Here is a 56714-nt window from a genome sequence, read left to right as displayed (position 1 = left end):
GCTGAACTCTTCCGATCCTTCTCAAACCGGATCGAAGGCTTTCTGTGGCATGATCTGAGATGCGACACGGAAACGGCTCACGATGCCGTCATCGATGTGTTCTTTTCCTATTTGGCGGAGCCCGAGCGGTACGAGCCCGAGAAGGCTCGTCTGATCACCTATCTCACGAGGGCGGCGAAGCACCGGGTGCAGGATCAGCTCAAGTTGAGGGCCTCGCGAAGTTGGCGGGAGGATGATTTCGCGAGCGTTGTCGAACTCGGGCAGCCTTCCCCGAAGGACATCTTGGAGAACTTCGTGGAGGCATCCCATGCGGTGGACCGGCTGGCGAAGCGGCTGGACGAGAGTGACCTGGCCACCCTGCGTTTGATCGTGAGCGGGGAGGGCTCCACCGATAAGCTGGCGCAGGCGCTAGGATTGGACATCTCCTCCCCGGAGGAGATGCGGCGGGAAGTGAAGCGGCATCGGGATCGGCTCATGAAAATACTGGAGCGTCTTGGCAAGGAAGACCGCGATGAGCCCGCCTGATGGATCTGCCTTCGGTGCGTTTGCCCCCACGTACGAGAAGGCTTTCGCGACGGATGGGGAGGTGCTTTTCCCCATCCGCCCAGTCCGGCTCAGAACTGGTGCGCCTCGGTGGAGTCGTTCAGGGCGAGCGTGCTGGCACAGCCGCCGGAGATGACCTCGGCGACCTTGTCGAAGTAGCCGGTGCCCACCTCGCGCTGGTGGCGCGTGGCGGTGTAGCCGTCCTTCTCCGAGGCGAACTCCTTCTGCTGCAGCTCGGAGTAGGCCGCCATGCCCCGGTCCTTGTACTGGCGCGCCAGCTCGTACATGCCGTGGTTGAGCGCGTGGAAGCCCGCCAGGGTGACGAACTGGAACTTGTAGCCCATGGCTCCCAGCTCGCGCTGGAACTTCGCGATGGTCGCGTCGTCCAGGTGCTTCTTCCAGTTGAACGACGGCGAGCAGTTGTACGCGAGCAGCTTGCCGGGGTACTTCGCGTGGATGCCCTCGGCGAACTTCTTCGCCTGCTTGAGGTCCGGCGTACTCGTCTCGCACCAGATGAGGTCCGCGTACTGCGCGTAGGCCAGGCCCCGGGCGATGGCGCAGTCCACTCCCCCGCGCAGTTGGTAGAAGCCCTCGGCGGTGCGGCCCGCCTTGCGGTCGATGAAGGCATGGTCGTACTCGTCCGCGTCGCTCATGAGCAGCTTGGCGCTGTCGGCGTCCGTGCGCGCCACCAGTAGCGTGGACACGCCCATCACATCCGCCGCCAGCCGCGCCGCCGTGAGCGTGCGGATGAACTGGCTCGTCGGCACCAGCACCTTGCCGCCCATGTGGCCGCACTTCTTCTCGCTGGCGAGCTGATCCTCGAAGTGCACGCCCGCGGCGCCCGCCTCGATCATCGCCTTCATCAACTCATAGGCGTTGAGCGGCCCGCCGAAGCCCGCCTCCGCGTCCGCGATGATGGGGGCGAACCAGTAGGTGTCCTTCTTGCCCTCGGAGTGGTCGATCTGATCCGCGCGGCGCAGCGCGGCGTTGATGCGGCGCACCACGTTGGGCACGCTGTCCACCGGGTAGAGGCTCTGGTCCGGGTACATCTGCCCCGCGGTGTTGGCATCAGCGGCCACCTGCCAGCCCGACAGGTAGATGGCCTGGAGCCCCGCGCGCACCATCTGCACCGCCTGGTTGCCCGTCAGCGCGCCGAGCGCGGCCACGAAGTCCTGGGTGTGCAACAGCTCCCACAGCCGGCGGGCACCTATCTCGGCCAGGGTGTGGGTGACGCGAATGGAGCCGCGCAGCTTCTCCACGTCCGCTTCCGAGTAGGTGCGTGTGATGCCCTCGAAACGCTGGGCATGGAGCTTGGCGTGGGGCGAGGCGTCATTCTTCATCGTCAGGGCGTCGTACATGTCGGGCTCCTGTCTTCCTCTGCGAGCGGTGGGACGGCGAAAACCACGGGTGAGGAGCCCTCTGTCCTTCAGTCAGGGCTCTTGTCGTGGTGCGTTGTAAAAAGCGCAGCGCGTCAGAATGTGCGCCTCCCCCGAGTGAAATGGAAGCCCACCCCAAACCAATTGACGGATATGTAGGGCTGTCAACAAGCCGGTCATTAAAACTGTAAATCCGCTGACCGGAAAACGGACCCCGGGGCACGCGCTTCCTCGCCGGGGCAGGGCGTGGTGCTCCACATCCAGGGCCACGACATGACGTCAGAGGTCAGGTGCATGATGGGCGCATGCACCCGGAATACGCGAGGCAGGGGAGGGGAGCGCTTGCGGTCCCCGAGGAGCCATTGCATCTTGAACTCATGAAGGACGAGCCCTCATGGCGGGAGGCGTTGTACGCGAAGCTGGAGAAGCTTCCACCCAACGTCCTGGGTGAGATCGTCGGCGGCGAGCTGTACGTGAGTCCCCGCCCGGCCTTTCCGCACGCTCGGGCGGCATCCTTGCTGGGCAGCGAGCTGACGGGCCCCTTTGATCGAGGGAGGGGTGGACCGGGTGGCTGGGTCCTCCTGGATGAGCCGGAGTTGCACTTGGGCCAGGACGTCCTGGTGCCCGATCTGGCCGGCTGGCGCCGGGAGCGGATGCCCGAGGTGCCGCAGGTGGCGGCCTCCACCCTCGCGCCGGATTGGGTCTGTGAGGTGCTCTCTCCGTCCACGGCCGCGCTGGACCGGGCCCGGAAGATGACGGTGTATGCCCGCGAGGGCGTCGGGCACTTGTGGCTCGTGGACCCGGTACTCCAGACCCTGGAGGTGTACCGGCGGGAGCACGGAGGCTGGTTCGTCCTGGGCACGCACGTGGGCGAGGTGCGGGTGCGCGCGGAGCCCTTCGCGGCCTTGGAACTGGAGCTGGGCGCGCTCTGGGCGCGCTGAGCCTCAGGGCAGCTTGGGGCGGATGGGGCGGGGCGCGTCCGGGTTGATGTCGAGCAGGCGTACTTCATCGCCCTCGCGCACCGTGCCTCCGCGCAGCACCCGGGCGAGCTGGCCACGCTGACCCCAGGACTCCTTGAGCAGGCCCGGGCGGATGCGCTCCAGCTTCGAGCACGGCACGCACGGCTCGGTCAGCTCCACCACCACCTCGGCGCCGAGCGCCAGCCGCTGGCCCGCGGGCAGCGACTCCAGGGGGACGCCGGAGATGACCACGTTCTCCTTCAGCTCGCCCACCGACAGCCGCAGGGTTTGCGAGGAGGCCACGTCCAGCAGCAGGAGCTGGCGCTTGCCGTTCGGCTTCTTCTTGCCGTGACGGTCTCCCACGAAGCCCCGGCCCTCCACCGCCTGGGCCTCGGGGACACGCTTCATGGGGGTCCCCCGCTGCTGGGCGAGCAGCAGGGCGTGGATGGTGCCGGAAGGAGTGTCCACTTCCCGCAATCCTGTGCCGCCGCGCGCGCCGCCGCAACACGCACGCGCGTCCACGGTGTTATCGCACCGGCATTCGTTGAGGAGGCAGCCATCCATGAGTCAAGACAAGGTTCGCATCGAGAAGGACACCTTCGGCCCCATCGAGGTGCCGGCCGACCGCTTGTGGGGTGCCCAGACGCAGCGCAGCCGGCAGAACTTCGCCATCTCCACCGAGCGCATGCCCCTGGCCCTCATTCGCGCCCTGGTGCTGGTGAAGAAGGCCGCCGCGATCGTCAACCAGGAGAATGGCTCGCTGCCTCGCGACAGGGGCGAGGCCATCGTGAAGGCCGCCAACGAGGTGCTCGACGGTCAGCATGACGAGGAGTTTCCCCTCATCGTCTGGCAGACGGGCAGCGGCACCCAGACGAACATGAACGTCAACGAGGTGCTGGCCAACCGCGCCTCCGAGCTGATGGGTGGGGAGCGCGGCGAGGCGCGCCGGGTGCACCCCAACGACGACGTCAACAAGGGGCAGAGTTCCAACGACGTCTTCCCCACCGCCATGAGCGTGGCCGCGGCCGAGGCCGTGGTGCGCAACGTGCTCCCCGAGCTCATCGCCCTGCGCGACGTGCTCGCCGAGCGCTCCGAGCGCTTCCGGGACATCGTGAAGATTGGCCGCACCCACCTGCAGGACGCCACGCCGCTCACGCTCGGCCAGGAGTTCAGCGGCTACGTGGCCCAGCTCGAGCAGGCGCGCAAGCACCTGGAGGCCACGCTGCCGCACCTGTCGGAGCTGGCGCTCGGCGGCACCGCCGTGGGCACCGGCCTCAACGCGCCCAAGGGCTTCGCCGAGCGCGTGGCCGAGGAACTCGCCCGCCTCACCGGCCACCCCTTCGTCACCGCGCCCAACAAGTTCGAGGCGCTCGCGGCCAATGACGCGCTGGTGCACGCGCACGGTGCGCTCAAGGGCCTGGCCGCCGCGCTCTTCAAGATCGCCAACGACGTGCGTTGGCTCGCGTCGGGGCCGCGCTCGGGCATCGGGGAGATCACCATCCCGGAGAACGAGCCGGGCAGCTCCATCATGCCCGGCAAGGTCAACCCCACCCAGTCCGAGGCCCTCACCATGCTGTGCGCCCAGGTCATGGGCAACGACGTGGCCATCTCCCTGGGCGGCGCGTCCGGCAACTTCGAGCTCAACGTCTTCAAGCCGCTCATCATCCACAACTTCCTGCAGAGCTGCCGCCTGCTCGCCGATGGCATGCGCAGCTTCCGGTTGCACTGCGCGGTGGGCATCGAGCCGAACCTGGGCCGGCTCCAGGAGAACCTGGAGCGCTCGTTGATGCTCGTCACCGCGCTCAACCCGCACATCGGCTACGACAACGCGGCGAAGATCGCCAAGAAGGCCCACAAGGAGGGCAAGACGCTCAAGGAGGTCGCGGTGGAGCTGGGCCTGCTCACCGCCGAGCAGTTCGATCAGTGGGTGCGCCCGGAGAAGATGACCGGCAACCTGTAGCCGGCACCACGCGCCGTGTGCGGCCTCTCGTCCTCTCGCCTGGGTTGCAGGGAGGGCTCCGACTCCGGGTCCTCCACCGCCGTCACGCCCACGCCTGGCGCCCTCTTTCAGGAGAGCGCCATGCACGAAGCAGGGCGGGCAATGCCCAGAGAGGGAAGACATGAGCAAGAGCGGCAACCGAGAGCCCGTGGAGCGGGTGTCCCTCACGGAGAGGCTGGAGGCCACTCCGAGGTGGTTCGTGGGTCCCAAGGGTCCTGGCGTGTCGGACACGAATGATGGTTCCTCCTTCCGTCCCTTCGCCAGCATCCGCGAGGCGCTCCGCCGCGCGAGCCCCGGTGATGTCATCCTGCTCCGGGCGGGCATCTACGAGGAGCACATCGTCCTGGACAGAGAGCTGGCCAGGGCGGGCACCCCGGAGGCACCCATCCTCCTGCGGGGCGAGGGCCTGCCGAAGCTGCGTGCCACCAGGTCGGAGCGCCCTCTGGTCCAGGTGCGGCTCCCCCACTGGCGCATCGAGGGCCTGGAGCTGGACATGGGCGGGAGCAGTGCCTGCGCCGTCAGCTTCGGTCATCCCTCCCAGGGGTCGTGTCTGTCACGCTGCGAGGTGCACGGTGGAACGGGCGTCGGCATCTCCACCCGCGAGGGGGCGGTGGGTGTCCTCATCGAGCACAACCACATCCATGACTTCCACCAGGACGAGGCGGGTCAGGGTTGCCACGGCGTGGTGATCCACGCCACCTCGCGGGACATCACCCTGCGCGGCAACCACATCCACGACATCTCGGGAGACGCGGTGCAGCTCCTCCAGCCGGACGACGGGTGGACGGAGCCCGCCCAGGGCGTGCTCATCGAGAACAACACCCTCGAGTCGACCCAGGGGTGCGCGGTGAGCATCAAGACGAGCCATGACATCGTCGTGCGCGGCAACCGCATGCGGAACTTCCGCTGCTGCGAAGGTGGTTGGCGCGGCGGGGATGCCCTCCTCGTTCACTACTCGGCCTGGAACGTGCTCATCGAGCACAACCTCATCTCCGAGGCGGGTTGTGGCATCTGCGTGGGCGGCTTGAAGGACGAGGGAATGCCGGACCCCCGCCGGGTCGTGGTGCGCGACAACACCATCCGCGACATCCTCCTCGAGCGTGCCAGGAACAATGACGCCGTCGGCATCCGCGTGAACAACGCCAGCGAGGTGCAGCTCCTCCGCAATACCATCGAGCGGACGGGTGGATTCGCGGTGCGGCTCGGCGACAGCGGCGATGGCCTCAGCCGGGGCGTCGAGGTGCTGGGCAACACGATGATCGCCGCCCAGCTCGTCCGGGTGGGACTGGATCGGCCGGGACTCCAGATGAATCTCAACCGGTACTCCAGTGGGGGCCTGTTCGACGCGAGCGACCTCGGGCAGACGCGCGGACTCGCCGAGTGGCAGCGGTTCACGCGTCTGGATGCGGACTCCACCCTGGAGGCCTGACGCCGCCGGTCCTTCCCCGCGACGTGAACGGCCCCCTCCTCGACAGGAGGGAGCCTCAGTGCTCGGTGCGACCCTCCTGGCTCTGCTTGTACGCCGAGCGGCGCATGTGGTGCAGGAAGCCGGTGGAGGTGATGCCGAGCCCGTCGCGGAAGGGGCTGAAGCGCAGGCGCTCCGGGTCCAGGGTGACTTCCTCGCGCAGGAAGATCTCCGCCAGGGGCCGCCAGGTGTGGGGCGCGCCCGAGTTCAGCGAGCAGGCCTCGAAGGTGAGCACGGCGGTGCCGGTGCTCATGGCCTCCTGGAGCCGCTCCACCCGCGAGCCCTGGCGTGGCGCGGCGTCACGCGGCGAGGTGAGTCGCAGCTTCACCCGGCCCACGCCCTCGACCCGGAAGGGCGCGATGCCGTAGTAGTCGTTCTCCAGGAAGTCGTGCACCCGGGTGGAGAGCACCGCGGGGGCGAGCGTCCACATGTGGCGCATGGTGCTGAAGAGCAGGTCCTGGTCGCCGGGCATCGCGTCCTCGGTGATGTGGTTCTGGCGCAGGAAGCGCACCGCCGCCCCGAGGATATCCGGCCACTCCTTGCCGTTGCGCCACATGGAGGTGGACAGCCGCACCAGGGCCGGACCCGCCAGGCGCTGACCCACGCTCAGCAGGGTGGGGCCGGCCAGCAGGGGGAAGACCTCGGCGCGCAGGCAGATGCCCTCGGCATGCAGGGAGCGGGCGTGACGTCGCTCGGCGATGGCTCGGAACGGAGGCCCCCACAAGGTGCCGACGGCTTTTCCCATCATTTCCCCCAACAGACCCATGCGGTGCCTCCCCTCGGATGCCGAAACCGGAAAATGGGGTGGGGAGGGCGGTTTCGGCCAGTCTCCACCCCCGTCCGACCCTGCCCGCTCGGCGGGCGGCCCGGGAGGCGACGGGGCCGAGCGTGGGCTGGCGCACGGTCCACGAAGAACGCTGGGGCGTCCGGCTCCGGAGCGGATTAGTGTTGGAGCGCCATGAACATTCCCCTCGTCATCGAGACCACCCATCGGGGTGAGCGCGCCTACGATCTCTACAGCCGGCTCCTCAAGGACCGCATCGTCATGCTGGGCACGCCGGTGAACGATGATGTGGCCAACATCATCGTCGCCCAGTTGCTCTTCCTCGAGTCCGAGGACCCCGACAAGGGCATCAGCCTCTACATCAACTCGCCGGGAGGCTCGGTGACGGCGGGCCTGGCCATCTACGACACGATGCAGTACGTCAAGTGCCCCGTGTCGACCATCTGCATCGGGCAGGCGGCGTCCATGGGCGCGCTGCTGCTGCTCGCCGGGTCGCCGGGCAAGCGCTACGCGCTGCCCAACTCGCGCATCATGATCCACCAGCCGCTCGGTGGCGCCCAGGGCCAGGCGTCGGACATCGACATCCAGGCCAAGGAAATCCTCCGCCTGCGCTCGTACATCAACGGCCTCTTCGTGAAGCACACCGGCCACAACATCGAGCGCATCGAGAAGGACACCGAGCGCGACTACTTCATGAGCGCCGAGGAGGCCCGGCAGTACGGCCTCATCGACGAGGTGGTGACCAAGCAGATCCTCTCGCCCGCTCCCTCCAAGGGCTAGCGCGGGAGCAGGGGGTCCGACGCGAGCGGATCCATGTCCACCTTTGAACGGTCATGGCCCTTCTCCGCTCCGTCGTCGCCCTCGTGTCGTGCTCCACCCTGCTGGGCCTGGGCTGTGCCGTGCACACGCCCGAGCGCCGCATGGTTCCCGACACGCCCTACAGCGTCCAGCAGGAGGTGGGGTACGACGATGCCGTCCGGCTCAGCCGCGACTACGCCGTCACCCAGGGCTATGAGGTGTCGGAGGTGGCCGAGGCCACGCAGGTGCGCCCCAACTACTGGCGGATCCGCTTCGGCCTCGCTCCCCGGGGCTCGGGCCGACTGTTGGATCTGTCGTTCGACGCGGAGCAGCGCCGGGTGGTGGGCGCCACCGAGCTGGGCAACACGGCCACGGGTGGCAGCGGCCCGGGCGACACGGGCGGTGGCCCCGGCCGGTGAGCCTCACCGCAGCGACGCCAGGAAGCCCTTCACGTCCTGCTCGAAGCGGTCCGCCTCTTCCAGGTAGGGGAAGTGCCCGCTCTTCTCGTACTCGAGGAAGGTGGCGCGGGGCAGGGACGCTGTCAGGGCCTTGAGGCTGGGCAGGCCGATGGAGGAGTCGTAGCGGCCGCCGATGACGAGCACCGGCGCGGTGACGCGCTCGGGCTGGGTGAAGCGGTACTGGGTGAGCTCGGTGGCGAACAGGGTGCGTGACAGCTCGCCGGTGTTGCGCAGGCCGCTCTCCATGTCCACCGCCTCCTGCTGTTGCAGGTACACGGCGTCGTGGAACTGCAGCCGGTTGAAGAAGGCCTGGGCATCCAGGCCGCGCAGGGCCTTCATCACCTGGGCATAGTCGGACGAGCTGCCCGCCGGGTCCGTCACCGCGATGCGCCCGGGGTGCTGCCGCTCCAGCTCCTGCTTCCACGTGGCGAAGGAGAAGGCCGCGTCCGACATGCCGCTCACGTACACCACGCCCACCACGCGCTCGGGGTGGCGCGCCGCGTACTCCAGGGCGAGCGTGGCGCCGATGGAGTGGCCCATGAGCACCCAGCGCTCCACGTCCAGCTCCTGCCGCAGCACCTCCAGGTCGCGCAGCAGCACCTCCAGGGAGTAGGTGTTGTCCCAGGGGCGCTCGGAGCGGCCGCAGCCGCGCTGGTCCAGGTACACCATGCGCTGGCCCTTCTCCAGGCGCGCGCCCATCAGCCGCGCGAAGCTGTAGCTGTTGTAGCCAGGGCCCCCGTGCAGGAAGAGCACCGGCGCCTGCTGACGGGGTGCCTCGCCCGCGACGCGGTAGTACAGCCGCACGCCATTGATGACCTGCTGGTGCTCACCCGTGTCGAGCGGCTGGGACGAGCCGGAGGAGGCATGGTGGGTACATGCGACCACCATCGCACACAGGAGGGCCCACCCAAGGACTTCGAGACGCGAGAAACGCATGGACGGTATCTGGCACCTCTCCCCCGGCCGTGCCTGGGGCCAAGGCAGCAAGTGTCATCCTTTTTCGACGGAGGTGTTGTCCGGTGGACTAGGGAACCCGGGTGATGCGGTTTGTCTCTGGCGCGGAAAGTGGAGATTGTGCCTTGAGCCAGGACTCCAAGGCTTGCAGGTCCGTGGGTCCCCCCTGGCGCTCGGTGCCCTGGGTGAAGACGCGGAAGTTGTCTCCGCCCCCCGCCAGGAAGCTGACCACCGTGACGCGGAAGTGACCCGCCGGGTCGATGGGGACGCCGTGGAGCCGGAGGCTGGCCGGGTCCACCTTCTGGCCCACGGGTGCCGAGTCCTTCCATGTATAGGAGAAGCCGTGCGAGGGGTGGAGGATGCGCACGTTGTCGCCCACCCATTGCTCCTCGAGCAGCTGTCGCAGTTGCTCGCCGGTGAGCGTGAGCGTCACCAGGGAGTTGCCGAAGGGTTGCACGGTGAAGGCCTCGCCATAGGTGACGTCGCCCGAGGCGAACTCACCGCGGATGCCTCCCGGGTTGATGAACGCCACCTGCGCGCCCGCTTCCCGTGTCGCCGCGAGCTCCGCGTCCGCGAGCAGGTTGCCCAGCGGGGACTCTCCCGAGGGCCATTGCCGCGCATCCGGTCCGCGCAGCGTCTGCGCCACGTGCCCGATCACGCGCTCGCGCAGGGGCGCGCTCAGTCGCTCATAGCGCTCCACCAGTGCCCCCACCTCGGGGTCTTGCGCTCCCTCGTGGGTGACGATGACGTTGTGCGCGCGGCTGTCCACCACGTCGCCGCTCGCCGCGTCCAGCACCAGCTCCAGGTGGGTGATGAGCCGTCCGTAGGACGACGCGCTGGTGACGCGCTTGCCGTCGAGCACGCAGTTGTAGGCCTGGTGGGTGTGGGCGCTGAGGACGGCGTCCACCTCGGGATCCAACCGGTGGACGATGTCCACGATGGGGCCGGAGAGTCCCTCGCAGCCGTCGTAGGAGGCGCCGGGGCCCTTCTGCACGCCCCCTTCGTGCACCAGCACGACGATGGCCCGCACGCCCTGCTTCTTCAGCTCGGGCACGAGCGCGTTGACCGTGTCCGCCTCGTCGAGGAAGCGCAGCCCCTGGATGCCGGCGGCGTCGACGATCTCCGGCGTGCCCTGGAGCGTCATGCCGATGAAGGCCACCTTCACGCCCTCGAACTCCCGCAGCGCGTAGGCGGGAAAGAGCGTGGCGCCCTTCGCGTCGACCACGTTGGCCGCGAGGAACTCGAAGCGCGCGCCCGCGAAGGGCTCCCGGCCCTGGCAACCCTCCACCGGGTGACAGCCTCCGTTGCGCATGCGCAGCAGCTCGGCGGTGCCCTCGTCGAACTCGTGATTGCCCACGCCGTGCAGCGCGAGCCCCATGAGGTTCATCGCCTCGATGGTGGGCTCGTCGTGGAACAGGGCGGAGAGCAGCGGGCTGGCGCCGATGAGATCTCCCGCGGACACCATCACGGGGGGGGCCGCCGAGGGCTCCGCGCGCAAGCGGGACAGGTGCGCGGCGAGCCACGCCGCGCCTCCGGCCTCCACCCGCTCCGGTTTGCCCTCCACGAGCCGGCCGGTGCGCACCTCCCCCGCCGAGCCCGTGGGCGGCGCGAGGTTTCCATGAAAGTCATTGATGGCGAGGATGCGCGCGAGCACGGTCTTCCCCGGGGCGGTGCTCCCCGCGCGCGTGGCGGAGGGCTGTCCTCCAGGCGGGTGGGCACAAGCGCAGAGGAGCGAGGCGAGCAGGGCCGCGCATGGAGCGAGGGGGCGAGGGCGTGAACGGGGGAGCATGTGGCGCATGAGTCTGGCTTCTCGTGCGGACCCGGAGTGGGTGCGCACGTCTCCTGTTCCGCCGTTGTAGACTGGAGCCCGGGGAGGACAAAGCCATGCGAATCCGTTCGTCCACAGGTCGCGGCTTGCTCGCCGTGGGACTGCTGCTCTTGTTCTACGTGGGCATGAGCGGGCTCGCGTTGGGGCTGCTCTCCCTGCCCTATGTGCTGCAAGTGGGCCCTCGCCTGCACACGCTGCTCACCGTGCTGTGCGTGGCGGCCGGGGGCGCGATCCTCTGGAGCCTGGTGCCGCGGCTCGAGCGCTTCGAGCCTCCGGGGCTGCTGCTCACCGAGGCCGAGCACCCGCGGCTGTTCGCGATGATTCGCGACGTGGCCCGGCGCATGGACGCGCGCATGCCCGAGGATCTCTACCTCATCGCCGACGTCAACGCCCACGTGTCACAGGTGGGCGGGGTGTTGGGGCTCGGTGGCCGGCGCGTGATGTGTCTGGGCATGGGGCTGTTCGCGGTGGACAACGTGTCGCAGTTGCGCGCGGCGGTGGCGCACGAGCTCGGCCACTTCCAGGGCGGGGACACGCGGCTGATGGGGCTGCTGTGCGCCACGCGCCAGGCGATGGCGCGCTCCCTGGAGCTGTTCGGGCGGGACGAGCACGCGCTCTTGCGCTGGCCCCTCGCCTGGATGTGCGGGACGTTCCTGCGCCTCACCCAGGCGCTCAGCCGGGAGCAGGAGCTGGTGGCGGATGGCTGGAGCGTGCGCATCGCCGGCAAACAGGCGCATGTGTCGGGGCTGCGCTGGGAGGCGCTGCACGCGGCGGGCTACCGCCGCTTCCTCGAGCAGGAGGTGTGGCCCCTGGCCGACCGGGGCGTGGTGCCCGACAACCTCTTCGAGGGCTACCGGCGCTACCTCGCGAGCGCCGCCTGGCGCGAGGGCCTGGGGGAGTTGACGGCCGCGGCATCCGAGCGCGTCCCGTGCCCGTATGACTCGCACCCGAGCCTGGACGAGCGCGTCGCCTTCGCCGAGCGGTTCGAACTGCCGGAGGTGCCCGTGGACGAGACGCCCGCGTCCTCGCTCCTGTCGAACGTGGAGGCCCTGGAGCGCTGCTTCACCCAGCGGCTGTGGCCGCACGCGGTGGAGCTCATGTCGTGGACGGAGGCGGGGGCGCGCTGGAGCATGTTGTGGAACGAGACGGCGAGCCGGGTGCAGGTCCGGGTGCCGGACTTCTGTCTGGCGCGGGTGGTGGCCCTGCTCCAGGACGCCGCCGCGTGGGGGCCCTTCGCCGAGGCCATCCAGCCGCGGCTGGTGGGCTACCGGGCACCGGACCGTGACGAGCGGGTGCTCGAGGTGGTGAGCCACGCGGCGAGCGCGTATCTGGCGAGCATCCTCGCCCAGCACGGCATGGTGTGGAGGACCTCGCCCGGAGAGCCCCTGCGGCTGGAGCGCGAGGGCGAGCCGGTGGACCCCACGGACCTGGTGGAGGGCGTGTTGGAGGGACGGCTCGGCGTCGAGGTGGTGGAGGGCTTGTTCGCGCGGCTCGCGGTGGCCCGGGACGCGGCGTGGAGCGTTCGGGAGGAGGAGCGCGAGGAGGCCCTGGCGCCCCTGGCGCCCGTGAAGGTGGAGAGCGCGGGGGACGCGGTGACGGTGTGCGCTCCCTTCTCGCGCCTGGGCCTGCCGCATTGTTGCGCCGTCTGTGGGGGCGACATCTGCCGCCACGTGGAGACGCGCTTCCACGTGGGCGGGGTGCTGAGCGACGACGGTGACATCACCATCGAGGTGCCCGTCTGCCAGACGCACGCGCTCCAGCCGCACAAGGCCTTCAAGGTCCGCCGCTACGAGCAGGCCTCGGATCTCATCACGCTCGAGGTGCCCTCGCTCGAGTACGCGCGGCTCATCCAGCGCAGCAACGCCTGAAGCGGGCGGGCGGACGGGCGCTCGTTCCGCCCGTCTCGTTCCCGGCGCGGGGGGGAATGCGCAGCTTGGTTTCTCGAGGAGGGGTACATGCCAGAGAAGCCGTCGACCACGCCGGGGGCCCCGGTAAAGGAGCCGGAGCCCAGGAAGGCCCCACGTGAGGAGCCCGTGCAGCCTCCGCCGGAGATCGAACCGCCCAAGCCCCGGACGCCGGAGATCGAACCGCCCCGGCGCGAGCCGCCCGTGACCGAGCCGGGCCGCACGCCCGAGCCGGAGATCAAACCGCCCGGCATTCACGAGCCGCCGGATCCGAACAAGCAGCCCCCGGGCGTTCCGGGCATCATCGCGTAGCCGTCACTCGCCGCCGCCGCCCTTGGCGTACAGGGCTTCAATCACCTGGGCGTAGTTCTGGCTGACGACGTGGCGCCGCACCTTGAGGGTGGGCGTCAGCTCGTTGCGCTCCAGGGTGAAGTCGTGGGGGAGGATGACGAACTTGCGGATGGACTCCGCGCGCGACACCGAGCGGTTGGCGGCTTCGATGGCGGCCTCCACCTCGGCGCGCAGCGTGGGGTCCTCCGCGAGCGCCTCCACCGTCTGGCCCTCCTTGCCGTTCTTCTTCGCCCACTGCTTGAAGGCGCCGGCGTCGAGCGTGACGAGCGCGGCGACGAAGGGCTTGCCCTCGCCCACCACCATGGCCTGACTGACGAGCGGATTCTCCCGGATGCGATCCTCCAGGGGGCCGGGCGCCACGTTCTTGCCCGCCGCGGTGACGAGGATCTCCTTCTTGCGGCCGGTGATGCGCAGGAAGCCCTGGGCATCCAGGCTCCCGAGGTCTCCCGTCTGCAACCACCCGTCCGCGCTGACGGTGCGCCGTGTGGCCTCCTCGTTCTGGAAGTAGCCCCGGAACACCTGCGGACCCTTGACGACGATCTCCCCGTCCTCGGCGATGCGCACGGTGGTGCCGGGCACGGCCTGCCCCACGGTGCCGGGCCGGGCGGCCTGGGGCGCGTTGAGCGTGAGCACGGGGCTCGTCTCGGTCATGCCGTAGCCCTCGAGCACCTGCACGCCCACGCCGCGATAGAAGTGGTTCAACCGCTCGGGCAGCGGTCCGCCTCCCGACACGATGAAGCGCAGCTGGCCGCCGAGAATGCCCCGGAGGGTGCGGTACACGAGCCGGTCGAACACGCCGTGCTGGAGCCGGAGGAGGAGCGAGGCCCCGCCGCCGACGCTCTCGCGCGAGTAGCGCACCGCCGCGTCCGTGGCCAGGTCGAACACGCGCACCTTGCCGGACTGCTCGGCCTTCTGCCGCGCCGTCTGGAACACCTTCTCCAGCACGCGGGGCACCGTGCCGAACCACGTGGGCTTCACCAGCGCCAGCTCCTCCACGAGCTTGTTGGGGCTGCTGGCGAAGGCCACCGGCAGGCCCTTCTCCACGGAGGCGAGGAACAAGATCTTCGCCAGCGCGTGCGCCAGGGGCAGGAACAAGAGCGTGCGATCCTGCTCGGTGATGACGTCCCGGGCATGCTCCATCACCTGCAGGACGTTGGCGCGCAGGTTGCCGTGCGTCAGCTCGCAGCCCCGGGGCCGCCCGGTCGTGCCCGAGGTGTAGATGAGGGTGGCCAGGTGCTCCGCGCGCAACCCCGACAGCCGCTCCTCCAGCCGTGCCTCCTCCACGCCCTCTCCCTGCTGCCGGAGCTGCTCGAGCGCTCCCTTGTCGAGCACGAAGGTGTGACGGCAGTCCGGCAGCCGCTCCGCGCACGCGCGCTGGTGGGCGTGCAGGGCGTCCGTCTCGAAGAAGGCCGCCACCGCTCCGCTGTCGTGGAGGATCCACTCCACCTGCTCCGCGGAGGACGTCTCGTAGATGGGCACCGTGGTGGCGCCGGTGGCGAGGATGGCGTAGTCGATCAGCGGCCACTCCACGCGTGTCTTCGACATCAACGCGACGCGTTGGCCCGGCTCCACGCCCAGGGCGATGAGCCCCCGGGCCAGCCCGCGCACCGTGCGCACGGCCTCCGCGGCGGTGATGGGCTCGAACCGATCACCCACCCGGCGCGAGAACAACACCCGGTCCGGACGCAGGCGGGCGTGCTCCAGCAGCGGCTGGAGCAGGTGGGCCTCGGGCGCGAGCGCAACCTGCCCCTTACCCACGAATTCCTTGATTTGCTCGTTGTTGCTCATGGGCGGCGGAACCTACTACGCTCCGCGTCAAACCGGGACCGGGAACGAGGTGCCGCCTGGGCCGCGAGCCCCGTTTGGGATTCGAGCAGGACACGGGCGGGATGAGCGCGAGTCATCGCGGCGCCAAGGACTTTAGGGTGGGGTGATGCGGGGACTCGCGTTAGCTTCAGCGCGTGGACAGGGAACTCATCATCCTCGTCGTCGGCGCGGTGCTGTGCCTCGGCGTGCTCTATTGGATGCTGGCGGGCAACGAGGCCGGCCAGCTGCGCAGCCAGTACTTCCTCAGCGTGCGCCTGCCTCGGGACGAGGCGGAGAAGTCGCTCGCGCGGCATCTGGCGGGCCTCCAGGAGCGCCATCCCGGCAAGTCCGAGGCCTGGTATCTGCGTCAGGTGCTCGCGGATCTGCGGCGCGATCGCCGCTGAGCCTTCACGGCGGCCCCCTGGGGGGCCGAGGGCTCAGCGGGTGCCCGTCGCGCAGCGGGTCATCATCGTCTGCAACTCCTGACGGGTGCGCGCCAGCTCCTCGCGCCGCAGATCCGCGCGCAGCGCGTTGGACAGCGAGCGGGCCAGGGTCTTCACCGCGCTCAGCTCGTCGGAGGACCAGCGGCGCTCCTTCTGGCAGTCGTCCAGGCGCAGCACCCCCCACCAGCGGCCATTCACGGTGCCCACGTTGATGGGGCACAGCAGCACCGATTGCACGCCCTGGGCCTCCAGGTTCACCAGCAGCGGCCCCTGGATGTTGCGCACCAGCTCCCAGACGGGCTGGCCGCGCGAGAGGATCTCCACCCAACCGGCCATCTGATCGCGCAGCGGGAAGGTCTGCATCAGCGGGGTGATGGATCCCGCGGCCCACGCGTGGCGCAGGGGCGAGAGGCGCTTGCCCGGCATCGTCGCGGTGCTGTTCTCGTACACCAGCGCCCGATCCACCCCGAGCGCGCGGCCCACCTGCTCGATGGCCGATTCCACCGCCGGACCCGAGAAGCCCTGATCCACCAGCAACTTCGCTGCCTCGGTCACCTTGGCGAACGCTTCGATCGACATCGCTGTCCCCACTCCAGCTGAAAGACGCCGGGCGCTCGCCTCCAACCGTTTGGAGTGTCACCCCGACGAACCGCACACCCATTGAACAACCAAATCACCCGGTTTGTCAATGATACCGTGAAATTCAAGCCAGTCGGGAATCTGTTCACGCTCGGAGGAACGCAAAGAGACGGAGGGTGCTGACCTCATGTCGTTCCTGCTCGCACATCTACCCATCGGGAGAGAGGCGGGGTGGGCTTCCCGGTTGGGGAGGCGTTCATAGCTTCACCCGGCCATGGAACTGGACATCTCATCATCTGCCGCGGCCTCCACTGCGGCGCGCTGGGAAGCGCCCGACACGGGCAACGATCTGCACGAGATGAAGGGGCCGGTGGTGTTGCCCCCGGGGTTCGAGGCCTTCTGCCATGCGCTCTATCAGTCCACGCGCCTGCGGCTGGAGCCGGGGCACGGCGTGGAGCTGGTGAAGAATGGCGTCATCTTCGATCAGATCTGCGAGACCATCCGCCAGGCGACCGAGTCGGTGCACATCCTCGTCTTCATCTGGCGGCCGAGTGAGCCGTCGGATCGGATCGTCGAGGCGCTGTGCGAGCGGGCGCGGGCGGGGGTGGCGTGCCGGGTCATCGTGGATCCGGTGGGCAGCGAGGAGGTGAACGGCGAGCACGACTTCAATCCGCGGGTGGAGCAGCGCCTGCGCGAGGGGGGCGTCGAGGTGCACTATTTCCGGCCGCTGTCGGGCCGGTGGCTGGGCCGGCTCTTCGGGCGCACCCACCACAAGCTCGTCATCGTGGACGGGAAGGTGGGGTTCACGGGGGGCTTTGGCATCTGGAAGTCCTGGCAGGGAGATGGCAAATGTCCCGAGGAGTGGCGCGACACCAACGTGCGGGTGGAGGGGCCCACGGTGCGCGAGATGCAGCTGGCCTTCGCGCGCGCGTGGCAGGAGTGCGGCGGGGCGCTGCTGCCGGAGAGCTGCTTTCCGAGAATCCCTCGGGGAGGGAACGCGCACGCGACGTTCGTGGAGAGCGCGGGCGTGTCTGGCATTTCCGACGCCGAGCGCATGCTGCGCATGGTCTTCGCCGCCGCGCGCGAGCGGCTGTGGATCTCCAATGCCTATTTCACGCCGCCCAATGCCATCCTCGAGCAGCTCCTGGAGAAGCGCAAACAGGGGGTGGACGTGCGCGTGCTCGCGGCGGGGCCGGTGCATGACTGGCGCATCGTCCGCGCCTCGCAGCGCGCCACCTACGAGAAGCTGCTCGAGGGAGGCATCCGCATCTGGGAGTACCAGCCCTCCATGCTGCACTCCAAGACGGTGCTCGCGGACGACTGGTTGAGCGTGGTGGGCTCGACGAACATGGATGCCCTGTCGCTGCACCGCATGCGCGAGGGCTCGCTCGTGGTGGCGGACCGGCGGCTGGCGTCCCACCTGGAAGAAGCCTGGGCGCAGGACATGAAGTGCGCGGAGGAAATCACCCTCCAGCGCCGGGGCCGCACCAACCCGTGGCGGCGCTTCGCGCGGCGGGTGACACAATTGCTCGCGGCGGACCGCTGACGGCTCACCGGTGGGTGCTCACCCCCACCTGCTGGCACATGGACAGGATGGGGCAGGTGGAGCACCGGGGTCGGACCCCGGTGCACACGTGTTTGCCGAAGGGAACGAGCAGCCGGTTGAGCTCCACCCAGTGGGCCCGGGGCAGCTTCGCCTCCAGCGCGGCGAGGGTCTGCTCGGGCGTGCGCGTGTGCACGTAGCCCCAGCGGTTGGTGACCCGGTGCACGTGCACGTCCACGCTGATGTACGTCTGGCCCCCGGCGATGCCCAACGCCAGGTGCGCGCACTTGGGTCCCACGCCCTTGAAGGACTGGAGGACCTCCACGTCCGCCGGCAGCGCTCCTCCGAACTCCTCCACCGCGCGCACCGCGATATCGTGGATCGTCCGGGCCTTGGGCTCGGGGAACGTCACCGGACGGATGAGGGCCTGGAGACGCTCGGTTCCCAGCCGCCGCATCGCCTCGGGCGTGCGGGCCGTGGACAGCAGGCGCAGCGCGACGGGCAGGGACACCTCGTCATGCGTGCGGATGGACAGGATGCAGGCCACGAGCTGCTCGAAGAGGCTCGTGTGGCCGCGCTCGGCCAGCTCGAACATGGCGGCGGCCGCGTGGCCCTGGATGGCCTCGCGCACCCGCTCCAGCACGGACTCGAGGTCGAAGGGTTGCTTGTGCGTGCCCGGTGAGGAGCCAAGGCCCGGTTGTTCCATGCGCCACCTTCCCTTTCCCCGGGGAAGATGGTGACGCCAGACGTCGAGTGGAAGAGGCGACCCGGGCGGTCGTGCGGCTCACCCGCGCAGGTCGAGCGCGTACCAGCGATCGCACCCGAAGTGCCCCGTGGCCCCCATGGGCCCGGGCAGGGGTTGGAAGCCCAGGCGCTGGTAGAGCTTCTGGGCCTGGTTCATGCCCGAGAGGGTCTCCAGGTAGCACGTCTGGTAGCCCGCTTGCCGGGCGAAGGCCAGGCACTGGCGCAGCAACTGCTCGCCCACGCCGCGTCCCCGGACCTGGGGGCGGAAGTACATCTTGCGCAGCTCACAGACGCCGGGCACGTCTCCATCCAGGGGGGCGATTCCTCCGCCGCCCATCACCCGATCCGCCTCGTCCACCACCACCCAATAGGCTCGCCCCGGCACCGCGTAGGCCGCGCTCAGGCCGTCGACTTCCGGGTCGTGGAGGGCGAAGCCCGGACCGTCGGCGCCGAACTCGGGCATGACCTCGCGGATGACCGAGGCCATCTGGGTGTCGTCGCGGGGCTCGATGGGACGTGTTCTCCACGGTGTGCTCATGGTGCCGTTACCGTTCCACGACCTTTGTTCAGAGGCCAGCGTTCCCGAGCCGCCCGAGTGTTCCCTGGCCGCCTGCTCGCGGAAGGAGGGCGCGGCGTGGCCCATCGCGTCAGCGCGGCGAGGTGGATTTCCCGGGCAGCGCGCCCCTATACACCCGGCGGGGAAGTCCAACGCGGAGACATCGCACATGGCCAACAAGGTCAAGGCAGTCCTCATCGGGGGGACCGGCTACGGGGGATCCGAGATCCTCCGCCGGCTCCTCTTCCACCCGCATGTGGAGGTGGTGCGCATCACCTCGGTGGACAACGTCGGCAAGAAGGTGGGCGACGTCCACTTCAACCTCGCCGGGCTCACCGAGCTCACCTTCCAGGAGATGCCCGCCGCCCAGGCCGTGGCGGGCGTGGACGTGGCCTTCCTGGCCATGCCCCACAAGACCACCGCGAAGGTGGTGCTCGACATCATCGACTCGGGCGTGCGCATCGTGGACCTGTCGGGCGACTTCCGTCTGCGCGACGCGGCCTCCTACGCGAAGTACTACGGCGTGGAGCACCCGGCGCCCCAGATGCTCACCGACGGCGCCTTCACCTACGGCCTGCCGGAGCTCAACCGCGAGGCCATCCGCAAGGCGCGCTACATCGCGAGCCCCGGGTGCTTCGCCACCACCATCGCGCTCGGGCTGATGCCGCTGGCGCGCGCGGGCCTGCTCTCCGGCCCCATCCACACGGTGGCGGCCACGGGCTCGTCGGGCAGTGGCGCCAACCCGCAGATCACCACCCACCATCCGCTGCGCGCGTCGAACCTGCGCACCTACAAGCCGCTGGAGCACCAGCACGTCCCGGAGATCCTCCAGACCTTGCGCATCGCGGGGGCCCAGCCGGAGACGTCGCTGGAGTTCGTGCCGGTGTCGGCGCCGCTGCCGCGCGGCATCTTCGCCACGTCCTTCGCCGAGGTGCCCGCCTCCACCACCCAGGAGCAGCTCACCGCGGCGTGGAAGAGCGCCTACGGGAGCGAGCCCTTCATCCGCGTCATCGGCGGGGGCCGTCAGCCCGAGGTCATCGGCGTGGCGGGCAGCAACTACGTGGAGGTGGGCTTCACGCTGGGCCCGGTGACGGGCGCCACGCGCCGTGTGGTGTGCTTCTCCGCGCTGGACAACCTGGTGAAGGGTGGGGCGGGCCAGTCCATCCAGAGCTTCAACATCATGATGGGCTTCGACGAGCGCCTCACGCTCGCCGAGCCGGGGCTGTGGCCGTGAGCGGACTGAAGGACTTTCGTGGGCGGTGGTTCGTGGTGAAGATTGGCGGCGAGCTGGCGCAGGATCGGCCGAGGCTCGCCGCGAGCGTGGGGGCCGCGGTGCGGGCCTTCCTCGACGCGGGCATCCGCGTGGCCGTCATCCACGGTGGCGGGCCGCAGGCCACCGAGCTGCAGAAGAAGCTCGGGTTGCAGCCGAGGATGGTGGCCGGGCGGCGCTACACGGACGAGGCCACGCTCGAGGTGATGAAGATGTCGCTGGCGGGTCAGGTGTCCGTGGACGTGGCCAGTGCCTTCCGGCTCGCCGGGGTGCCGGCGCTGTGCACCACGGGCATGTCGGCCGGGCTCATCACCGCCGAGCGCCGGCCGCCCAAGGTGATGAGCGGCGCGGGTCCCGAGCCGGTGGACCTGGGGCTCGTGGGAGACGTGATGAGTGTGGACGTGGACGCCTTCCGGCGCCTGTCCGACGCGGGCTTTGTTCCGGTGCTCGGCTCGCTCGGGGGTGATGCCCGAGGGCAGCCCTTCAACATCAACGCGGACACGGTGGCCACCCGCGTGGCCGCGAAGCTCGGGGCGGCCAAGCTCTTCCTGGTGTCCAACGTGCCCGGGGTGCTCGCCAACAAGGATGACCCATCCACCCGGCTGCCCACGCTCACGCCGGCCGAGGCGCGCGAGAAGATCGCCTCCGGCGTCATCCAGGGCGGCATGATTCCCAAGGTGGAGGAGAGCCTGGAGATGCTCGAGGAGGGCATCGAGGCCATCCACATCGTGGGCATCTCGCCCGCGGAGGCGCTCCTGCACGAGGCCGAGCGGCCCGGAAGCCAGGGGACGGCCTTCCTGCGCGGTTGAGGGAAGGTGCGCGCCCGTGCTCCTCGTGGAGATACGAGGGGGCACGGGCGTACGGTTCTGGGCTGGTCGCGGATGCTCCTAATGGGCACCGAGTTGCCGATCCCACTGATACAAACTCCGCAGGACTTCCGCCGGGCGCACCCCCGATAGGCGCTCGAATGTCGCGTCGTCCATCGCAATGAGGTGCTCGCGCCAGGCGGTGGGATTGGTCACGACTTCTGGATGGGTGAGTTTCCTTCCATCCGCGAACGAGAAGATGTGGGGCAACTGGCGGAGGATGGCTTCCACGCAATCTTCTTTCGTGGCTCGGGCCATGCGTTCCGAGGCCACCTCGATACGCGAATGGGTGGAACTTGCTCCCTCGGGGCACCATGCATCCGTGGCCCACCCACAGGCGGAGGTGAGCAGTTCCTCCAGGGTCAAGAAGGTGTTCAGCCTCTGGTGGATGTATCTTCCATGTTGGAGTGAATCCCAGAAGCCAAGTACGGCTTGAAGCCGTCGCGCTGTGCGTGCCGCGCTCTCCGGTGCGTTTCCAGAAAGGGCGAAGTGAAGAGCGCCCCAGGCTGTCTGGCGAAAAGCCTCTTCGTAGATGTCTCCGAGATGGCGGTCACTTGTTGCGTCGCACAAGCTCATGACCACTTCTGAGGCCATATACAGCCGCCAGGCTGGGTGCTCATCATGGATGTCGGCGACGTTATGCGTGAAGACCAGGTCGTTGGGAGCGACCGCCTTCATTTCCATGGGCGCAGGGAAGGTGCCGTCGACCTGATATTGTTTCGCGCAGCGGCGCCCCTCCGCCTTCGCCGCGTTTTCGATCGCGGTGATTGGGCCATGAAGGAAGGCAGGGAGTTGGAGCGCGGTCATTCGAGTCGTTTCCATGGCGCGACTGCTTGCTGATTACATGCCCGATGCTCTGGGCAGTTGTACCTGGGGCTTGGTGGGCGCTGGCTTTGAGATCATGGGGAGAACCTTTCCTCCTGGCTCGGTGGCGCGGTGCTCTCCGGGCCTCGCAGCGGAGATGAAGAGCATCGCGACTTCGCCCACGATATCGATGGCGACGCCGATGGCCCCGCTGAGAGTGGTCAGTTGTTCACGCCGCTCGACCATGCCCTCGACTGCTTGGGCCACCCATCCGCCGTACTGCTTCAACTCTTGTTCGGAAATCTCCACCCATTGGTCCGCCTGGTATGCGGCTACATTCGAACTGAAGTGAGTCTGACTGCGAGTCCAATGATATTGAGTGACTCCGGGGGGAGTTGTGCACCACTCCAGGTGCCAGATGTGCTGTCCTTGAGCAAATTGGATCAAGACCTCGCCTTCGAACCCCTTGCCGGCGGAGAATTTGTCGGAGAACGCCGCTGTGCGATTCAATGCGGATAGATAGGCTTGGACTTCACGAATGCCGTCTCGGAGACCTTCCTCGCCGGAAGGTTTGATTTCGAAGACCTCTTGGGTGGTGATGTCGGTGATATCCGGACGCATGTCGCGTTCATGCTCGAGGAGCATCGACCAGTTTCCGATATTCTGCTCCCTGAGGATACGTTTGATGGTGTCTTTGTTGTAGTAGACTTTGTTGGCTGGAAATCTCGTGCCGTAGATGTATGCGATGAGCCGGTGCGACGCGTTACCGAAGAATAGTTCCCAGGGGACCTGGGAGTCTGGCCTTCGTCCAGGAACCTTGAAACCAGGGAGGGTGCTGGAGGTGAGTTCTTCACAGAGCGAAGGACGGCGCTTCGTGGGCGTGTGAGCCGGGGGGCTCGGGGGCTCCGAGGTCGCGGCGGAGGCAACGCCCGCCGGACCTGTCGCGAGCATGATTCCCAGCAAGCAGAGAACCCCCTTGCACCTCGCGATGCCGCGGCGAACAGCGCCAGGCTCGGAGGGAGGGGGCGGGTTGGTCGAGGCACCCGAATGCTCAAAGCGATGTTCTGGACCCGCGCTCACTTCAGGAAGCCTACATACCCGAAATCAGGTGGCCCTGGGGACAGGGGGTTGCCTTCCCGCGCGGCGAGGGAGCGTCCATGCGTCCGGAGTGATGGGTGAGGTAGGCTGCTCGCCCAGCCCGTCTCGCCGCATGATGCGGTGCCGCCCGGGCGCCCGTTTTTCGAGGACGTCCCACCATGTACTGTCCGTCTTGTCGGCAAGAGCGCCTGGGTGGCCAGCTCTGCGCGGCATGCGGCAAGCCGATGACCGCACGCTCCCGCGAAGCGCTGGAGCAAGAGCTTGCCCACATCCGTTTCCTCCTCGGTGAGCTGCCTCACTGGGACACCTCCTCGGTGCCCAAGGGGACTCGCAACTACCTCACCCAGCGCTACGAGCGTCAGATCCGCATCCTCGACCTCGTGCTCGCGGAGACTGCTCCGGTCGCCGTGCCCGCTTCTGTCGAAGGGGCCCCTGTCGAGACCGCTGCTCCGGTCGTGGTGCCCGCATCCATCGAGGCTCCCCAGCAGGTAGCACTCTCCGCCGAGGCCCTCGTTCCGCCCGTCGCTCAACCTCCGCCTTCCTCGAGCGTCACCGAGGCGCTCCAGGAGAACCCGCTCCTCGCCGCGGTGCAGGCCTCTCCAGAGGAGGCGCCGCCCGCGCCGGAGACGTTCTTCTCCAAGCCCGAGGAGGAGGAAGAGGAAGAGGAAGAAGAGGAGGTGGCTCCCCTTCCTCCCGTGGTCACCGAGCCCCTCTTCGACGCTCCCGTTCGCCGCTCCCCCACCGCGCGCCTGGTGGAAGAGGTCTCCACCTGGGACACCGTCTGGCGGCCCTTCCTCTACGAGAGCATCGGTTGGTTCATCGGCGCCTTCCTCATCGTCGCCGGCTCGCTCTACCTCGCCTTCGATAGCTGGGCCGGGCTCACCTCCGTCTCGCGCTCCCTCGTCGTCTTCGGCATGACCGCGGGCTACTCCGCCGCCTTCTCCATCTGTGGCGCGTTGCTCGCCCGCCGGGAGGCACTGGCCAGTGCTGGCCGCATCCTCGGCCTCATCGGCGCCGCGGTCGGTCCTCTCGCGGGTCTCGCCCTGGGGCCGCTCGACAGCCTCAGCCTCGACGGCATTCCGCTCTACCTCCTGCTTCCCCTGCTCCTGGGCTGGTCCGTGGCGTCCGCCATGCTCGTGCGCAAGCCCGCCGAGTCCTTCGATGTGCCCTCGCGTCCCCTCCTCCAGGGGGCGCTCGTTGGCACCACGTGGATGATGGGACTCGCGCCGCTCGCCGCGCGGCTGGGCACCTCCGCCGTCTGGTTCGATCTGCTGCCCTGCGTCCTCTTCGCCCTCCTCGCGCGCCAGCCCCTCCCCGCGCCCCGCACGAGCCGGGCCCTCGCCTTCACGCTGGCGGCGCCTTCCTACCTGCTGCTGCTCTACGCGGTGCGCCTGCACGTGGCGCTCGTCGCCAGCGGCACTCCCCCCGCCCTGGGCAGCTACGCGCCCTTCCTCGCCGTCCTCCTCGCCACCTGTCCGCGCTTCCGCCCGTTGCCGCCCGAGGAGGCCGCGGATTCGCTCTCCGTGGGCGTTGCCTCCCTCCAGGTGGGCTGCCTCGTGCTCGCGGCCACGGGCCCGGCTCCGGCCTTCTTCCTCACCGCGGCCCTCTCCACCTGGACGGTGCTCGAGCTGTCCCGGGGTTCGCTGCTCCGCGTGCGCTGGCTCTACCCCACCTACGCCGGCGCCTACCTCGTCTACACCTCCGTGGACCAGGTGCTGCCCGGCGCCCTCCGCGCCCACCTCGAGTGGCCCTGGTCCCTGCGCACCGTCACGGCCCTGCCCTTCGTGCTCGCGGGCACCCTGCTCGCGGGCTGGTTGTCGTCCCGTGCCGCGCGGACCTCCTCGGAGCGGGACGCGGCGAGCGCCGAGGTGCTGCTGCGCTCCACCGCCATCGCCAGCCCCCTCCTGGTGCTCCTGGGGTGCATGTCCCTGGAGTTCCGCCTCGCCTTCTGGAGCACGCTGGCGCTGATGGTGTTGTGCGTGGCCGCGGGTGAACGCCTCGAGCGCCTGTACCTGTCCATCGTCGGCGCCGCGCTCAGTGTCTTCCTGTCGGGCTTCGCGCTGGGTCTGTGGGGCGCCTCCGGGGCCTCCATGGTGTGCGGTGGGGGAGCGCTCGTGTTCGCGGCCCTGCCGCTCGTCTGCGCGCCGCGCGCCCGGCACGTCTTCAACGCCGCGGCCGGCTGGCTCGCGCTATCGGGCTTCGTGGCCGCGCTCCAGGCGGGGGCGCACGGGGGGGCGGTGGTGGGCCTGGCGCTCAGCGGCGCCGCGATGCTCCTGGTGGCGTGGAACCTCGCCAATCCCTACCTGTTCGCCGTCGCGGCCTTCGCCGCCGCGGCCGTGGTGCCCAAGCTCGCCAGTCTGGTGGGAAGCGAGTGGGTGCCCCTGGCGCTCGCCGTGTCGGCGCTGGGTCTCGCCTTCCTGGGCGAGCGCGGGGGCCGGGCGCGGTTGCTCGGCGCTTCGGGGGTCGCCCATGCCATTCTGGCGTTCGGCTGGGGCCTGGCACTGGGCGTGCCCTGGTTCGGCGTCATCCTCCTCCTGTCGGCCGCCGCGGTGGGGGTGGCCTCGCGGGTGCTGCCCTGGGTGCGTCCGCTCGCGGTGCTCCTCGCGGGCTGCGCGCTCCTGCCCCGGGTGGGGCCATTCGACGCATGGCCCTGGATGACGCCGACCCTGTCGCTGTGCCTCTTCGTTCCCTGGTCGTTGGGTGCCTCGGTGATCGCCGCGCGCCAGGGCCGGGGCGCGAGCACCGTGCCGAGCACCGTCCTCGCGGGCCTGCTGTCCATCGTCTTCCCGGTGCTCGCCGCCATGTCGCGGGGGGGCCCATGGACCGGTGTGGACGTGGTGCTCGTGGCGCTCTCGGCCCTGTTCACCGCGCGCTCGCTGCACCCGTCCTTCGCCCTCGCCATGGCGTCGTTGTGGCCGCTGCTCTACGTGATGGCCTCCTTCCGTGCTCCCGTCGCGCTGGGCCTGGCGGTGCTGCTCAGCGCCCTGGGCCTCTTGGAGTCGCACCGCGCGGCCTTCCGGTACCTGGCGGGAGGGCGGCGCTTCGCGCTCATGGCGAGCCTGTGCGCCATGCCCTTCCTGGTCCTCGCGTGCGTGGCCTGCCATGGCGCGGTGGTCCCCTTCGTGCTCGCGGGCACGGCGCTGCTTCCGCTCGTCTGGACACGCGCCAACCGCGAGCCCCTCTTCGCGGCGCTCGCGCCGGTGTTCGTCCTCCTGTTCGCCCTCGTCTCGCGCGAGCTCCTGGCCTGGACGGCCGCGCTGCCGGTGGTCGCGCTCGGGGTGGTGCGCGCCGCGGAGCACCTGCCCGGCGCCCGTTGGCTCCTGCTCGGAAGCATGGAGGAGGCGCGGGTGCGGCGGCTCTCCCTCGGCATGCAGGTGGCGCTGACGGCGGTGACGGTGGCGGTGCTGTTCGCGTGGGGGGCACCGCCCGCCGTGTTCGCCACCCTCGTGGCCTCGCTCGTGCTGCTGCCCGGGCCGAGGCCCTCGGTGCGCGTGGGGTTGGGCGTGGGCCTGCTGCTGGGCTGTGTTCCGTTGCACCCGGTGGGAATCGTCCTGCTGCTCGCGCTGGGCCTGCTCACGCACCATGCGCCGGTGAAGCTGGGGGCCTTCCTCCGCGCTCCCCCGGACGAGGTGTTGCGGCCCTTGTCGGTGGTGGGGGCGCTCGTGCTCGCGGTGGGGACGCTGCTGCTCGGCGCGCCCACGCCGGGGGCCATTCTCGTGCTGGCGGGCGTCCTGGGCGTGGGGGCCTTCCTCCTGTCGCGAGGATGGATGCTCACCCTGTCCGTGCTCGTGCTCGCGTGCGCCTCGTTGGGCGGGACGCCCGAGCACCCCGTGGCGCGCTGGCATCCCGGAGCGGCGCTGGCCTTCACCGGGGTGGCGTTGGGCGCGGCGATCCTCTCGGCCCTGTGCCAGGTGGGCCGCGTGCAGCGCGCCCTCATGCGCGGAGCCGCGTTCCTGTTGCCGGGGCTGGGCTCCACCTGGAGTGAGCCCCTATGGACCGCGGGCGCCTTCACCCTGACGGTGCCCCTGCTGCGGCACCTGCTGGAGGAGGGCCCCGGCGGGTTGCCTCTGGGCGGGGCGCTGCTCGCGGGCCTCACCGCGCTGGTGTTGATGGTGACGCGCGAGCGGGTGATGGCCAACGTGGCCGTCGCGCTCCTGGCCGGAGTGCTCGTCGCGGCGATGCCGCCGCCCTGGTCGCCCGCGGTGTTGAGTGGCACGGGGCTCGTGCTGTGCATGGTGGGCACGTGGCTGGACGAGCGCGAACTGGACGTGGGGGCGGCGCTGCACCACGCGGGGTGGGTGCTGTCGCTGCTGGCGGTGTTCGGCCTGAGGGACTTGCGGCATCCGGGGACGGCGGCGTGCTTCGTGGCGGGCCTGGGCTCGGCGTGGGCGGTGGTGTACCGGCGCCGGGAGCGGGAGGTGGTGGGCTGGGTCGCCACGCTGGTGGCCGTGCACGCGCTGATGGCGCACGTGGGCGCGGTGCTGTCCACGGGACGCGGTCCGGTGCTCATCCTCCCGGTCTTCGGGGCGCTCAGCGCGCTGCTGGCCACGGTGGCGCTCCAGGTGGCGGGCGAGCGGGTGCGCCGCCGGGTGGGACATGGCTTCGCGATGGTGGCCCTGGTGGAAGTGCTCGGCTCGCTGGTGCTGGTGCCGGGCTCCATGGGCGCGCTGCGCGAGTCGCTCCTGGCCTGTGGCGGGCTGACGGTGCTCTTCTTCGCCCTGGTGCGCCGCGCGGTGCGCGAGGAGGACGAGGGCTCCGCGTTCCTGGCGCAGGGGGCCCTGTCGCTCGGTTACCTGTCGGTGCGGCTGCATGCGCTGGCCTCGGAGCTGGGGGGGACGGACAGCCTCGTGGCGCTGGGGGGCGGCGTCGTCTTCTCCGGCCTCTATGTCTTCGCCCAGCGCGAGGGGGCGGGGCTGCCCGCCTTCCGCCGGCCGGCGCTGTGGGGCGCCTTCCTCTTCCCCCTGGCGGGTCTGCTCACCGCGCCGTGGCACCAGCCCCTGTACGTGGCCGCCCTGCTGGTGGGATACGCGGCCCACTTCGCCGCGCTGGCCGCGCACCCCTCGCAGCGCGGGGTGGGCTCGCTCGTCTCGGCGGCGGCCTTCAACGCGGCGCTGCTGCTGGTGTGGTTGGGCACGGGGGCGGGCGAGCCGCAGTACTACGCCATCCCCGTGGGGCTCTCCCTGCTGGTGTTGCTGTGGGTCTTCCGGGACGTGCTCGAGCCGGACACCCGGGCGAAGCTGCGGGCGTTCGCCATCACCTTCGTCTACGTGGCGGGGGCCTGGAAGCCGCTCATGTTCCAGGACAGCCGGGCCATGCTGCTGTGTGTCCTGCTGTGCGTGGTGGGGGTGGGGGTAGGGGTGGCGCTGCGCATCCGCTCCTATGTCTACCTGGGTAGCGCCTTCCTGGTGACGTGTGTGGTCGCCAACCTGGCGCGTTCGGGCATGCGCGACCACCGGATGGGCGCCGCCTTCCTGTCCCTGCTCGGCGTGGGGGTGGTGGGATTCATGGTGCTCTTCACCGCCAAGCGCGCCGAACTGCTGGAGCGGTATGCTCGGGTGCGCGCGTTGATGGACACCTGGGAGGGGTGACGCGCGCCGGGCTCCGGTCTTCCCATGGCCGGGCCCGGCGAACCTGGAGGAAGTTCACATGCCGAAGACGCTCGTCTTTTATGTGCAGGATGGATTCGCGGATTGGGAGGCGGCCTACATCCTCCCCCTGCTGCGGGAGAGGGGGGTGGGAGTCCGCGTGGTGTCCGAGAACGGGGCGTCCGTGACCAGCGCGGGAGGGTTGGGCGTCGTGGCCCAGACGCGCCTGCGCAATGTGTTCCCGGCGGACATCGATGGGTTGATCCTCCCGGGAGGCGACTTCTGGATGGACGACACCACCAACCAGCCCGTGCTCGCGTTCGCCCAGGACCTTCTCGCGCAGGGCAAGATGGTCGCGGCGATCTGCTCGGCCACCGTGGCGCTCGCCAAGCAGGGGCTGCTCGATCAGCGCCGGCATACCAGCAACGACCTCAGGGTCTTGAAGCAGGAGGCTCCCGGCTACCGGGGAGAAGCGCTGTACGTCCAGAGTCTGGCCGTGACGGATGGCAACCTCATCACCGCCTCCGCCATCGGCGCCCTCGAGTTCGCCCGGGAGGTCGCCAACTACCTGAAGCTGGGCAGCGAGGGCTACCGCAAGCAGTGGTACGAGCTGTTCAAGCACGGGGTGGCACCTCCCGCGGACTTCTGGACGCAGTCCTGAGCCTGGGGAATGTCCGGCCACGAACCGGGTTGGGTTCGCCTTTCGTCACCCGGAGCCCTGGGGACGGGAGGTCTCGACGAGATGGAGAGCCTGGAGTCGCGTGTGGAACAGTTGGAGCGCCGCTACCACCGCTCACGCCTCGTGAGCTTCGTGGCGCTCGGCTTCGGAGCGCTCGGGCTGGGGGTGGCCGCGTGGCGCCCGGTGGAGCCCGAGGGCGGGGAGCTGGTGGCCTCGCGGCTGACCCTGCGCGACTCGAGGGGCCTCACCCGGATGACCCTCTCGGCGCAGGAGGGGGGCGAGGGGGGGCTGGTGATGCATGACGCGGAGGGCCGGCCCCGGGCGCTGCTGGGCGTGGACAGTGGCGGCTCGCCCCGGCTGCGCTTCGCCACCGCCGAAGGAGTCATGCTCGCGGAGCTCACCGTGTACGCGAACGAGGCGCCGCGGCTGGCGCTCCGGCAACTGGGGGGGACCGAGTTCTTCTCGGTGTCCCTCTTGCCGGATGGCTCTTCCCGCCTGGAGCTCGCGGATGGGAATGGGCGTCCGCGGGCGATTCTCGGCGCCGACGCGCAGGGGGCGCCCGGGTTGTTTCTCGTGGACAACAAGGGGGGCTCTCGCGCGTCGCTGCGGGTGTCTCCCGGGGACGAGCCGAGCCTCGTGCTCGAGGGGCTCGCGGGGACGCTCTTCCGTGCCCCCGCCCCGGTGCAGTAGCGGAAGAGAAAGTGCGTGCCGACGAGAGGCGCGCGGGTAAGGTCGCCGCCCCCATGCGTCGCCTGCTTCTCGCCCCCCTGTGTCTTCTCGTCGCGTGTGCCGGTTCCGGGCCCGCGCGTCGGCCAGACTCCTCCCCGCCCCGGGTGGCGTTCGGGAGCGTCTTCGAGGTTCCGGTCCCCCTGGCCACGCCCGTGCCGGAAGCCCCGTCCGGGCAGGAGGCCTCCCCGGCGCCCGTCGCCCCGGAGCCTGCCCGGACCGTGTCCTCCGATACCGCGCGGGCCCAGGCGCTCGCGGCGGCCATCGTCGAGCGCGCGGTGCAACTGGTGGGCATCCCCCGCCTGGGCCGGGTGGCGCGGGGAGTTCCGGATGACTGCTCGGGCCTGGTGCGGCTCGCCTACCTGAAGGCGGGCATCGACCTGGTCAGCGAGGGCTTCCTGTCGGGTGAGAACGCCGTCACCGCCATCTACCGTCGTGCGCGGGCGCGGGGGGCGCTCCACGAAACCCTTCCCCAGCCCGGGGACCTGGTCTTCTTCCGCGAGACGTATGACCGCAACCGGGATGGCCGGCGCAACGATGGGCTGACCCACGTCGCCGTGGTGGAGCGCGTGGAGCCCGACGGCACGCTCACCTTCATCCACCGGGGCCGCAAGGGCATCGCCCGCTCGCACATGAACCTCGCCTTCCCGCGCACCCACCGAGGGGGACAGGGGGGCTCCATCCTCAATGACATCCTGCGGCCCGCGTCCCGAGGCCAGCGGGCGTGGCTGTCGGGAGAGCTCTTCGTGGGCTTCGCCTCGCCAGCGGCGCTCTGAGCCCGCCGTCCCCTCCGCGCCGGGTTCGGGAACCCCTCGAATTGTTTCTTTTCGACAGAGACACGTCTGGATTTGTCTGGGCAATGGACAGTCAACTGGACTCGAGGGCTTTGTCCTCATGCGAGGGTAAGTTGGTAGGAAACAAGCCGTGATAGGGCAGGCCATGCGGCAATACGCCGCGTTTCCAGATGTGGGAGGTCCGTGTAGAAGCCGTACCCAGCCATGAATTCATTCCCCGCGCGCCTCATTGCCATTGCCCTGCCACTCGCCAGCTCCCTGGGGTGTGGGCTCCAGGAACCCGAGAAGAAGGAACTCCCGGTGGACATCTCCTTCGAGGCCCGGGTGGGCGCGCGGCCCTTCGCCTGCGGGAACACGTACACGGGACTGGGCACCACGGCGACCACCTTCGAGCCCATGGACTTCCGCGTGTTCCTCCATGAGGTCCGGCTCGTCTCGGAGGACGGCACGGAGGTTCCCGTCGCGCTCACGGACGATGGGGTGTGGCAGAAGGACGGCGCGCTCCTGCTCGACTTCGCGGACAAGTCGGGCCAGTGCACCAACGGGACGGCGGCGACCCGCACGCACCTGGTGGGCACGGTTCCCGAGGGGAACTACCGCGGGCTGCGCTTCACGCTCGGCCTGCCCGAGGCGCTCAACCACCGCAACCCCACCCTCGCTCCCGCGCCCTTCAACGACACCACCCTGTTCTGGGGCTGGCGCTACGGCTATGTGTTCCTCCGCGTCGACGGGCGGACGACCGGTCTGCGCTCGGGCTACGTCATGCACCTGGGGAGCATGGACTGCCCCCCCGCGGAGCCGGGTCAGCCGTATGGCGGGTGTACCCTCCCCAGCCGCCCGGAAATCTCCCTGGAGGGCTTCGTGCTGGACCAGAGCAGGGTCGTCCTGGACCTGGCCAACCTCCTCGCCGACGCCAACCTGGATGTGGACGCGAACGTGCCCAATACCTCCATCGGGTGCATGTCCCAGAAGGAGGATCCGGATTGCGCGCCGGTATTCAACCGGCTGGGGCTTCCGTTCCATGACCCGTCCGAGGCCGTCGCGGTGCAGACCTTCATCCGTCTGGAGTAGGGGGGAGAAGCATGAGGCCGTTCATGACGAAGCGGTGGGTATTCCTGTCGGCGTTGGCCTGCCTGGGGAGTGGGTGCGGTGATCGCCCGCCCCCCGAGCCCGGGCCCGAGAAGTATCAGTGGCGGTTGCCCGCGGGTTTCCCGACCCCCGTGGTTCCCGCGGACAATCCGATGACGGAGGCCAAGGTGCAACTGGGCCGGCGCCTCTTCTATGACAAGCGCCTGTCGCTCAATGGCACCCAGTCCTGTGCCTCCTGCCATGAACAGGCACGTGCCTTCACGGATGGACGCACGCACGGCCTGGGCAGTACCGGAGAGCTGCACCGCCGCAACGCCCAGGGCCTGGCCAACATCGCCTATGCCACGAGTTTCACCTGGGCCAACCCGAGCATCCCCTCCCTGGAGGTCCAGGTCCTCTCCCCCTTGCTCGGCAAGGAGCCCGTGGAGCTGGGCTTCGGAGACAAGGAGGAGGAGCTGCTCGCGCGCCTGCGCGCCGATGCGGACCTCTCGGCGCGCTTCGCCGAGGCCTTCCCGGAGGAGGCCGAGCCCGTGTCCCTGGCCTCCCTCACGCGCGCCCTGGCGAGCTTCGAGCGGACGTTGCTGTCGGGCAATGCGCCGTATGATCAATACCTCGAGGGCAACACCAAGGCCCTGTCCCCGGCGGCCAAGCGCGGCATGGAGCTCTTCTTCTCCGAGCGCCTGGAGTGCAACCACTGCCACCAGGGCTTCAACTTCCAGGACGGCGCGACCCATGAAGGCGCTGGCGAGGCCGTCCTGCCCTTCCACAACACGGGCCTGTACAACGAGGACGGGATGGGCGCCTATCCCGCGACGGACCCGGGCCTCATCGAGCTGACGGGACGTCCCGAGGACATGGGGAGCTTCCGCTCGCCGTCCCTGCGCAACGTGGCGCTCACCGCGCCCTATATGCACGATGGGAGCATCGCGACGCTCTCCGAGGTGTTGGACCACTACGCCGCGGGCGGCCGGGCCCGATTGCTCGACTCCAGCAGCACGAGCCCACTGCGCAGCAGCTTCGTGCGAGGCTTCACCCTGACGCCCGAGGAGAAGGCGGATTTGATTGCCTTCCTGGAGGCGCTGACGGACACCGGGTTCCTGACGGATCCGCGCTTCGCGGACCCGGCCCTTCATCCCTGAGCCGTCACGGTCCGGTGCCGGGGGGTCCCAGCGCCGGGTCGCTCAGGAAGGCCTCGTCCGTCAACGTGTCGAGGAAGGCCAGCACGGCGGCCTTCTCCACGTCGCTCAGGGACAGGCCCGGCGCCTGCTGGCCATCCCCGCGCAGGGCGATGTCCAGGGTGGGGGAGGGCACCACGCCCTGGCGGTAGTGCTCCAGCACCGCGTCCAGCGTGGCGAAGCGGCCATCGTGCATGTAGGGCGCCGAGCGCGTCACGTTGCGCAGCGTGGGCGTCTTGTAGCGCCCCGTGTCCTCGGGCTCGAGCGTGATGCGGCCCCGGCCCCGGGTCTCGTCCTCCCCTTCGCCCCAGACGGAGTCCAGGCCATTGTTGTGATAGGCATTGTCCGTGAAGAGCTCCGTGTCGTGACACGGCGTGCACCGCGCCCGCACGAGCCCGTATCCCGCCTGCTCCAGGGCACTCAGCTCGCCTCCGGGCTCGCCCCGCCGCCACAGGTCGTAGCGAGAGCGCGCCGACACCAGCGTGCGTTGGAACTGGGCGAGCGCTCGCAGCAACTGGCCGAGGGTGGGCCCACCGGGTCCGAACGCGGCCTCGAAGCGTTGGACGGCCTCTGGCGTGGAGGCCAGGCGCTCCATCAGCGCTTGGAGATTTCCCTGCCCCATCTCATCCGGGTGGGTGATGGGCCCGAGCGACAGCGACTCCAGGTTCTTCGCGCCGCCATCCCAGAAGAGGCCGTCCATCCAGGCGAGGTTGATGAGCGCGGGCGCATGACGGACGAGCGGGCGTCCACTCACGCCGACCGTGGCGAGCGAGGCATCGAGCGAGAAGGCATGGGATTGGACGTGGCAGGAGGCACAAGACACGCGCCCGTTGCCCGACAGCAGGGGCGAGTAGAACAGCCAGCGCCCCAGGGCCACGCCCTCGGGGTTGGACGGGTTGTCCTGGGGCGCTGGCACGAAGGTGATGCCCAGGGGGAGGACGGGTTCGCCACCCTCCGGGGGGGACACGGCCTCCGGGCCCGGCCCACAGGCGCCGAGCAGGGCCAGCATCAGCTTCCATGCCGCGCTCCCGCCACGGCGCCCGGGGGGGCTCATCGGTTGGGGTTCTCCACTGACGTCAGGGAGAAGCCGTTCGCGAAGTTGTCGGACAGGGTGGCGCGCTCCACGCCGTTGCTGGCCCCGATGAGGGGTTGGGTGGTGGGGTGGAGCCCGGTGAAGAGCCGGGCGGTGTCCAGGCGCAGGTTCACGATCAAGGCCTTCTGCGCGTTCACCGTGACAGGAGCGGGAAAGACATGCCGCACGGTGCGGAAGTCGTCGTTGGTCCCCGTCTCCCAGCCAAACTCGGCGCTGCTCCCATCGGCCCTCACGTACTGGCCCTTCACCTTGGTGAAGATGTAGCTGGTGAACCACATCCAGGTTTCGTTGGCCATGTTCTTGAGGACGTGCAGCTCACCGGCCTGGCGGCTCAGGTTGTCATTGTAGGTGGGGTCCACGCCGACGCTGAAGGTGATGCCGGTGTAGATGCCCGCGGGCACCACGGGCACCTGGACGCGCTCGCGGCGGTTGGCCGGCATCATGACGGGACCCGAGCCCGTTTCCGGTATGCCGAGCACCGGCTGCTCCTTGATGGCCTCGATGAGGTAGTAGCTGTCCGGCAGTGCCACCTGCGTTCCGTTCTGCTTCTGGAGCCTCACATTGGAGAGCCAGTAGCGCAGCTCGGTGAAGGAGAGCTCCCCTTCGGGGGGGCCGTAGGGCGTATCCAGCGCGAGCGGCTGGCCGCCAAAGAACAGCGCGGCGTTCAGTGTGAGGTCGCCGTGGGTGGCGGCCAGCCGCGCCTGGAGTTGCCTCACCTGCTCGTTCGCCGCGTCCAGCTTGACGAGCACCCCATCCCAGTCCTGGGTGGCCAGCAACTCCCGGGCCTCGGCGAGCTGTTGCTGGACGTCGGCCAGCTGCGCGGTCAGCTGCTCCTTTTCCTGCTGTGCCGCGGCCCCGTCCTGCTCGTAGCGGGTGAGCTGGGCCCGCAGCTCGTCGATGGTGGACTGCATCCCGGCCAGTTGCCGTTCCAGCTCCTGGCGCTCACTCGTGGAGAGGGGAGGAGAGGGATTGTCCCCGCCGCACGCGGGAACCACCAGAACCGTCATCGCCGTCACGAGCAGGGCCCGGGCGTACCTGGAGGATGAAGACAAGAAAGAGCTCATGCTGGGGGCTTATACGCCGCGCCGCATATTTGAGAATGTGGCGTGTTGACGCATGCCAAGCGGGGCTGGATGTGTATTCCGCCCCGGGTCCGATTGAAATGTCTGTTTTTGGAAGGGCCTACTTCTTCGTCAGCGTATCGAGGGCGTTGCGCGCCTCGTTCTGACCGCAGTTCTTCGTGCCCACGCGGGGCGTCCGGCTCAGCTCCTCCAGCGCGGCCACCGCCTTCGCGTCGCCCAGGCCCTCCAGGCGCCGCGCCGAGCTGGCCCGCACGGCGCAGTCCTTCGAGGAGAGGGCCCGCATGTACAGCTCCACGAGGTCGAGCCCGTCGGTGGACTGCATCGCCTCGAGGTAGCGCAGCGCGCCCCACTGCCTGGGCGAGAAGTCCTCCTCGGCCAGCGCCTCGAAGCGGTCCTTCACCTGCTCCTTGGGCAGCGTCCCCAGGAACTTGCGCAGGCCCTTGTGGGTCTCGTCCTCGCCGAAGTCCGCGGCGAGGCCGTCCAGGACGCCCTCGTCCAGGGACTCGCGCGCGGCCGCGTCCAGGGTGTTCAACGCCGAGAGCTCTTCGGTGTGCCGGTTCACCTCGTGCAGCGCCCGCGCGCGCACCTGTAGCACCCGCGCCTCCTTCTTCGTCTCCGCGGGCAGCTCCGTCAGCAGCTTCAAGGCCTCGGCGGGCTTGCCCGTGTCCAGGAGCTGGCGCGCCGGGTAGGTGGGCTCGTGGCGGCGCACCCACTCGAACGTGCCCACGCCCAGCAGCACGAACACGCCGAGCCCCACGCCCACCGCGCGGCGGGGATGGGAGCGCACCCGGGCTCCGCTCTTCTGCACCACCGTCTTCGCCGCCCACACCACCGAGTCGCGCGCCGCCAGCACCGGCCGCATCGCGGTGTCCAGCCGATCCTTGAGCGGAGGCTTCATGGACACCTCATCCTGGCCTCCGAAGGGCAAACCCTCGCTGGCCCGGCGGGAGCGGTAGAGTGGCAGCGGCTCGTTCGTGCCGGGCAGGGGCACGTCGCCGAACGTCTCACAGTCCCCCTCCACCCGCGTGCGCGCCAGGTTCACCGAGCCGGTGAAGACGACGTCGCCCGCCTCGGCCACCTGCTCCATCGCCTTGACCACCTCCACCGGCTCGCCCATCACCGTGTCACGGGTGACGAGCACCTCGCCGGTGTGAAGACAGACGCGCGCGGGCAGCCGCTCGTCCGGGCCGCACTGCTGGTTGTGCCGCCACAGCCGGTCCTGCATGGCCATGCCGCAGAGCACCGCCTGGGTGGGTGAGGAGAAGACGACGAGCAGTGCGTCCCCGCGCTTCTGCACCAGCCGGCCGTTGTAGTCACGCACCAGGGGCTGCAGCAGCCGATCATGCGTCTCCAGCATCCGCGCGTTCTGCTCGTGCGTCTGCCGCGAGGTGCGCTCGGTGTAGCCCTGGAGGTCCGTGAGCATCAACGTGAGGTTGCGCGTCTTGCCGGACGCGGAGCCCACGACGGTGACGAGCTGCGAGCCCGAGGTGGACGGCTCGGGGGACTCCGGCTCCGGCTCCTCGCGCGCCGCGTTCAGGGGAGAGGGCGAGGGGACGGTGAACGCGCGGGAGGGCGAGACGGCGCCCTCGGGCAACTGCCGGCCCGGCGTGGCGCGGGTGGGCGCCTGCGAGGTCGAACGGGCGTTCCGGGGCGCTGGCTCCTCCGAGGGGGGCGGACCGCCGAAGGCGGAGGTTCCCGCGGGGGAGATCTCGGTCTGCTCCACCGTCACGGGCTCGGCGAAGGCGAGCGTACCGCTCGAGGGCGGAGTCGGGGAGGGGACGGGGAAGCGCGAGATGCTGGGGAGCGGCGGGAAGGGGGTGCCCGAGGCCAACACCTGGGGGAAGGGCGTCGGGATGGCGGGGGCCGACAGCGCGCCGAGTGCCTCCACCAGGGCGTGCGCGGTGGGCAGTCGCAACTGCGGATCCTTGCGCAGCAGTTGCATCACCAGCGCGACGAGCTGGGCATGCCCGGAGAGGGTGGGCGCGGCCTCGATGAGGGGCGTGGGGGAGGCCGAGGCGTGCTGGGCGACGAATTGGGTGGGGCTCGGGCCCGGGAAGGGGAGCTGGCCCGAGAGCATGCGGTAGGCGAGCGCGCCGAAGGAATACAGGTCGCTGCGCGCGTCCACCGGTGCGCCCACCGCCTGTTCGGGCGAGAGGTACTCCGGGGTGCCGACGACGAGGCCCACCTGACTGAGGTTGCCCGCCTTGTCCGCCTCCATCAGACGGGCGATGCCGAAGTCCAGCAGCCGGGCCTGTTCGCCACGCGGCCCACGGGTGAGCAGCACGTTCTCCGGCTTGATGTCGCGGTGGATGATGCCCCGATCGTGGATGGCGGCGAGGCCCTCGGCGAGCTGGTGCAAGAGGGGCAGCGCGCGCGCGGGTGGCAGGGCCCCCTGCTGAAGCACGTCGTAGAGGTTCTCCCCCTCGACGTACTCCATGACGATGCAGGCGCCGGCCGCCGTCTCGCCGTAGTCGATGACGCGCACCACGGCGGGGTGATCCACGGCCGACAGCATGCGCGCTTCGCGCTTGAAGCGCTCGATCATGCTCGGGTGCACCATCAGGTCCGAGTGCAGGACCTTGATCGCCACCCGGCGGCCCAGGGACACCTGTTCGCCGAGGTACACCTCGCCCATGCCCCCGGTGCCGAGCAGCTTGAGAACGCGGAAACGGTCATCGAGAACGAGGGATCCGGTGTTGATCACGGGCGCGCCATCTTCGCCGGAAATGGGGGGCGCGGGCAGGGGTCTTGTGGGGCCTTTGTCGGCCTCCCCGCCTGCCCTCCAGCCGACGGGATGATGACGCTGACTTTTTCCGGGCTCCCCGTGAACTGGGAGTGAAGGCGTGCCACAAGGGGAGGGGTTCCCTCCCGCCGGGCTGTCGTGCTACCCGCGATGAGACCATGCCCTCCAGCCTCTTCTTCGCCCGCCTCGTTCCGAATCGTCCCGACTTCGCGATGTCCATGACCGCCGACGAACAGGCCGCGATGCGCGCGCACGGCGAGTTCCTCCAAGGCCAGTTCGCGGCGGGCACGCTGGTGGTGGCGGGCCCGGTGCTCGACCCCGCGGGCGTCTTCGGGATGGCCGTGTTCGAGGCGGAGTCGATCGACGAGGTCCGCCGCCTTCTCGAGCGTGATCCCGCCAGGGCGGTGGGGCGCTACGAGGTCTCGCCCATGGGCCCGGTCATCGTCCGGCCGGCGCGTCCCGCTGGCTCCTGAGTATGGCCAGCCGGTCAGGCCGGGTGGAGCGCTTTGTCTTGTGTTGAAGCTGGTTTGTGAAGTGGAGCCTTGGTCGCAGCGGCTCCTTTCTTTCGAATACCCAGTCCTGATTGCCGTTGCGGTGTCGCGGCGGCAGGTTCACTGATTCCTTCGCCGCCGGGTATACATATTTCTCATACCGCATCCCGGACTGAGCAGTGATGCGGGCTCCGCGGCGGGTAGTTCCCGATTGAGGTCTCGGTTCATTGGGGCGCTCGGGAACGTAGTGGTTGGAAATTTTGATTTTCCCGGTGCGAGTGCTCCCGGTTCGCGGGTGACGCGCGGAGTCAATCACTGCCGTCCTCGCGATGGCGCCACCGCGTACTTGACGGACGAGGCTCGCTCCTTGCTACTGTCCGGCCCCCGCGCACGTCGCTGCTTTGCGTTTCGAGGTTTTATTTTACGTCCAAACCTTCCGCCGCTTCTCGCGGCAGCGGGAATGGGTATGCGCATGCCTTGCGCTCACCGCGGGCCCGGAGGTGGGGGCCAACCCGGCAAATATATAAGTAACCCCTCTACAAACGGCCTCATTTCCTCATATGCTCCTTGTCGCAGTCTCCTCCACACTTCGTGAACAACAACTCCGATGACGAACAAAGCTCTGCTCGCGGCCCTCTCCGCTACTTGTGTTGCTGTGACGGCCCATGCCGACCCGCTCCCGCTCCCCTTCACCTTTTCGGGCTACATGCGCGCCGGCACCGGCATCAACGTCCGGGGTGGCACGCAAGTGTGTATGGGCTTGCCCGGTGCCGACACCAAGTGGCGCCTGGGCAATGAGTGCGACTACGTGATCGAGCCGACCTTCAACGCCCGGCTCATCTCGCATGCGGGCTCCGACTGGCATGTGCACTTCATGCCCGGCATCTATCGCGCGTGGGGTGGCAAGGAGTTCCAGACCTACAGCTCGCCGGGAGGCCAGCTCTTCCCTGATAGCGGTACGGACGAGCTCGTGGCCCGCTTTGGTCAGGTCTACGCCTACGGGACCAACATCGCGGCGCTCGGCAATGGCAAGGTGTGGGTGGGCCGACGCTTCTACAACCGTCTGCAGACCGGCATCAACGACCAGTTCCTGGAAAACAACGATGGCGATGGCGCGGGCATCGAGGACATCGACGTGCGCGTGGGCAAGCTCAGCGTGGCCGCCATGCTCAACCCGCGCGGAGGCGTCAGCAACAACCGCATCTCCGTGCCCGTGCGCCTGACCAACATCCCCATCATTCCCAATGGCGGACTGGCCCTGTACGTCACCCCGTCCATGCAGCTCAGGAAGGACATCCAGACGGACACCCCCAATCCCCAGGAAGCCAACGGGCTGGCCGTGGGCCTCTACCAGACCCTCAACGGCGTCCTGCTCGGTGGCAACACGCTCGTCGCCTTCAAGATGGACTGGCTCGGGACCACGCGCAACAGCCGGGTCCTGCTGCAGCAGTCCGCCAATCTTGGCATCACCGTCATCGAGGGGGTGGCCGAGTACCGCATCAACAAGTCCGCTGGCAACGCTGGCAACAAGTGGTTCGGCGTTGGCATGCGCGCCGACACGCGCGTCATCGGTCCCTTCCGCGTGCTGGCCGAGGTGGGTCATGACGTGGTCAAGCCGGACAACGGTAGCCACACGCGCAACATGACCAAGTTCACCCTGGCGACGGCGGTGTCCGCGGGCCAGGAGGCGGGTTCCCGTCCGACGATCCGTCTGTTCGCCACGCACGCCATCTGGGACGAGGCGGCTCGTCTGGCCCTCGACCCGACTTCGCGCCTGGCTCAGGTCTTCGGCGACCAGAAGGCGGGCACCTCGGTGGGCCTCCAGGCTGAAGCCTGGTGGTGATGTGGTCCGGACGCGGCGCTCTCATCCCCGGCCGCGTCCAAGCAGGGTGGTTCTGGAGTTCGATTCGAGCGGCGGACACGCGTCATGTCCACATTCCCCGGGCCGGGACGATCCGGAATCGAGGAGGTGGTGCATGGAGAACTGGACGCTGGGTTATGGCTCGTTGCTGACGACGCTCGGTGTGGGCGGGTTCCTCGCGACGGGCGGACAACACAAGACGGCACTCATTCCCGCGGGCTTTGGCTCGGCGGCGCTCGGGCTGGGCCTGTTGTCGCGCCGGGTATCCTCGCGGCGCTGGGTGCTGGGGGGCGCGGCGCTCGTCGGGCTGCTTGGCTTCCTGGGGGCGGCGCGAGGCCTCCGCCAGCTCCCCGCCCTGTTGCGGGGGGAGAAGCTGGAGCGGCCTGCGGCAGTCATCTCCCAATCCGTGATGGCGGGGCTGTCGGCGGCGTACACGGTGCTCGGCGTTCGCGGCCTGCTGCGCGCGTAGACCGGGCCTCCGCGGTGGGTTCCGGGTCTCGTTTCACCGGAGGCCCGGGACTCATCGGTCATGCGACCTCAGCCAGCGCGGACGGCGTGGAGGAAGCGTGCGTAGCCAAGCTCGGCGGCGTTCTTCGTGAGTTCGACGTTGGCCCAGGCGACGACGTCGCCGAACGGACGGTCCCGCATGGGCCAGCGTGTTCGCTGGGTGGAGTGCAGGTCGTCGTCGGTGAGTGGCTCCAGCGCCGCTCGCCACTGTCCTTGGAGCCCGTCGAGCCACTCACGTACGCCATCGGCGGTGCCAGGCCACGTCACGTTCTCGCGGGAGAGCGTCCCGTCGCCGAAGGAGTGGTCGAGCACCATGGACCACCAGAAGCCGAGGTGCCACGTCAGCCACGCGATGCTCGCCGGACCGATGTCGTAGTCCTCGCGCTCCGGCCAGTCGGCGAGCCACCTTCCCTCGGGGCCTCGATGCACGTGCAAGCCCTTGGGCGAGGGGCGCCACAAGCACTCCCCGGTGGTCAGTCCATTGAGATGGTACTGGGTGAGGCTCCACGCCGTTTCGAACTGCCGCAACAGGTAGCCTCGGACGTCGTTGGACATGGGCGGAGCATACCGTTGGAGTCCTTTGACGTCGCTTCGCGGGGGGCTCACACTGCTTCCGTGTGAGTACCGTTCCCTCGTCCACCTCCCTCCGAAAGGTCTCGCTTCACCTCGGACAGCGTGTCCTGCACGTGCTTCTGGGCGGTCTGGTGTTGCTCGGCGGCGCGGGCCTGTCCCTGTTGCTCGGGACGATGGTCCTCTTCGCTCGCCCGCCGGGAGCCCCTCCGCTCGCTCTGGCCCTGCTGGGCCTGGGGGTGGTCCTCTTCGCGCCTTCGCCTTCTTGATGGGGTGCGCGGCGCTGATCCTGCTGCATTCCCTGTGCGGCCCGGATGCCACGCGCGCCCGCGCATGCCTGGAGGAGGAGGCCGCGGCGGGCCCTCACGGCACCCACCCCTTCTACCCCCGGCTCGCGGAGGCCGCCGTGCTCTTCGCGGAAGGACGGGAAACGGAGGCCCGTGCGGCACTCACCCAGTGGGAGGAGGAGTCCCTCGCCAGCGAATGCCGCGCGGAGCTGATCGTCGGCAACCTGTGGGCCCTCGAGCGGCTGCGTGCGGCCCTCGGCATGCCGGGTCCGGAGTCGCAGCCGGTCGTACAAAGCGTACAAAGTGTCTGACACCATGTCAGGACACCATGCCAGGTGTTGTCGAGGCGGGCGTAGAGCCTTCAACGGCTACCACTGGACGCAAGGAGTCTTCATGAAGAGCAAGATCGCGCAGCCGTCGTTCGACCCGGAACTCGCTTCACTCCTCCCGGCCCTGGAGGGGTATGTGCCGGTCAACATGACTCCCGACCGCTTGGCGCATTTCCGGGCGTTGAAGATGCCGACCATCGAGGAGCTCATCGGCGACCTGCCCGTCCAGTGCGTCGACTACACGATCCCCGGCTACCAGGGGGTCGACATCGTCGTCTCGGTGATTTCACGCAAGGACCATCACAAGCCCGGCCCTGGTATCTACAACATCCACGGGGGAGGCATGGTCATGTGCAACCGGTTCGCGGCGGTCCACCCGCTGGTGGACTGGGCCATGAAGCACGACGCGGTGGGCGTCACGGTCGAATACCGTCTGGCTCCCGAGCACCCCGACCCGATTCCCGTCGAGGACTGCTATGCCGGCCTCGAATGGATGGCGAAGCATGCCGAGGAGCTGAGGTTCGACCCCGATCGTCTGGTCATCTTCGGCGGCAGCGGAGGCGGTGGGCTCGCGGCGGGCAGCACGCTGCTGGCGCGCGATCGCAAGGGACCGAAGCTGGCCGGACAGTTGCTCCAGTGCCCGATGATCGATGACCGCAACGAGACGGTCTCCTCCTACCAGTACCAGGGCACCGGCGTCTGGGACCGCACCAGCAACCTGACCGCCTGGACGGCGGTGCTCGGCGACCGGCGGGGCACCGACAACGTGTCTCCCTACGCCGCACCCGCTCGCGCCACGGACCTGAGCGGCCTGCCGCCCACGTTCATCGACGCCGGGGCCGCCGAGGTGTTCCGTGACGAGGCCGTGGCCTACGCCAGCGCCATCTGGGCCGCGGGGGGCCACTGCGAACTTCACGTCTGGGGCGGCGCCTTCCACGGGTTCTACGACATCGCGCCCCAATCAGGACTCGCCCAGGCCTGCATCGCCGCGCGCGAGGCCTGGCTCGCACGTCTTCTGGCCCGCTGAGGCCGGGGACCGGGTGTCCGGAGGGGTGTCTCCGGAGGGGTGTCAGACGATTCGTCGCCGCCCCAGCGCCAGCAGCAGGAGGAGCGCGAAGGTCGAGGAGGCAGCTCCCGACGTCGTGCATCCGCAGCCCGCGTCCGGAGTGGGGCCCCCATCCCCGTCCGGCGAGCCCGGGACGACCGGCGTCCCACCATCGGTCGAAGGGGAGGGCGGCGTGCCGTACTCGAACGCGCCCACGTCCCACGCACCGTCCAGGCGCTGGCGCGGTTCACCGCCCAGGGGATGGACGTACTGGAACTGGGGCGCCAGGGATTGTGTTCCGTCCGTCCCCGGGTCCGTCCCCGCGTTGACGGCGGGGGAAGTTGCCTTCAAGTGGTAATCGAAGCTCGCCGGATCCACGAGGCCCGACTTGTCCGTGTCCAGATTGGACGCCTGCGTCGCCGTGCCGCTGATGCGCGTGCCCACGCCGATGAACAGGTTGTTGATGATCCGCGCCGTCGGAGAGCCGGCGATGCGCACGAAGGTACCCCCCGCCGTGCGGTCATTCACGAAGGTGTTGTTGATCACGAAGAGCGCCTGCTCGGGGTTGGTCGTCCCCTCGGCTCCGAACGACACGAGGGTCGAATTCTCGGCCGCCGTCCCCTGTTGAATCAGGTTGCCCACCACCTCCACCCGCCCGCCGTTGGGCAGATCGATTTCGTAGCTGGGATTGCCCTCCTCGCTGGTCAGCCGGTTGTACAGAATGGAGGTGCTGTACGCCCGGCTCTTCACCAGATGCCCGACCTTTGCCCCTTGTGAGTAGCTGAAGCGCAACGTGAAGCTGCGCACCCGGTTGATGTACATGTTGTGCGACTGGCCATCGCCCGCGCCGTTGCGCGCGAACCACGAGGACTCGATGAGTATGTCACTGTCGGCCTTGTCGCCCGCGAGCACCCCGTTCTGGTTGTCATGGAAGAAGCAGTTGCGCACCGTGAGGCCCGAGCCCTCCTGCCGGATGCCCGCCCCGTTCTTGTCTGGAACGCTCGCCCCGGAGAACTCGATGTTCTCCACCGTCGTGCCGTTGCCCTGGATGACCCAGATGGCCTTGCGATTGGCGAGCGTGAGACCCGCCGCGTCGAGATGCGCTCGCCCCTCCCCCACGCCGCGAATCGTCAGTCCATGGGCCTTCCAGATGGCCTCGTCCCGATAGTCGCCCGCGGAGATCTCGATGACGTCTCCATCACGAGCGACAGCGGCCGCGGCGCTCGGTGTGGCATGGGTCTTCCCCGGTCCGACCGTGAGCGTGGCGGCGCTCGTGACGGCGGGCATCAGCAGGCAGAAGAGAAGGGGGCCTCGGGCAATCGAGAAGTCGGGCATGGGGGCACGCACATTGCCAGTTTCCCCCTCTCCCTGTCGATGCGTGGCCCAGGCCCGGCGGGCAATCGAGACTCACTTCTGCACGGGCGTCGCCGCATGGGTTTTAGGAGGGGCCGCGGGAGCGGGAGCATGAGCGGGAGGTGGTGGCGTCCCGATGGGAGTGGCCGCATGGGCCGGAGGCTCCGCCGGAGAGGGAGGCGTTGCTGGCGCCACCGTGGGAGGCGGAGGTCGCGCCACCGGAGGCGGCTGGATGGGCTCGGGCCGCGAGGGCTCCGTGATGGGTGTCGCCGCATGGCTGGGGGGCGCGGAGGGAAGGGCCTCGCGTTGCCGGGGCCGGGGCGATTCCTGAATGGGCGTGGCCGGATGGCTCGGAGTCTCGGGAGGAGGCTCCGCGCGCCGCTCGCGCCGAGGGGATTGTCCGATCGGAGTCGCCGCATGGTCCTCCGGAGGCTCGAAAGGCGCCCGCTCACGGTCCCCGCTCAGCCTTGGGGGAGATGACTCACGCGGCACGGGAGGCGCGAGGCGCCCCCGCGACCGGGATGGAGGCGGGCTGCCGCGGTGCACCCGTCCAGACGGCGGCTGGGGTGCCTCGCCCGGCGGGGGAGGCCTCAGCGTCGTGCGCGGGACGGAAACGCCCGTGGCCTCGTGTACCCGCGAGGGATCCGGACCCTGGTTCCAATGGTCGCTCGAACGGGAACTCCGGTCCCGGATTGGCGAGGCGTGATGGTACGCCCACTGCGCGCGATCCCTCGGCAGCCGGTAGACGTAGACGTTGGGCTGGATGAAGTCCCGCTCGCTCACGAAGGTCCAGTCGGGTTCCACGGCGAAGCCCGGAGGCGGGAGGGGGGCCCAGCCGATGTAGCCATCGCCCGAGCGCCAATCCACCCAGGCGGGAGCCCAGTCCGTACCGGGCACCCAGACCCAGCCGTCATCGGGCGACAGGATCCAGCGCCCATAGTGGAACGGCGCCCAGCCCCAGTCCCACTGGGACGCGAAGGTCCAGCCTTCATCGCTGTACACCCACTGGCCGCCAGTGGCGTAGGGAACGAAATCCGGGCCCACCACCGAAGGGGACGGTTTCCAGACCAGCCCCACGCCGGGGAGGGCGCGCCACGGCCCGTACGGCGCGAGTTCGTCGATGAAGGCCTCCGTGCCGCTCACACTCGAGCTCGAGGGGCTCGTGCGCGGAGAGACCACCTCGGCCTCCGAGGTGATGCAGCCGGAGCCCACGGAGGGCAGGATGCAGAGGCCGCTCACCGCGAGCAGCCAGGTGAGGGGTTTCCTGCGCGGGCGCATGGACAGCCTCCTGGTGCGATTGTCTCCCCTTCAAGGTGTGTACGGTGGGATGGGCCAGGGCTGGATGCGCGGTATGCCTTCGAGAGCCGGACGCAACCCAGGCACATGGTTCGACCGCTCGGCCTCCTTGCTCGGGCCGTTCGGCATGCGGCTGCGCTCGCCGGGCTCCACACCGGGCGCATGGACACCTCGAGAGGCCCTCACCCGTTGCTCGCCCGGCGAGCGCTCTCAACACAGCTCGGCATGGGGTAGGGGGTGGTGGAGGCGGTTAGACCTCGGGGCGCTACTATCGGTCCGCGTACAACCTGACGGCCGCCGAAGGCGCCTCACCTCGCGGGCCTCGAGTCCTCTTCGGGAACCGTCCTCCGCGCCGTCATGGGCGGCCTCGCCATGCCAGCTCGTGGAGTGTTGAAACAAGAAAGCCCGGCGCATCGTCGCACCGGGCCTTCCCCTTCCGGCTCAGGGCGGCGCCGGAGTGATGGAGAGCTTGAGACTCTTGACCTCCTGAGCGGTCGGGGCTCTCGGTGGCCCACCGGTTCCGGTGAGCCGCAATCGCAGCGAGAGCTTGCCGTCCTTCACGGCCTCCGCCGGAACGGGCAGCGCGTAGGAGCCCGCCGCCTGTCCCGGGCGGATGCCGAAGGGCGAGATGGTCCCGATCAGTTGGCCGGACGAGGTGGTGACGACGATCTCGTGTCCGCGCTGGAGGACGCCGACCTCCACGACCACCGTTGCCGCCTCCCCGGCCTTCAAGGGGCGCGGCAGGGCGAGAACCACCTCGCCGCTCGCGGCCGAGGCACACGCGGGCAGCGCCAGGAGTGACAGCAGCGCGAGGGCGACCAGAGAGGAGCCCATGGCGTTAGAGCCTCCGGACGGTGGCGGCCTTGAGGGCCGGCGGGGCCTTGTCCTTGGCGTTGCTGGGCGCCAGGCGGATCTCCAGCTGCACCGCCCTCTTGGCCCCCTTTGGCGAGGCAGCCGCCTTGAGGGCCTGGAGCTTGGGGGACAGCGGCACGGCGAAGGTGGAGTCGTGCTTCATGCCGTGCATGGGCGGGCCGAAGAAGGCCACCGTGCCGCCGTAGTAAGGGCTGTCGCCGTCCACCGAGGTCACGTCGGCGGGCGCGTTGACCAGCACGTCGAACTCCCGCGGGCTCGACGGCTCGGTGGGGCGAGACACCGTGATGGTGGCCACCACCGGCCGCGCGGGAGCATTGGCGTCCGCCGCCTTCGTCATTGCCGCGGGGAGGGAAAGGACGGCAACGCCCTTCTTGAGCGTGCCCTTGGCCGGAGCCCCGGGCTTGGTCGCCGCCAGCAGCCGTGCCACCTCCGGAGCCGGGACCGGCTCCTCGTAGGCATACCCGAACTGCTCGGTGCTCAGGTAGTCGCCAGCCTTGCCATCGAGCACGAAGGTGCCGTCCGAGCGGACGAAGAACAGGAACGGCTCGCTGGACAACTGCTCCAGTTCTTTGGCCTGCGGGAGGATGGGCATGCTCAGCCGCTGCTGCTTGCGCGTCCACACGTCCCAGAGCCGGTCCATGTTCGAGTGGTGCAGGAAGAATATGGGGTCCACGGGCGACAGGAAGTTGGTCATGTTGCCAAAGGGGCCCGGGTTCCAGGGACCCACGCCGCCGATGTAGTTGTGGACCTTGTTGTGCGGCTGGCCCTCGAGCACGGAGAACTGGGTGGTCGAGCCTGGCATGGTGACGTGTGATGGCGTCTTGGAGCTGGAGAAGCTCCGCGTCACGTCATCGCTGTAGAACTGGGTTGGTTGAAGCCCGGGGCCGATCACCGACCAGGACACGGCCTGCGCTGTCTTGAAATCGAGCTTCGCGTTGTCACGGGTGAGGTAGCGCGCCTTGGCGTTCGTGGCGAAAGCCGCGTTGCCCGGGTCGATGACGCCCGTGCTCGGGTCCTTGCCAATGACGCCAGCCCAGAGCAGCTCGAAGCTGTTGTTGCCGCGAGCGGCCATCTGCGTGAGCTGCGTGGGGTTGAGCTGTTTCCAGTAGGCCTCCAGCGACGGCTGGATGAACGCAGTGAAGGTGTCGATGTCCTTGGTGTAGGGCGCATACGCCGCGTCGGTCGGCGTCAGCACGCCTTCGAACATCTCGTCGGGAATCTGCGGCAGCTCCGTCCAGTCCCAGTATGGGAAGGCGAAGGTGGGATCGCCACTGAGCGAGCGGATCGTCTCCTCGACGTACCCTACGTAGCCCCGGTGCCAGACGTAGAACCACCAGTTGCCGTGTGGGCAGTCCATGAAGTGGACGAAGGCGTTGCGGAACCAGTTGCGCGGATCGCTCGCCGGCAGCGCGAGCATCGCCTGGATGCCCTTGGCGTAGCTCTTGAGCATCTCCTTGCCCTTCGCGGACGTCACATTGTAGCGGACGTACTTCGCCGTTTGCGCTCGTGCACTCAAGGGTAGCATCGAAGCACCAGCGAGGGTCGCCGTCGTGACAAGAAATTCGCGCCGAGTGAAGTCCATGGCCAAGCGTCTCCCGTGCAGCGGGGTTGGCCAGAGCATGACCACGTCCGCGCTGCCAAATCAATCCTGGGCGGTGTGCCAGTGACGTGTGCAGTAGGGCCCTGCTGCCAGCTTCCCGCGAGAAGCCGCAAGCCCGGCCCCACTCCTCAGATGGGGCGAAGGATGGACGGAGTGGAGGCTTCCGGCAGAAGTGCGACTCGGCCTGGGGCGCCATGGGCTCGCACAGGGGGTGAAGGCCGACGTCGGCGACCGCAGCTCAACGCCATGTTCAGACGACCCTCGCGGGGGCCTGGGTCCACACGGTACCGTTGGAACGCAACGCCAATGCGTGGCGTCTGGCTCTCCTGGCGCTGGCGGTTTGCGCCTCAACACCACGCGGCCTGGGGTGGCCCTCGCGCCGGGGCCAGGTGCGGCACTGGCTCCTTGAGCTCGGAATACACCCTGGCGGCTCTGGAGGGATGCGCTACGCATCCGGCGCGGCCTCGGGGTTACCTGTCGACTCGCGAGCAACCCTCTACGGCTTGTCGATGACGCCGGAGTCACAGCCCGCGGAGGGGGTCGGCGCTGGCACACCGGACTTGAGGTAGCACCGGGCAAGGTAGCCGTTGAACCCCGGCTTCACATAGGTGAAGGCCTTGCAGTGCGGGGCCTCGGCGATGCACGCCTCACGGCAGCTTTCAGGACGCGCCTCCTGCATCTCGAAGTTCCGGTAGTCCTGCCCCCCGCGGTCGACGTTGGTCTCGATCCACCCGGAGACGAGCCCGGTGTTGCGGTTCGACAGGGTCGTTCCCGAGATGGTGTTGGAATTGATGGTGGGACTGGGGATGCCAGACTTCAAGTAGCACCGGGCCTGGGTGCCCTGGTAGCCAGGCCTCTCGAAGGAGCTCGCCGAGTCCGCCTGGTTGGCCATGGTGTCGTGGGTGCCAGGAATGGAGAGTGCGGCCAGGCTGGTGGAGTCCGCCAGCCAGCGCATCCAATCCGGGTTGTCCGCCAGGGCGATGTGGACTGGAGCCAGGACGGTGAGGACGAGCAGCTTGAGTGAGAGGGCGTTCTTGGAGGACGTCATGATGAGCCTTTCAGCGGTGGACGCAGCTCGGCGTGTCGGGGAGCGCGCCACGTGCCGAGAACATTCGCACTGCCCCGACTCCCTCGCTGTGCGTGGGTTCACTCGCTGGAGGTGAAGGGCGTCACACGGCGCCAGCCGTCCGCCGTCCGGCTGGGCTTCACACCGGGCGCGTGGACACCGTGAGCTCGGGGACCCCCCAGTTGGCGTGGTGCTGAGACTCGCGGTGTTGCTATACGTCGACGCATGATGAAGACCGGAGGATGTGCATGTGGCGCAGTGCGGTACGGCATCACCCTCGAGCTCACGCCGGTGACGTTCTGCCACTGCTCGAAGTGCCGTCGATGGCACGGGCACGTCGGCGCCTACACCGCCGTCGACCGGCCCGGGGTCGAATTGACTGAACAGCGCGGGCTGAGGTGGTACGCGGCGTCTGCAACGGTGCGCAAGGGTTTCTGTGGTGAGTGCGGGTCGAGCTTGTTCTGGGACGAGGAGGGCGTGCCGAAGATGTCGATCTGCGCGGGGACACTCGACGCCCCGACCGGCCTGACGCCGAAGGCGCACATCTACCTGGGCAGTCAGGGTGACTATTACGAAGTGCCCGACGATGGGCTCATTCGGAGAGAAGAATTCACCCGCTGATCGGTGCAGCCCACGGCTTTGCTGGCCCCTGCCCCCTCCTCCTCTCCCACTCGAGGGAGCAGAAATGGCCGCGCTTTCGCGCCTGGAGCGAAGACGCCGTGGAACCCCGTGAGGTTTGTCCGAGGCGGAGGTACCAGCGACGCCGACGGCCAAGAGCTGAGCTGGAGCACCTCCATCTGGCGTGAGCCCTTGGCCGCGCCGGGTGGTCTTCGTTCAAGACCCGGCGGGCAGATAGCGCCGCTCATCGGCGAGCGCCTCGGCGGCGAGGGTGTGGACCCGCTCGTCCCGGCTCATTGCCAACACTTAAGGCTCATCGGAAAGGCCGTCGCCACCCTGCGGCGGAATTCCAACCACTGATGTTGATCCGCCGCCGTGCTGTCCGGTATTCACCCTCCGGACCGGTTGTCAGCTTCGACGTCTATGGCTTCTGCCCACCCGCTCCACCCACGCCCATCGGTTCCTGGCCCGGCAGTGGCTTGCCTGGCGTGATGATGTCGAAGGACGGATCAAAGTCGTCCAGCATCTCCATCAGTGCCTTGAACTTCAGTACGTCGCCCTGGACCTTGATCTTCCCGGAGGAGACGGCCTCGTCGAAGGTGAGCTTCTTCAGGTTGATGTCGTCCAGGATCGTGCGCGTGAGGGTGAGCGTGGCATCCGGCCTGGGAAGCTGCTTCCTGGTGGAATAGACGAGCACCGAGTTCTGGAGGGTGAGGGCGTAGTTCTCCCGGGTATCGGTGAAGCGCAGGTGGAAGCCCAGTTCCTGGCCGAGGGCCTTGCGAGCGTTCAGCCGGATGCCGAGGTAGTCCAGGTACATGTCCGTGGGCAACGCCCTGAGGGTATCCGGGCTGTTGCTCTGCACGTGCGGCGTCCTGGGGACTCCATGGCGGAGCTCGAAGGCTCCCGTCAGGTATTCGTTGCGCCAGGTGGCGTTCTCCGTCTGGTAGCCCAGCTGCTCGAGCGCGTCCGCCTGGAGGTGGCGTGCCTGGGTGTTGTCTGGGTCCGCGAAGATCACGTGGTTCATCACCTCCGCCACCCAGCGGTAGTCGCCTTGCGCGTAGGCGTTCCGGGCCTTGTCCATCACCAACTGGGCGCCTCCCATGAACTCCACGTAACGACGGGCAGCCTGCTCGGGGGGCAGGGGATGCAGGTGCGCGGGGTTCGAGTCGTACCAGCCGAGATATTTCTGATACACGGCCTTGGCGTCGTGATTCACGGAGCCGTAGTAGCCACGCAAGAACCACTCGTGGCTCAGGCCATCCGGGAGCTTCAGGGCCTCGGCGACCTCGTTCATCGTGTAGCCCTGGTTCATCAGGTGCAGCGCCTGGTCGTTGAGGAACTTGTACGCATCCCGCTGCTTCTCCAGGTATGGCACCAGCCGCTCCCTTCCCCAGACCGGCCAGTGGTGGGAGCTGAAGACGACCTCGGCCTTGGCGCCGTAGGTGTCGATGGCCTCGTTGAGGTACTTCCACCAGTTCATGGCGCTGCGCACCTCCGCGCCCCGCAGGGTGTAGAGGTTGTGGAGGGTATGGGTGGCGTCCTCCGCTGCGCACAGCGCCTTCTTCTTCGGGAGGTAGAACATCATCTCCGTGGGCGCCTCGGTGTTCGGTGCCATGAGGAAGACCAGTTCCACCCCATCGAGGGTCCGCTTGTCGCCCGTCTCGCGGATGGTGTCGGTGGGAGGGATGAGCGTCACGGTCCCCCTGGCGGAGGTGGTCTTTCCCAGGCCGGCGTCCACCTGTCCCTCCGGCCCTCGGTCGAGCAGCGGCCCATACATATATACGGAGCGGCGGTTCATGGCGTTGCCCGCGTAGACGTTCTCGCTGACGGCGTACTCGAGGAAGTTCTCCGGAGCGAGAATCCTGACCTTGCCTGCCTTCACGTCCGCCTCCGACACCACGCCCTTCACGCCTCCATAGTGGTCCACATGGCTGTGGGTATAGATGACGGCGCGAACTGGCCGCTGTCCCCGGTGCTTCTCGTAGAGGGCATAGGCCGCCCTGCCAGTCTCCGCGGTGATGAGCGGATCGACGACGAGGGTTCCGGTCTTGCCCTCGATGATGGTCATCACCGACAAGTCATAGCCTCGCACCTGATAGATGCCGTCGGTGACCTTGAACAGGCCATTCTGCATGTTGAGCTGGGCCTGCCGCCACAGGCTGGGATTGACGGTGGGGGGCGCCTCCCGGCCCTGGATGAACTGGTAGGGCTTCAGGCTCCAGACGACATTGCCGTCCTTGTCCGTGATGGTGAGGTCGGGCTCGGTTCCAATGAACCCGCGCCTGGCGTCCTCGAAGTCCTGTGTGTTGGAGAAGGGCAGTTCCTGCCGGACCTGGGCATTGAGCCGGACCGTTCTCTCGGTGGGGGGGCGGGTACCCGGTGTCCGCGCCTGATCTTGCGGCTGTGCATGACCTGGTGTCTGCGTCTGATCTTGCGACTGGGCCTTCGCTGCGGTGGGCAGGGCCAGCGCCAGTTTCACCGCCAACACCACGAGGTGTCGTGGCCACCGATGTCTTCCGGACATGCCAGCTCTCCTTTCGACGTCAAACCGTGAGAGGGTGTGCACGCACGCGGGCCCGTTCACCCCGGCCTGGATGGCCGAGGCTCTTGCGCGGTAGCCAACTGGCTCCTCCCTCGCCACTTCAACTGGGGTTGCAATCCGTTTGACCTGACATCTCTCCAGCGCCAGGGTCCCACGCTCGCGGCGGTTCAGCGTCGGAGGGTGATGCCCCGGAGGTGCCGCTTCGGTGCGCGAGCACCTGGCGCTGACGGTGGAGCGCATGTCTCGCGCGACTCGGGAGGATTGCTTGGATGCCGTGCTCCGGGTGATTCCTGGCGTAGTGCGGGCCAACGCCGCTCTCAAGCACCGCGAGGTGCTCAACGACCCAGGCTTCCTGCGCGAGCGCCTCGACGCCCTTCGCCCAGAGTACTTCGAGGATGTCTCCAGCGCCTATCGCTACGCGGTGAACGGGTGGCTGTACGCGTGGGACAGGGCGTTGGGGCGGCATTGGGATCTGTTAGTCATGGTCGGGTGTCGGACGATTCGTGGGCGGTGTGGTGCAGGAGGTGGGTCTCCAGGGGGCACGACAGCAACCACGATGCAAGCATGAGGAACGGCGCCGACGCCGTCCTCCTGGCAACGACTTGACCCCGGAGGGCTCCTGGTCCTCCTTGACTTGAGAGGTCAAATCCGCTCCCCTGTGTGTCTCCAGGAAGGAGCCTCACCATGGCGGACGAGAAGAACGGAAAGGGCGGCGGACCAGGGCTCTTCGAGCAGGGCAGGTGCTACGAGGTGGATGCCTGCCTGGGGCGCCTCTGCGAAGCGCGGAACGTGGCCACGGGCACTCCGGCCCTGACGCTCATCCCGAGAGATGACGTGGAGTGGCAACCCGGGGGGCCTTGTCGCATGAGTCTCGTCTACGAGCCGGAGCGGGACTCGGTGACCGTGGACGTGGAGCAGGCGCCCGCTTCGGTGCGCACGTCGGAGCTGACCAACCTGCTGGTCCTGATGTCGGCCGCGTTCAAGCGCGTGGAGGATGATGACGAGGTAGCCGCTCACCTCGCCAGTGGGCCCGTGCGCCGCCTGGGGCCTGGGAGCCCGCATGTGCGTCGGGGTTGGCTTTCCATGTCGTGGCTCACCGCCGCTGGGGTCGCCGTGCTCGCGGCGAGTCTCGGTATCTGGTTTTGCTCGACGCGTGCTTCCAAGCTCCCGACTCCTGATGATTTCGGTGTGGTGGTCGAGAATCCCTCTCAATGGGAGATGAATTTCGTCGACCGGAGCAATTCCCCGGCGGTCGTTGCCTACCCCATGCCCTCAAAGCCCGTGCCGAAACAGGCCGTAGCACCCTGCGAGGCCGACAATGGGGAGGTAGAGATCAACAAGGGCTGTTGGGTGGAACTCGCGAAGAAGCCTCCCTGCTCTCGTAAGCAGGCGGAGTACCAGGGCAAGTGCTACTTGCCTGTGCGTAAGGAAGACCCCTTGCCTCAATCAGTCAAGCCGTGAGCGCACGTCACTCTCGATGATGAGGTCCAAGTAGCGTGCGAGTTCTTTGATTCCTTCCCCGGGAGCGCGTAGTCCGAGTTTATCGGACATTTTGTGAGCGTGGGACTTCACTGGATCCATGTTTGGATTTCGGGGTGGCTCAAAACAGCCTTTAAGCACTCAGGGCTTAGTAGGGTAGAGCCTGGACCACTTGCTAAGTGCAGCAGTGTAGCCAAAACGGCTGAAAATGGATGCCTTGTGACCACGCGGCGGATTTCAGCTGCTCTCTTGTCTTGTGACTGAGCAGAAAGTTCGGCGTATTTGGGTAAAAGAGTCTGAAGTGCTACCCAAGCGTCTTGTCTGCCCTCCTCTAGAAATCCTCGGTTCAAGCCGAAAACAGTACAGCTTTTCTGCCCTTTGGTGGTTAAATACTGGTATTTTCCAGTACTTGGGGAGAGTACCAAATGATGAGAAGGATCTTCGACTGTAGGATTGATTAGTTCTGGATTTCCGGAACTGTCTCTTGGGAATTGGTCGCGCTTTTGGTTGCTATTGCAATGGCTACAAGCCCAGAGGTAGTTGGTCCATTCGAATGCGCGATCTGGAAAGTCTGCCTTGGGCCAGAAGTGATCAATGTCTGTGCCGCGGCTGTCTTCGCAGTACATGCAGCGTTCTCGTCCAGAGGCCATTTTGGCCAGGAGCATCCGGATTTCTCTGAATGCTTTGACTCGTTGCTGTGCCCATAACTTCTTGGCTTCTGCTTTGGGGTCCTTTGCTGCTGCCACGCGAGCAGTGCGTTTTGCCAGGAGTGATTTTGCCTCTGGACTTAGATTGGCGCGAGTCAATTTTCTCATGGTTTTGACGTAAGGCCAAGCAAGAGTTGTTGGACGACGGAACTACCCCTCTTGGGAAGTTGCTCTACAAGTTGCCTGAGTTCTTGACGCTCCTTAGGAGAAGCATTGCCCTTTATGAGTCGGGCTTCCAGTTGCGCAACATGCTTGCGAAGCTCTTCGGATTTGCTGGAATAGGTTCTCTCAAGCCCGAATAGTTCGGTCATTGCCGCGTCGTCGGTGCTTCCGTTGACGATCGTGGTGAATAGATCTTCTGCAACGTGCTTGGCGGGCTCGTTTTCACCGGGCGCCGGTAGGCGGATGAGTCCTGCAGGATCTGCTGCCTGGCAGATGTATGGGCTATGCGTTGTGACAAGGAACTGAATCGCTGGGAAGTGCTCTTTGAGCCAAAATCCGATTTTTTGTTGCCACGAAATGTGAAGATGGACGTCGATCTCATCAATCAATACAACGCCGGAATATGGAACCACCCAGGGTCCTGTGTCATTGTCAGGGGTGATGAGGTTGAATTCTCCGTAGCAGTCGTAGATTTGACGTGCCAAGTCTACGACTAGGGCGGCAATGGTGCGATAGCCGTCACTAAGTTCTCTAAGTGGAAGTGAAATTTCTCCGCGAGAGATCCAAAGGCCTTCAGAATCGATCTTTACAACTTTGTCTCCCTCGGGCAGCAATCCATCGTTGAGCAAGTGCAGTATGCCATCTAGGAGCCATTTCCATTCGTTGTTGGATTTGTCTTCGAGTTTGCGAAGGTAGATGTCTTTTAACCATTGTATGCATTCAACTAGGGATGCATCCTCCCGAAACAGGCTGACGAGTCTCGCTATACGCTTGGGTCCCACCATTAACCGCTGTGCGTCAGAGGCATGGCCTGTAAGACGGCGGAATGGTCCATAGCCAGCGACAAACCATCCGATAGGATTGTCAGACCAGGGCCCGCGTCGAGGCGCCTGTCTGCCCTTTGTGTTGAGCTCATCTATGGAGCGAAGGGCTGGCTCCGGACCTTCGGCGTGTTTTTCCCATTCAAGACCAGTCCAAAAGGTAGACGGACGACGACCGGTTTTTTCGAACTGATCGAATTCAGCGGGCACTACTTGTGTGGCGACTGAGCCAATTGGAGCTCCTGAGTGTATCCAGCCAGCGAAACTTTCCTGAAGCGCTCTGGCCGCTGAAGGACCAGCAATCGACAGTGCGATAGATTTCAAAAATGAAGATTTTCCTGCACCATTACGACCAGCAATCACAGTCCAGCCAGCGAGTTTTTTGTCCTTGCCGGGGCGTGTTAGGTCGAGGTTGACTGCGAGGTCCCCGGATCGAAACCCACGCACATTCTCGATCCGTACTTCTTTGACGTACATGTGTCCTCCTGATGATTCGGTATGTCTATATTACATGACGTATAGGAGTCTGCGCTGATTTTTGAGGGAATCGTTCCGAACCAAAAGAAGGCGATGGTTGGCGCGACGCCCCAAGGCACTCGCGAGGGGAGTAGTGGGTACCGAAGAGGACGAAGAGGAGCAAGGGGGCTAAGTAGGGAGTAGCCTATCAGCAGCAGCGTATTGTACGGATGGTGCCCAGTTGGATGGTCGTGGGATGGTGCAGAGAGGCGCGAGGATGATGGTTGGAGGGCTAGAAGAGCCGCGCCTGGACCAGTGGAGTGGTCGTGTAGCCCCTAGGGTACACTCTTGCCCAGGCTCTGCCATGAGGGGGGTGGCAGGGGATTAGCAACTGCTGCATTGGGGTCAAGAACAAGCCCGCTGTGCTGGCCCCTGCGCAGGATTTCACCGCGCAGGCTGTGTGGGCAGTCCCAGGTGCGGTTCGTGGATGAGACGGTGCTCCTCTCCAACTCGGCCCGCCCCCCAGCGTGCCGCCAGGCTCACTTCGAGGGTCCTCC

49 protein-coding genes (1 of these 49 running past the window's edge) are annotated in these 56714 nt (G+C 68.0%); 26 read left to right on the top strand and 23 right to left on the bottom strand.

The features are described from left to right. A protein-coding gene (locus CYFUS_RS44785; protein WP_157759009.1) for an NACHT domain-containing protein crosses the window boundary here: on the top strand, positions 1-525 show its 3' end. The gene continues 2868 nt to the left of window position 1, outside the view; the window shows 525 of its 3393 coding nt (coding positions 2869-3393); its start codon lies off the left edge, out of view; it ends in the stop codon at positions 523-525. An 89-nt stretch (positions 526-614) separates the two neighbouring features. Here CYFUS_RS44785 and aceA read toward each other — a convergent pair whose 3' ends face one another. Beyond that, positions 615-1901: an isocitrate lyase gene (gene aceA, locus CYFUS_RS44780; RefSeq protein WP_095990799.1), complete on the bottom strand. Its 1287-nt coding sequence runs from the start codon at positions 1899-1901 to the stop codon at positions 615-617. Positions 1902-2296: 395 nt separating this feature from the next. On the opposite strand from aceA, the gene CYFUS_RS44770 reads away from it, so the two are divergent. Continuing rightward, positions 2297-2860: a Uma2 family endonuclease gene (locus tag CYFUS_RS44770; RefSeq protein ID WP_095990797.1), complete on the top strand. Its 564-nt coding sequence runs from the start codon at positions 2297-2299 to the stop codon at positions 2858-2860. Between the two features lie 3 nt (positions 2861-2863). Here the strand turns inward: CYFUS_RS44770 and CYFUS_RS44765 are convergent, their stop codons facing one another. After that, on the bottom strand, positions 2864-3346 hold the full coding sequence (locus CYFUS_RS44765; RefSeq protein ID WP_095990796.1) for an MOSC domain-containing protein: 483 nt from the start codon (positions 3344-3346) through the stop codon (positions 2864-2866). A gap of 94 nt (positions 3347-3440) precedes the next feature. On the opposite strand from CYFUS_RS44765, the gene fumC reads away from it, so the two are divergent. Continuing rightward, a complete protein-coding gene (fumC, locus tag CYFUS_RS44760; protein ID WP_095990795.1) occupies positions 3441-4838 on the top strand; it encodes a class II fumarate hydratase in 1398 nt (465 codons plus the stop codon). A gap of 160 nt (positions 4839-4998) precedes the next feature. Then, on the top strand, positions 4999-6306 hold the full coding sequence (locus CYFUS_RS44755; RefSeq protein ID WP_095990794.1) for a right-handed parallel beta-helix repeat-containing protein: 1308 nt from the start codon (positions 4999-5001) through the stop codon (positions 6304-6306). A gap of 55 nt (positions 6307-6361) precedes the next feature. Here CYFUS_RS44755 and CYFUS_RS44750 read toward each other — a convergent pair whose 3' ends face one another. After that, positions 6362-7108 carry a hypothetical protein gene (locus tag CYFUS_RS44750; protein WP_095990793.1) on the bottom strand — a complete coding sequence of 249 codons (747 nt, stop codon included), beginning with the start codon at positions 7106-7108 and terminating at the stop codon, positions 6362-6364. Positions 7109-7300: 192 nt separating this feature from the next. Between CYFUS_RS44750 and clpP the strand changes: the two genes are divergently transcribed. Next, positions 7301-7906, top strand: coding sequence for an ATP-dependent Clp endopeptidase proteolytic subunit ClpP (gene clpP / locus CYFUS_RS44745; RefSeq protein WP_071896754.1), 606 nt, complete (start codon positions 7301-7303; stop codon positions 7904-7906). Positions 7907-7959: 53 nt separating this feature from the next. Continuing rightward, entirely contained in the window at positions 7960-8343 is a 384-nt protein-coding gene (locus CYFUS_RS44740; RefSeq protein WP_095990792.1) for a hypothetical protein, read from the top strand. Between the two features lie 3 nt (positions 8344-8346). On the opposite strand, the gene CYFUS_RS44735 is transcribed toward CYFUS_RS44740, so the two are convergent. Together CYFUS_RS44735 and CYFUS_RS44730 are read right to left on the bottom strand one after the other, a co-directional pair. Further along, positions 8347-9318: an alpha/beta fold hydrolase gene (locus CYFUS_RS44735; protein ID WP_095990791.1), complete on the bottom strand. Its 972-nt coding sequence runs from the start codon at positions 9316-9318 to the stop codon at positions 8347-8349. Between the two features lie 88 nt (positions 9319-9406). Continuing rightward, positions 9407-11134: a bifunctional metallophosphatase/5'-nucleotidase gene (locus CYFUS_RS44730; RefSeq protein WP_095990790.1), complete on the bottom strand. Its 1728-nt coding sequence runs from the start codon at positions 11132-11134 to the stop codon at positions 9407-9409. An 86-nt stretch (positions 11135-11220) separates the two neighbouring features. Between CYFUS_RS44730 and CYFUS_RS44725 the strand changes: the two genes are divergently transcribed. Both CYFUS_RS44725 and CYFUS_RS44720 read left to right on the top strand, forming a co-directional pair. Then, on the top strand, positions 11221-13032 hold the full coding sequence (locus tag CYFUS_RS44725) for a M48 family metalloprotease (protein WP_095990789.1): 1812 nt from the start codon (positions 11221-11223) through the stop codon (positions 13030-13032). An 87-nt stretch (positions 13033-13119) separates the two neighbouring features. Beyond that, on the top strand, positions 13120-13380 hold the full coding sequence (locus tag CYFUS_RS44720) for a hypothetical protein (protein WP_095990788.1): 261 nt from the start codon (positions 13120-13122) through the stop codon (positions 13378-13380). 3 nt (positions 13381-13383) lie between these two features. Here the strand turns inward: CYFUS_RS44720 and CYFUS_RS44715 are convergent, their stop codons facing one another. Next, a complete protein-coding gene (locus tag CYFUS_RS44715; protein ID WP_095990787.1) occupies positions 13384-15207 on the bottom strand; it encodes an AMP-dependent synthetase/ligase in 1824 nt (607 codons plus the stop codon). Positions 15208-15380: 173 nt separating this feature from the next. Here CYFUS_RS44715 and CYFUS_RS44710 point away from each other — a divergent pair, with 173 nt between their 5' ends. Beyond that, positions 15381-15629 carry a hypothetical protein gene (locus CYFUS_RS44710; RefSeq protein WP_095990786.1) on the top strand — a complete coding sequence of 83 codons (249 nt, stop codon included), beginning with the start codon at positions 15381-15383 and terminating at the stop codon, positions 15627-15629. A gap of 33 nt (positions 15630-15662) precedes the next feature. On the opposite strand, the gene CYFUS_RS44705 is transcribed toward CYFUS_RS44710, so the two are convergent. Next, a complete protein-coding gene (locus CYFUS_RS44705) occupies positions 15663-16247 on the bottom strand; it encodes a GAF domain-containing protein (RefSeq protein ID WP_095990785.1) in 585 nt (194 codons plus the stop codon). Between the two features lie 274 nt (positions 16248-16521). Between CYFUS_RS44705 and CYFUS_RS44700 the strand changes: the two genes are divergently transcribed. Continuing rightward, on the top strand, positions 16522-17793 hold the full coding sequence (locus tag CYFUS_RS44700; protein WP_095990784.1) for a phospholipase D-like domain-containing protein: 1272 nt from the start codon (positions 16522-16524) through the stop codon (positions 17791-17793). A gap of 4 nt (positions 17794-17797) precedes the next feature. Here the strand turns inward: CYFUS_RS44700 and CYFUS_RS44695 are convergent, their stop codons facing one another. Continuing rightward, positions 17798-18496: an endonuclease III domain-containing protein gene (locus tag CYFUS_RS44695; RefSeq protein ID WP_095990783.1), complete on the bottom strand. Its 699-nt coding sequence runs from the start codon at positions 18494-18496 to the stop codon at positions 17798-17800. Between the two features lie 78 nt (positions 18497-18574). Continuing rightward, positions 18575-19072 carry a GNAT family N-acetyltransferase gene (locus CYFUS_RS44690; protein WP_095992596.1) on the bottom strand — a complete coding sequence of 166 codons (498 nt, stop codon included), beginning with the start codon at positions 19070-19072 and terminating at the stop codon, positions 18575-18577. Positions 19073-19259: 187 nt separating this feature from the next. Here CYFUS_RS44690 and argC point away from each other — a divergent pair, with 187 nt between their 5' ends. Together argC and argB are read left to right on the top strand one after the other, a co-directional pair. Next, a complete protein-coding gene (argC, locus tag CYFUS_RS44685; protein ID WP_095990782.1) occupies positions 19260-20324 on the top strand; it encodes an N-acetyl-gamma-glutamyl-phosphate reductase in 1065 nt (354 codons plus the stop codon). Continuing rightward, on the top strand, positions 20321-21169 hold the full coding sequence (gene argB, locus CYFUS_RS44680) for an acetylglutamate kinase (protein WP_095992595.1): 849 nt from the start codon (positions 20321-20323) through the stop codon (positions 21167-21169). Before argC ends, argB begins: the two co-directional genes overlap by 4 nt. Before the next feature lie 78 nt (positions 21170-21247). Here the strand turns inward: argB and CYFUS_RS44675 are convergent, their stop codons facing one another. Together CYFUS_RS44675 and CYFUS_RS44670 are read right to left on the bottom strand one after the other, a co-directional pair. Further along, entirely contained in the window at positions 21248-22033 is a 786-nt protein-coding gene (locus CYFUS_RS44675; RefSeq protein WP_232537170.1) for a hypothetical protein, read from the bottom strand. A gap of 33 nt (positions 22034-22066) precedes the next feature. Then, on the bottom strand, positions 22067-22675 hold the full coding sequence (locus tag CYFUS_RS44670; RefSeq protein WP_095990781.1) for a hypothetical protein: 609 nt from the start codon (positions 22673-22675) through the stop codon (positions 22067-22069). A 677-nt stretch (positions 22676-23352) separates the two neighbouring features. Here CYFUS_RS44670 and CYFUS_RS44665 point away from each other — a divergent pair. The 6 genes from CYFUS_RS44665 to CYFUS_RS44640 all read left to right on the top strand — a co-directional run bounded on the left by CYFUS_RS44665 (position 23353) and on the right by CYFUS_RS44640 (position 33140). After that, positions 23353-28716: a hypothetical protein gene (locus CYFUS_RS44665; protein WP_232537169.1), complete on the top strand. Its 5364-nt coding sequence runs from the start codon at positions 23353-23355 to the stop codon at positions 28714-28716. Positions 28717-28774: 58 nt separating this feature from the next. Next, entirely contained in the window at positions 28775-29374 is a 600-nt protein-coding gene (locus CYFUS_RS44660; protein ID WP_095990779.1) for a DJ-1/PfpI family protein, read from the top strand. Between the two features lie 81 nt (positions 29375-29455). After that, positions 29456-30082, top strand: a complete 627-nt coding sequence (locus CYFUS_RS44655) for a hypothetical protein (protein WP_095990778.1) — start codon at positions 29456-29458, stop codon at positions 30080-30082. A gap of 53 nt (positions 30083-30135) precedes the next feature. Next, positions 30136-30894, top strand: a complete 759-nt coding sequence (locus CYFUS_RS44650) for a CHAP domain-containing protein (protein ID WP_095990777.1) — start codon at positions 30136-30138, stop codon at positions 30892-30894. 222 nt (positions 30895-31116) lie between these two features. Then, on the top strand, positions 31117-31983 hold the full coding sequence (locus CYFUS_RS44645) for an MbnP family copper-binding protein (protein WP_095990776.1): 867 nt from the start codon (positions 31117-31119) through the stop codon (positions 31981-31983). A gap of 23 nt (positions 31984-32006) precedes the next feature. Then, the gene (locus CYFUS_RS44640; protein ID WP_232537168.1) at positions 32007-33140 is read left to right on the top strand and encodes a methanobactin export MATE transporter MbnM; all 1134 of its coding nucleotides are present in this window, start codon (positions 32007-32009) and stop codon (positions 33138-33140) included. Between the two features lie 4 nt (positions 33141-33144). Here CYFUS_RS44640 and CYFUS_RS44635 read toward each other — a convergent pair whose 3' ends face one another. The 3 genes from CYFUS_RS44635 to CYFUS_RS44625 form a co-directional block, all read right to left on the bottom strand. After that, positions 33145-34230 carry a cytochrome-c peroxidase gene (locus tag CYFUS_RS44635; protein ID WP_232537167.1) on the bottom strand — a complete coding sequence of 362 codons (1086 nt, stop codon included), beginning with the start codon at positions 34228-34230 and terminating at the stop codon, positions 33145-33147. After that, a complete protein-coding gene (locus CYFUS_RS44630; protein ID WP_232537166.1) occupies positions 34227-35321 on the bottom strand; it encodes an MbnP family protein in 1095 nt (364 codons plus the stop codon). The genes CYFUS_RS44635 and CYFUS_RS44630 overlap by 4 nt, the downstream gene beginning before the upstream one ends. Positions 35322-35451: 130 nt before the next feature. Beyond that, the gene (locus CYFUS_RS44625) at positions 35452-38055 is read right to left on the bottom strand and encodes a protein kinase domain-containing protein (protein WP_095990772.1); all 2604 of its coding nucleotides are present in this window, start codon (positions 38053-38055) and stop codon (positions 35452-35454) included. Positions 38056-38252: 197 nt separating this feature from the next. Here CYFUS_RS44625 and CYFUS_RS44620 point away from each other — a divergent pair, with 197 nt between their 5' ends. The 3 genes from CYFUS_RS44620 (at position 38253) to CYFUS_RS44610 (ending at position 40915) form a co-directional block, all read left to right on the top strand. Next, complete coding sequence (locus tag CYFUS_RS44620) at positions 38253-38567, top strand: YciI family protein (RefSeq protein WP_095990771.1); 315 nt, start codon at positions 38253-38255, stop codon at positions 38565-38567. 673 nt (positions 38568-39240) lie between these two features. After that, positions 39241-40428: a carbohydrate porin gene (locus CYFUS_RS44615; protein WP_157759008.1), complete on the top strand. Its 1188-nt coding sequence runs from the start codon at positions 39241-39243 to the stop codon at positions 40426-40428. 133 nt (positions 40429-40561) lie between these two features. Further along, positions 40562-40915, top strand: a complete 354-nt coding sequence (locus CYFUS_RS44610) for a hypothetical protein (protein ID WP_095990769.1) — start codon at positions 40562-40564, stop codon at positions 40913-40915. Between the two features lie 68 nt (positions 40916-40983). On the opposite strand, the gene CYFUS_RS44605 is transcribed toward CYFUS_RS44610, so the two are convergent. Continuing rightward, on the bottom strand, positions 40984-41508 hold the full coding sequence (locus CYFUS_RS44605; RefSeq protein ID WP_095990768.1) for a DinB family protein: 525 nt from the start codon (positions 41506-41508) through the stop codon (positions 40984-40986). Between the two features lie 131 nt (positions 41509-41639). On the opposite strand from CYFUS_RS44605, the gene CYFUS_RS44600 reads away from it, so the two are divergent. From CYFUS_RS44600 to CYFUS_RS44590, 3 genes are all read left to right on the top strand, one after another. After that, on the top strand, positions 41640-41792 hold the full coding sequence (locus CYFUS_RS44600) for a hypothetical protein (protein WP_157759007.1): 153 nt from the start codon (positions 41640-41642) through the stop codon (positions 41790-41792). After that, entirely contained in the window at positions 41789-42121 is a 333-nt protein-coding gene (locus CYFUS_RS44595) for a hypothetical protein (protein WP_157759006.1), read from the top strand. Before CYFUS_RS44600 ends, CYFUS_RS44595 begins: the two co-directional genes overlap by 4 nt. Before the next feature lie 82 nt (positions 42122-42203). Then, positions 42204-43166, top strand: coding sequence for an alpha/beta hydrolase (locus CYFUS_RS44590; RefSeq protein WP_095990765.1), 963 nt, complete (start codon positions 42204-42206; stop codon positions 43164-43166). A 42-nt stretch (positions 43167-43208) separates the two neighbouring features. On the opposite strand, the gene CYFUS_RS44585 is transcribed toward CYFUS_RS44590, so the two are convergent. The 5 genes from CYFUS_RS44585 to CYFUS_RS44565 form a co-directional block, all read right to left on the bottom strand. Beyond that, the gene (locus tag CYFUS_RS44585; RefSeq protein WP_095990764.1) at positions 43209-44519 is read right to left on the bottom strand and encodes a right-handed parallel beta-helix repeat-containing protein; all 1311 of its coding nucleotides are present in this window, start codon (positions 44517-44519) and stop codon (positions 43209-43211) included. 72 nt (positions 44520-44591) lie between these two features. Next, positions 44592-45815: a DUF6600 domain-containing protein gene (locus CYFUS_RS54205; protein ID WP_095990763.1), complete on the bottom strand. Its 1224-nt coding sequence runs from the start codon at positions 45813-45815 to the stop codon at positions 44592-44594. A 459-nt stretch (positions 45816-46274) separates the two neighbouring features. Beyond that, positions 46275-46667 carry a hypothetical protein gene (locus CYFUS_RS44575; RefSeq protein ID WP_095990762.1) on the bottom strand — a complete coding sequence of 131 codons (393 nt, stop codon included), beginning with the start codon at positions 46665-46667 and terminating at the stop codon, positions 46275-46277. Between the two features lie 4 nt (positions 46668-46671). Beyond that, a complete protein-coding gene (locus CYFUS_RS44570; protein ID WP_232537165.1) occupies positions 46672-48231 on the bottom strand; it encodes a tyrosinase family protein in 1560 nt (519 codons plus the stop codon). Between the two features lie 571 nt (positions 48232-48802). Further along, a complete protein-coding gene (locus CYFUS_RS44565) occupies positions 48803-49354 on the bottom strand; it encodes a PAN domain-containing protein (RefSeq protein ID WP_095990760.1) in 552 nt (183 codons plus the stop codon). Between the two features lie 276 nt (positions 49355-49630). Between CYFUS_RS44565 and CYFUS_RS44560 the strand changes: the two genes are divergently transcribed. Further along, positions 49631-49993: a GFA family protein gene (locus tag CYFUS_RS44560; protein ID WP_232537164.1), complete on the top strand. Its 363-nt coding sequence runs from the start codon at positions 49631-49633 to the stop codon at positions 49991-49993. Positions 49994-50411: 418 nt separating this feature from the next. Here CYFUS_RS44560 and CYFUS_RS44555 read toward each other — a convergent pair whose 3' ends face one another. Continuing rightward, the gene (locus CYFUS_RS44555; protein WP_198316353.1) at positions 50412-52469 is read right to left on the bottom strand and encodes an alkyl/aryl-sulfatase; all 2058 of its coding nucleotides are present in this window, start codon (positions 52467-52469) and stop codon (positions 50412-50414) included. 927 nt (positions 52470-53396) lie between these two features. Here CYFUS_RS44555 and CYFUS_RS44545 point away from each other — a divergent pair. After that, on the top strand, positions 53397-53993 hold the full coding sequence (locus CYFUS_RS44545; RefSeq protein ID WP_232537163.1) for a hypothetical protein: 597 nt from the start codon (positions 53397-53399) through the stop codon (positions 53991-53993). A gap of 107 nt (positions 53994-54100) precedes the next feature. Here the strand turns inward: CYFUS_RS44545 and CYFUS_RS51385 are convergent, their stop codons facing one another. After that, positions 54101-54826, bottom strand: coding sequence for an HNH endonuclease (locus tag CYFUS_RS51385; RefSeq protein WP_157759005.1), 726 nt, complete (start codon positions 54824-54826; stop codon positions 54101-54103). Further along, positions 54823-56178: an AAA family ATPase gene (locus CYFUS_RS44540; protein WP_095990756.1), complete on the bottom strand. Its 1356-nt coding sequence runs from the start codon at positions 56176-56178 to the stop codon at positions 54823-54825. Before CYFUS_RS44540 ends, CYFUS_RS51385 begins: the two co-directional genes overlap by 4 nt. Positions 56179-56714 lie beyond the last annotated feature (536 nt).

The organism is Cystobacter fuscus, from assembly GCF_002305875.1.
In the GTDB taxonomy this organism is placed as follows: Bacteria; Myxococcota; Myxococcia; order Myxococcales; family Myxococcaceae; genus Cystobacter; species Cystobacter fuscus_A.
This window is presented reverse-complemented; position numbering and strand designations above follow the sequence as displayed.

Coding starts and splice junctions, on each gene's coding strand:
- CYFUS_RS44715 (WP_095990787.1), bottom strand. CDS start 15,207: ATGAGCAACAACGAGCAAATCAAGGAATTCGTGGGTAAGGGGCAGGTT.
- CYFUS_RS44730 (WP_095990790.1), bottom strand. CDS start 11,134: ATGCGCCACATGCTCCCCCGTTCACGCCCTCGCCCCCTCGCTCCATGC.
- CYFUS_RS44585 (WP_095990764.1), bottom strand. CDS start 44,519: ATGCCCGACTTCTCGATTGCCCGAGGCCCCCTTCTCTTCTGCCTGCTG.
- CYFUS_RS44665 (WP_232537169.1), top strand. CDS start 23,353: ATGACCGCACGCTCCCGCGAAGCGCTGGAGCAAGAGCTTGCCCACATC.
- CYFUS_RS44705 (WP_095990785.1), bottom strand. CDS start 16,247: ATGTCGATCGAAGCGTTCGCCAAGGTGACCGAGGCAGCGAAGTTGCTG.
- clpP (WP_071896754.1), top strand. CDS start 7,301: ATGAACATTCCCCTCGTCATCGAGACCACCCATCGGGGTGAGCGCGCC.
- CYFUS_RS54205 (WP_095990763.1), bottom strand. CDS start 45,815: ATGCGCCCGCGCAGGAAACCCCTCACCTGGCTGCTCGCGGTGAGCGGC.
- CYFUS_RS44770 (WP_095990797.1), top strand. CDS start 2,297: ATGAAGGACGAGCCCTCATGGCGGGAGGCGTTGTACGCGAAGCTGGAG.
- CYFUS_RS44610 (WP_095990769.1), top strand. CDS start 40,562: ATGGAGAACTGGACGCTGGGTTATGGCTCGTTGCTGACGACGCTCGGT.
- CYFUS_RS44565 (WP_095990760.1), bottom strand. CDS start 49,354: ATGACGTCCTCCAAGAACGCCCTCTCACTCAAGCTGCTCGTCCTCACC.
- CYFUS_RS44645 (WP_095990776.1), top strand. CDS start 31,117: ATGAATTCATTCCCCGCGCGCCTCATTGCCATTGCCCTGCCACTCGCC.
- CYFUS_RS44740 (WP_095990792.1), top strand. CDS start 7,960: ATGGCCCTTCTCCGCTCCGTCGTCGCCCTCGTGTCGTGCTCCACCCTG.
- CYFUS_RS44640 (WP_232537168.1), top strand. CDS start 32,007: ATGACGAAGCGGTGGGTATTCCTGTCGGCGTTGGCCTGCCTGGGGAGT.
- CYFUS_RS44575 (WP_095990762.1), bottom strand. CDS start 46,667: ATGGGCTCCTCTCTGGTCGCCCTCGCGCTGCTGTCACTCCTGGCGCTG.
- CYFUS_RS44570 (WP_232537165.1), bottom strand. CDS start 48,231: ATGCTACCCTTGAGTGCACGAGCGCAAACGGCGAAGTACGTCCGCTAC.
- CYFUS_RS44670 (WP_095990781.1), bottom strand. CDS start 22,675: ATGCTCCTCGAGCATGAACGCGACATGCGTCCGGATATCACCGACATC.
- CYFUS_RS44540 (WP_095990756.1), bottom strand. CDS start 56,178: ATGTACGTCAAAGAAGTACGGATCGAGAATGTGCGTGGGTTTCGATCC.
- CYFUS_RS44660 (WP_095990779.1), top strand. CDS start 28,775: ATGCCGAAGACGCTCGTCTTTTATGTGCAGGATGGATTCGCGGATTGG.
- argC (WP_095990782.1), top strand. CDS start 19,260: ATGGCCAACAAGGTCAAGGCAGTCCTCATCGGGGGGACCGGCTACGGG.
- aceA (WP_095990799.1), bottom strand. CDS start 1,901: ATGTACGACGCCCTGACGATGAAGAATGACGCCTCGCCCCACGCCAAG.
- CYFUS_RS44605 (WP_095990768.1), bottom strand. CDS start 41,508: ATGTCCAACGACGTCCGAGGCTACCTGTTGCGGCAGTTCGAAACGGCG.
- CYFUS_RS44545 (WP_232537163.1), top strand. CDS start 53,397: ATGAGTCTCGTCTACGAGCCGGAGCGGGACTCGGTGACCGTGGACGTG.
- CYFUS_RS44735 (WP_095990791.1), bottom strand. CDS start 9,318: ATGCGTTTCTCGCGTCTCGAAGTCCTTGGGTGGGCCCTCCTGTGTGCG.
- CYFUS_RS44650 (WP_095990777.1), top strand. CDS start 30,136: ATGCGTCGCCTGCTTCTCGCCCCCCTGTGTCTTCTCGTCGCGTGTGCC.
- CYFUS_RS44750 (WP_095990793.1), bottom strand. CDS start 7,108: ATGGGTCTGTTGGGGGAAATGATGGGAAAAGCCGTCGGCACCTTGTGG.
- CYFUS_RS44690 (WP_095992596.1), bottom strand. CDS start 19,072: ATGAGCACACCGTGGAGAACACGTCCCATCGAGCCCCGCGACGACACC.
- CYFUS_RS44725 (WP_095990789.1), top strand. CDS start 11,221: ATGCGAATCCGTTCGTCCACAGGTCGCGGCTTGCTCGCCGTGGGACTG.
- fumC (WP_095990795.1), top strand. CDS start 3,441: ATGAGTCAAGACAAGGTTCGCATCGAGAAGGACACCTTCGGCCCCATC.
- CYFUS_RS51385 (WP_157759005.1), bottom strand. CDS start 54,826: ATGAGAAAATTGACTCGCGCCAATCTAAGTCCAGAGGCAAAATCACTC.
- CYFUS_RS44755 (WP_095990794.1), top strand. CDS start 4,999: ATGAGCAAGAGCGGCAACCGAGAGCCCGTGGAGCGGGTGTCCCTCACG.
- CYFUS_RS44700 (WP_095990784.1), top strand. CDS start 16,522: ATGGAACTGGACATCTCATCATCTGCCGCGGCCTCCACTGCGGCGCGC.
- CYFUS_RS44620 (WP_095990771.1), top strand. CDS start 38,253: ATGCCCTCCAGCCTCTTCTTCGCCCGCCTCGTTCCGAATCGTCCCGAC.
- CYFUS_RS44655 (WP_095990778.1), top strand. CDS start 29,456: ATGGAGAGCCTGGAGTCGCGTGTGGAACAGTTGGAGCGCCGCTACCAC.
- CYFUS_RS44590 (WP_095990765.1), top strand. CDS start 42,204: ATGAAGAGCAAGATCGCGCAGCCGTCGTTCGACCCGGAACTCGCTTCA.
- CYFUS_RS44635 (WP_232537167.1), bottom strand. CDS start 34,230: ATGAGCCCCCCCGGGCGCCGTGGCGGGAGCGCGGCATGGAAGCTGATG.
- CYFUS_RS44695 (WP_095990783.1), bottom strand. CDS start 18,496: ATGGAACAACCGGGCCTTGGCTCCTCACCGGGCACGCACAAGCAACCC.
- CYFUS_RS44720 (WP_095990788.1), top strand. CDS start 13,120: ATGCCAGAGAAGCCGTCGACCACGCCGGGGGCCCCGGTAAAGGAGCCG.
- CYFUS_RS44675 (WP_232537170.1), bottom strand. CDS start 22,033: ATGACCGCGCTCCAACTCCCTGCCTTCCTTCATGGCCCAATCACCGCG.